Source organism: Sphingobium ummariense RL-3 (assembly GCF_000447205.1).
GTDB lineage: Bacteria > Pseudomonadota > Alphaproteobacteria > Sphingomonadales > Sphingomonadaceae > Sphingobium > Sphingobium ummariense.
In genome coordinates, this window is sequence record NZ_AUWY01000074.1 from 1 (window position 1) to 56,610 (window position 56,610).

Below are 56,610 nucleotides of genomic sequence, written 5' to 3' on the forward strand. Positions count from 1 at the left end.
GGGGCTTCGCGGTGGTCGCCGTGCTGGCGCTGGCAACGGTGACGCTGGTCGGCCTCCATGCGCCGCGCGACCGGGGCGATCCGGCCGCCAGCCCGATGCGCGAGCTGACCGCATTGCAGCGGCCGCAGGTCTGGCTGACGCTGCTGACCGGTGCGATCGGCTTCGGCGGGCTGTTCGCGGTCTACACCTATGTCGCCTCGACCATGATCGAGGTCACGCATGTATCCGAATCCTATGTGCCGCTGGTGCTGTCGATCTTCGGCGTCGGGCTGACGCTGGGCAACCTCGCCTCCGCATGGCTGGCCGACCGGTCGCTGCCGCGCACCGTGATCGGGCTGCTGCTGTGGAATGTGGTGGTGCTGGCGCTCTTCCCGTTGATGGCGGGCAATCTCTGGACGCTGGCCCTGATCATCTTCCTGATCGGCGCCGGGGGTGGGCTTGGCACGCCGATCCAGGCGCGGCTGATGGACGTGGCGGGCGAGGCGCAGACGCTTGCCGCCGCGCTGCATCACAGCGCCTTCAACATCGCCAATGCGCTGGGGCCGTGGCTGGGCGGGCTATCTATCGCGGCCGGATTTGGCCTGGTGTCGACGGGGTGGATCGGCAGCGCGCTCGCGCTTGGCGGGCTTGGCGTTTTCCTGCTGTCGCTGGCACTGGAACGGCGCACCGCGCGGCTCGCCGTGGTTCCCTGCGAATAAAGCCGCTTTCCGGCCGGCCACGGCACCGGTAAGGCAGCGGGGATGATGGACGGGACAAGGGAAGAGGCGCTGCGGGTCGCCGCGATGGACGCCTTGAGGCGTGGCGACGCCGTGCTGGCGCGCGCGACGCTGAGGGAGATGGCGGAACCGCCGGCGATGTTGCTGGCGCAGGCCTGCAACCGGGCGGGCGACCTGGACGGCGAGCAGGAGGCGCTGCGCCGCATCCTCGACAACGAGCCGCGCAACTTGCCCGCGCTGCTTGCCATGGGGCAGAACATGCTGCGCCGGGGCGACGAGCGGACGGCGGCGGTCTGGTTCCGCTCCGCCCTGGCACAGGCAGCCGCGACCGGCGCGCCGCCCGCGATCCAGCCCCTGCTGGAGCAAGCGCGCGCTCTGGTGGACAAGGCGAGCCGCCATTTCGAGGACCATCTGTCGGCCGTGATCGGCGAGGTTTCCGCCCTGCCCCGGCTGCGGCACGCGACCGACCTGATGCTGGACCGGACGAGCCTGTACCTGCAGCAGCCAAGCATGTTCTACTTTCCGGGCCTGCCGCAACGCGCCTTCTACGAGCGATCGGAGTTCGCCTGGGTGCCGGAGGTCGAGGCGATGACCGCCGACATCGCGGCGGAACTGGCGGCGGTGCGCGCCGACGATGCGGATTTCGATCCCTATGTGCAGACGCCGCGGGACCGGCCGGCGCCGAACAATGCGCTGCGCGACGATCCGTCCTGGGGCGCCTTCTACTTCTGGCAGGGCGGCAGGCGGGTCGAAGACCATGCCGCGCGTTGCCCGGCGGTGATGGCGGCGCTGGCGAAGGCGCCGATGCCCATCATCGACGCGCGGTCGCCGATGGCGCTGTGGTCGCTGCTGAAGCCGGGGACGCATATCGCGCCGCATCACGGGCTGCTGAACACCCGGCTGATCTGCCACTTGCCGCTGGTCGTGTCGGAGGAGGGCGCGCTGCGCGTCGGCAGCGAGACGCGGGCGTGGACGCCCGGAGAGATGCTGATCTTCGACGACAGCATCGAGCATGAGGCATGGAACCGGGGGACGCGGACGCGCGTGGTGCTGCTGTTCGAGATCTGGCGGCCTGAGATCCGCGAAGAGGAACGCGAAGCGCTGGCCCGGCTGTTCGAGGCGATCGACCTTTTCGGAGCCGGCGCGGTGGATACGGGCGGATAGGGCTTCCCCTGCCCCGCCGGTGCCGGTATCAGCGGCGCAAAGGGAGGGGATGACGGGCGCTTTTCATCACGGATCGTCATGCCGCCACTCCCCCCGCCCCCGCCCCGTCCGCACAGCCTGGCCGAAGACGGCTATGCCATCGCAATCGGTTGCGCCTTCATCGCCATGGGGCTGATGCTGCTGAAGCAGGCCAATCTGGTGACCGGGGGCATGGCCGGGATCGCGCTGCTGCTGTCCTACCTGATCCCCTATCCCCCCGCCGCGCTGTTCCTGGCGATCAACATCCCCTTCTTCCTGTTTGCCGGGCGGGCCATGGGTGTGGCCTTCGGGCTCAAGACCCTGTTCGCCAATATCGCGATCCTGGCGCTGGGCCTCGCCATGCCGATGGCGCTGGAGGTGGCGCGGGTCAGCCCCTTCTTCGCGGCGCTGTTCGGCGGGTCGATCATCGGCTTCGGCATCCTTGCCATCGCGCGCCATGGCGCGGGCGTCGGCGGGCTGGGCGTGGTTGCGCTGATCCTGCAGACGCGCAGGGGCTGGAACGCGGGGCGCACGCAGATGGCGGGGGACGCGGTGATCCTGCTCGCGTCGCTGCCGCTGCTCAGCCTCAACCGCTTCGGCCTGTCGATCCTGTCAGCGGCGGCGATCAACGCGGTGCTGATCGTGAACCACCGGCCGGGGCGGTATATCGGGCATTGATCGGCAGCTCCGCCGCGCTCATTCGCAGAGCGGTTCGTCCCGCGCGTCGCGAGCGCGCAGGGCGGAGGCGGCGTCGTTGCCGATGCGGGGGAAGCTGACGCCCTCGAGCGATCCCCGACCTTCGCACAGGGCGGCGCATTTCATGTCGACCACGCCGGGCAGCGCCACCTGGTCGCCATCATATTGCGCGACGATGATGCAACGGTCCGCCCGTTCGAAGCTGAGGATCAGCTTGTCGCCCGCGCGACGCGCATGGCCCCTGCCCCGGCAGTTCTGGTCCTCGCCGAACATTGCCTGCGCACCGAAGCGGAACGCGCCCTTCCCGTCGGGCATGATGCAGAGCATGTCGCGTCCCGCTTCATGGCTGCGCTGGTAGAGACCGACGGGGGAAGTCCGGCCGGTGTCGGCGATCACGCCGGTTTCTATGGCCGCGCGCTCGAGCCCGGACGCGGAGGGAGAAGCGCCGCCGTCCCGCGCGGTCCCGTCCGTGACGGGGCTGCGCTGGCAGGCGGCGAGCAGGAGGAGGACGGCGAGGCTAGTCCGCCGCATCGACCGGCGACAATCCCTCTATCCCGACGCGGCGGTAGAAGCAGGACCGTGCGCCGGTATGGCAGGTGGGCCCGGCAGGCACCGCCTTCACCCAGACCGCGTCCTGATCGCAGTCGATACGGATGTCGCGCACCTCCAGCATATGGCCGGAGCTTTCACCCTTCTTCCACAGCGCCTGCCGGCTGCGCGACCAGAAATGCGCGAAGCCCGTGCCGACGGTGAGGGCCAGCGCCTGCGCGTTCATATGCGCGACCATCAGCACATCGCCCTGCTCCGCATCGGTGACGACGGCGGTCAGCAAGCCATCCGCATCATATTTGGGGTTGAAGGTCAGGCCCTGGTCGCGATCATCGGTCATGGCGGTCGCTATAGAGGGCAAAGCGGGTTCTGCGAAGTCCCCGCCGCCCCGAGGAAGCCCGTGCGCTTTTTTGCCATGCTGTTGCATCTTTGCGACAACTGCGCGTCAATCGCGCTTGCCCTTGCCCACGCCGCTGCATAGCGTCCCGCGCAATCCAGAAGAAAGAAAAGCGGAGCGGATGCAGGGCCATCATCAAAGGGGCTCTTCCATGTCGTTGAACATTATTGCACATTCCGTTTCGCGAAGCGCCCTGGCGCTCTCGCTCGCCGCGCTGACGCAGATCGCGCCGGGCGCCACCCATGCCCAGACCGCGCCGGTCGAAGCCGAGGGGTTGGGCGACATCGTCGTCACCGCGTCGCGCCGGGAAGAACTGGCCAAGGACGTGCCGGTCGCCGTCACCGCGATCGCGGGAGACGAGCTCGACACGCTGAATAGCAGCGGTCTCGACATCCGCTTCCTCGCCGCGCGCACGCCGAGCCTGCAGGTCGAAAGCTCCTTCGGCCGCACCTTCCCGCGCTTCTATATCCGGGGCCTGGGCAACACCGATTTCGATCCCAACGCGGCGCAGCCCGTCTCCGTCGTCTATGACGACGTCGCGCTGGAAAATCCCATGCTGAAGTCCTTCCCGGTCTTCGACCTGGCCAGCGTCGAAGTGCTTCGCGGGCCGCAGGGCACGCTGTTCGGCCGCAATACTCCGGCGGGCGTCATCAAGCTGAGCTCCGCCGCGCCGACCGATCATTTCACCGGCTATGCCAGCGCATCCTGGGCGACGTACAACACCGTCAACCTGGAAGGCGCGCTGAGCGGGCCGATCGGCGACGGCTGGTCGTTCCGCCTTTCGGGCCTGCTGCAGCGGCGCGATGACTGGGTGAAGAACGACGCCACGAACGGCTTCGCCAATGACGAGCTGGAAGGCTATCGCGATGCCGCCGGCCGGTTCCAGATCGCCTATGAATCGGGCGAGTTCAAGGCAGTACTGAACGCCCATTATCGCGACCTCGACGGCAGCCCGCGCGTATTCCGCGCCAATATCTTCCAGCCGGGCAGCAACCATTTCGTCGAAGGATTCGACAAGGATCATGTCAGCCTGGACGGCTATACCAGCCAGTCGCTGGAACAGGGCGGCGGCAGCCTGCGCATGCAGGTCCATCTCGACGGGCTGGGCACGGTGTTCTGGACCACCGGCTTCGAGAAGGCGAAGGTGGAGAGCACCGGCGATATCGACGGCGGATCCTGCTATCCCTATACCGGCTGCACAGCGGGCGCGATCAACGTCGGCAGCTTCGACGTCAACACCGGCGGCGTGACCCGGCCGGAGGAATTCAGCCAGGAAATCCGCTTTGCCACCGACGACATGAACGGCGTGCGCATCCAGGGCGGCGGCTATTTCTTCCATCAGCGGCTGAAATATTCCGAATATGCCTATGACCTGGGCGGTGCGCGGATCAGCAGCATCCTGCACAACAACACCAACGAGAATTTCGGCCTGTTCCTGTCCGGCGAGGCAAAGGTGACGCCGGAGCTGACGCTGCGCGGCGGCCTGCGCTATTCGCATGACGACAAGCGCGACACGATCACGCTCGACCCGGCGCTGGCCGCGAGCAGCATCGCGTCGCAGCTGATCGGCGTGACGCTGCCGCTCAGCAACACGGCGCAGGGCAACAACGTGTCCTGGGACGCGAGCGCGACCTATGCCATCAGCCCACAGGTAAACGTCTATGCCCGCGTCGCGACCGGCTATCTCGGCCCGGCAATCCAGGATCGCGTCACCTTCTTCAGCGTGCCTTCGGTCGCGAAGAAGCAGACGACGATCTCCTATGAAGCCGGCGTCAAGGGCGCCTTTTCCGACACGCTCCGCTTTGACCTGACCGGCTATTATTACCAGACCGACGATCTGCAGCTTACCGCCGTGGGCGGCGTGGGCAATTCGGCGCGGCTGATCAACGTCGACAAGGCGGTGGGTTACGGCCTGGAGGCCGAGTTCGAGGCGCAACCGATCCCGCAGCTGACCTTCACTGCGGGCGGCAGCTACAACTTCACCGAGATTCGCGACGATGCCGCCTTCGTGGCGACCTGCGGATCGGGCATGTGCACGCCGACCGGGCGGACCTTCGTCGACGGCGGGACGACCTATGCCTATCTGGATGGCGAGGACCTGCCGCAGGCGCCGCGCTATGTCGCCAATGCGACGCTGCGCTACGGCATTCCGGTCGGCGATGCGGGCGAAATCTTCGCCTATACCGACTGGGCCTATCGCAGCAGCATCAAATATTTCCTCTATTCGGCCAAGGAGTTCCGCGGCCGGGCGCTGTTGGAGGGCGGCCTGAAGATCGGCTACAAGTCTAACCACGGCTATGAGGTGGCGGCGTTCGCCCGCAACATCACCAACCAGATCCGGTCGATCAGCGCGATCGACTTCAACAACCTGACGGGCATGATCAACGAGCCCCGGATCATCGGCGGGTCGTTCAAGGCAAGCTTCTGATTCGGTCCGAGGTTTTGGGCGGCGGTCCATTCTGGGCCGCCGTTCAGGATGGCCTTTGGCTATTCGCGCATCCTCCCCTGTAAGGGGGGGCACGCATGGTGGAAGGGTGTCGCGCTCTCGATAGCGGGACACCCACCGTCAGGCGCTACGCGCCTGCCACCTCCCCTGCCAGGGGAGGATGAAAGAATGGGTTCTGGGAGCCACCATCAAAGGGCATCGCACCGAGGTCGCATCAAGGAATTTGGTGGAGCCTAGCGGGATCGAACCGCTGACCTCCTGCATGCCATGCAGGCGCTCTCCCAGCTGAGCTAAGGCCCCATCCTGCCGCGCGGAAAGCCGGCGCCGGCTGATCGGATATCGATGTGGATGGTGGAGCCTAGCGGGATCGAACCGCTGACCTCCTGCATGCCATGCAGGCGCTCTCCCAGCTGAGCTAAGGCCCCGTGTCCATCAAGTGGCGCCGCCTTGGGCAGCGGCGCCGTGGGAGCGCTGCGTCTAGTGCGCAGCGACTCCCTTGGCAAGTGCAAAAATCGGACTAGCTGTCGTCGCCTTCGTCGTCGCCGCCGGCGTCGACGCCCAGGTCGTCGTCGCCGCCCAGATCGACGTCATTGTCCGGCGAATCGCCGTCGTCATCGACGTCCAGATCCAGATCCAGATCGTCGTCCGCCGTCTCCAGCTCGCCGTCCGCGGTCTCGATGACCTTCTTGGGCGCTTCCTCATAGGGGAGCGGCTGCTTCGACTTGAGCACCGGCTCCGGCTCCCAGGCCGTGCCGCAATTGATGCAGGTCACCGGGTCGTCCTTGCCCAGGTCGTAGAAGCGCGTGGCGCATTTCGGGCAGGTACGCTTCGTGCCCCATTCAGCCTTGACCATGTCCGGCCTTGTCCTTCTCGACTAACAAACAGAAATCACGCGGCGCGACAGGGTCGCCCGCGAAGCGTCGGGCGCCTTGCCATAGCGCAGCCGCGCTGTCAAAAGCCGCACGCATTTTTTGTTCCCGCACCGGATAAACCGTGACCGCTCATTCCGATCAGCCCGAGCCCATGACCTTCACCCCCGCCCCTCCTTTGTCGGGTCATGCCGCGGTGCCGGGTGATAAGAGCATATCCCACCGTTCGCTGATGCTGTCCGCGCTCGCCGTGGGCGAAAGCCGGGTCGAAGGGCTGCTGGAGGGCGAGGATGTTCTCGCCACCGCCGCGGCGATGCGCGCCATGGGCGCCGACATCGAGCGCGACGCGGACGGGATCTGGCATGTCCATGGCGTCGGCGTGGGGGGGCTGCTCCAGCCGCAGACGGCGCTCGACATGGGCAATAGCGGCACCTCCACCCGGTTGCTGATGGGCCTGGTCGCCAGCCATGCCATCACCGCGACCTTCACGGGCGACGCATCGCTGAGCAAGCGGCCGATGGCGCGCGTGACCGAGCCGCTGTCGCGGATGGGAGCGAGCTTCACGGCGAGCCCGGGCGATCGCCTGCCGCTTACCATGCGCGGCGCCTGCCCGGCGGTTCCGCTCGACTATCGCCTGCCGGTCGCGTCGGCACAGGTGAAGTCGGCCATCCTGCTAGCCGGGCTCAACGCGCCCGGGATCACCCGCATCGTCGAGCCGGTGCCGACGCGAGACCATAGCGAGCGGATGCTGAAGGGCTTCGGCGCGGAACTGGAAGTGGCAGTCGAGGGGGATGGAACGCGGATCATCACCCTGACGGGCGAAGCCGAGCTCAAGCCGCAGTCGATCATCGTGCCGGGCGACCCCTCCTCCGCCGCCTTCCCGATGGTGGCGGCGCTGCTGGTGCCGGGATCGCGCGTCACCATCGCCAATGTGGGGTTGAACACCACCCGTGCCGGCCTGATCGACCTGTTGCGGGAGATGGGCGGCGACATCGTGGTGGAAAACCCCCGCGAGGTGGGCGGCGAGCCGGTCGGCGACCTGCTCGTTACCGCCTCCGCCTTGAAGGGCGTGGAGCCCGATCCCGCCCGCGCGCCCAGCATGATCGACGAATATCCGGTCGCCTTCGTTGCCGCCGCGCTGGCCGAGGGACGCAGCATATTCCGCGGGCTGGAGGAACTGCGCGTCAAGGAATCGGACCGCATCGCCACCATGGCGGCGGGCCTGCGCGCCATCGGCGTTGCGGTCGAGGAACTGGAGGACGGCATCGTCATCGAAGGCAGCGGCGGCGCCCCACTGGCCGGTGGAGGGCCGGTCGCGACGAAGCTGGACCACCGGATCGCGATGAGCTTCGCCGTCGCCGGCCTGGTTTCGCGGGATGGCGTGACGATCGACGACATGCGTCCTGTAGCGACCAGCTTCCCCGGCTTCACCGCCCTGCTGCGGTCGCTGGGCGCGTTGCCGTGACGCTGGATCTGGCCAATATCGTCGGCCTGGTCGGCAGCGCATTGATGATGATCGCCTATGCCTACAGCAACATGGCACACACGATCAACTTCACGCTGTTCAATTTGCTGAACCTCGTCGGATCGCTGCTGCTGATCGGATCGCTGACGGTTCATTTCAACATAGCGTCGATGGCGCTGGAGATCGTCTGGGCGGCGATCGCCTTGTTCGGGCTCGCCAAGGCGGCGTGGAAAGGGAAGGCATCCTGATGATCATCGCTGTCGACGGGCCAGCCGCATCCGGCAAGGGCACCATCGCCAAGGCGCTGGGCCGCCATTACGGCCTGCCGGTGCTGGACACCGGGCTGCTTTATCGCGCGGTGGGACTGTCCGTGCTCAAGCAGGGCGGCGATCCCGACCTGGAGGCCGACGCGCTGGCCGCCTGCGACTTCGGCGACGACATCCTTACCGACCCGGCGCTGCGCAGCGAGGCGGTGGGGTCGCTCGCGTCCCGCGTGTCCGTCCACCAGAGCGTGCGGCAGGCGCTGGTGCAGCGCCAGCGCGACTTCGCAACCCAGCCGGGCGGGGCGATCCTGGACGGGCGCGACATTGCGACGGTGATCGCGCCCGATGCCGACGCCAAGATCTTCGTGACGGCCAGCGTCCATGTCCGCGCCGAGCGGCGCTATAGGGATGGCCTGGCGCAGGGCGGCCATCCGGACATGGACAGCCTGATCGCCGACATCCAGGCCCGGGACATCCGGGACATGAGCCGGGACCATGCGCCGTTGAAAATGGCGGAAGGGGCGGACTTGCTAGATACCAGCGATTTGACTATAGAGCGCGCCATCCAGCAGGCGATCGCGCTCGTGGATGCCCAGCTTGAAGGTCGCCGGCAAGGTTGACCCGTCAAGGCGTGCGGAGTTTCCGTGCGCCCTTTTCGCTTTTCAAGAACCGGCGTCCCTTAGCCCTTCGTTTCGCGGATGCCCGGGCGGCATGGGGCCGTGCGGGCTGTTTGGCCAAAGACCATCGGACACAACCGGTTGGCCAGCAATGACGAACGAAGGAAGACTTAATGGCCTCTACGGCATTCCCCTCGCGCGACGATTTCGCCGCGCTCCTCAATGACTCGCTCGGTGGCGAGGACGGCGGCTTCGAGGGCCGCGTCGTCAAGGGCACCGTAACCGGCATCGAAAACGACATGGCGCTGATCGACGTCGGCCTGAAGAGCGAGGGCCGCGTGCCGCTGCGCGAATTCGCCGCGCCGGGCCAGAAGGCTGACCTGAAGGTCGGCGACGAAGTCGAAGTCTATGTCGACCGCGTCGAGAACGCCCATGGCGAAGCGATGCTGTCGCGCGACCGCGCCCGCCGCGAAGCCGCGTGGGACAAGCTGGAATCCGAATTCACCGAAAACGCCCGCGTCGAAGGCGTCATCTTCGGTCGCGTCAAGGGCGGCTTCACCGTCGATCTGGACGGTGCCGTGGCGTTCCTGCCCGGCAGCCAGGTGGACATCCGCCCCGTGCGCGACGTCACCCCGCTGATGGACATTCCGCAGCCCTTCCAGATCCTCAAGATGGATCGCCGCCGCGGCAACATCGTCGTGTCGCGCCGCGCCATCCTGGAAGAGACCCGCGCCGAGCAGCGCAGCGGCCTGATCCAGACCCTGCACGAAGGCCAGATCATCGAGGGCGTCGTCAAGAACATCACCGATTACGGTGCGTTCGTCGACCTGGGCGGCATCGACGGCCTGCTGCACGTCACCGACCTCAGCTACAAGCGCATCAACCACCCGAACGAGATGATCAACATCGGCGACACCGTTCGCGTTCAGATCATCCGCATCAACCGCGACACGCAGCGCATCTCGCTCGGCATGAAGCAGCTTGAGAGCGATCCGTGGGAAGGCGCCTCCGCCAAGTATCCGGTCGGCGCGAAGCTGTCGGGCCGCGTCACCAACATCACCGAATATGGCGCCTTCGTGGAGCTGGAGCCGGGCATCGAGGGCCTGGTCCACGTGTCCGAGATGTCCTGGACCAAGAAGAACGTCCACCCCGGCAAGATCGTGTCGACCAGCCAGGAGGTCGAGGTCATCGTTCTCGAGGTCGATCCGGAGAAGCGCCGCATCAGCCTGGGCCTCAAGCAGGCGCAGAACAACCCCTGGGACAGCTTCGCCGAGCGTCACCCGGTCGGCTCGGTGGTCGAGGGCGAGGTCAAGAACGCGACCGAGTTCGGCCTGTTCATCGGCCTGGACGGCGACGTCGACGGTATGGTGCACATGTCCGACATCGCCTGGGGCATTTCGGGCGAGGACGCGCTGGCGCTGCACCGCAAGGGCGAGACCGTCCAGGCGATCGTTCTCGACATCGACGTCGAGAAGGAGCGCATCAGCCTGGGCATGAAGCAGCTTGAGCGCGGAGCCCCGGCGGCCGGCGGTTCGACTGCTTCGTCGGGCCTGAACAAGAACCAGACCGTCACCGTCACCGTCCTGGAAGTCCGCGATGGCGGCCTGGAAGTCCAGGCCGGCGAGGATGGCGCCACCGGCTTCATCAAGCGCAGCGACCTTGGCCGCGACCGCGACGAGCAACGTCCGGAGCGTTTCCAGGTCGGCCAGAAGTTCGACGCACTGGTGACCGGCTTCGATCGGGCCAAGAAGCCGACCTTCTCCGTCAAGGCGCTGCAGATTGCCGAGGAGAAGCAGGCGGTCGCGCAGTACGGATCGTCCGACAGCGGCGCGTCGCTGGGCGATATCCTGGGCGAAGCGCTGAAGGCGAAGAGCGAAGGCTAAACGCTTCGAATGTGCCAAAATGGAACCCGCCGGGGCAATGCCCCGGCGGGTTTTCCTTTATTTATCGGGATCGTTAGCCCGCAGGCCGATTGTCAATAGCCTGCATTTTCATTATGCCGTTATTCAGTACACCAGAAGGGGGCGCTGGAGGACTGATGATCCGTTCTGAACTGATCCAGAAGTTGGCAGAGGAAAATCCGGAACTCAGCCTTCAGGAAGTGGAAAAGATCGTCGATCTTTTCTTCAAGGAAATTGTCGATCGCCTGGCGTCGGGCGGACGGGTCGAGCTGCGCGGCTTCGGCGCGTTCACGACCCGCGCACGCGAAGCCAGGACCGGCCGAAACCCCCGTACCGGTGAGCAGGTGCCGGTATCGGCCAAGCGCGTGCCCTATTTCAAGCCCGGCAAGGAAATGCGCGAGCGCCTGAACGTCAAGTCCTAGGTTCGATCCTCCGCTTGACCTGCGTCGCCCGAGCCGTCAGGGACAGGGCCCTGAGCGGACGTGGCGAAATCGGTAGACGCAGCGGACTTAAAATCCGTTTTCCCCTGGAAGTGCGGGTTCAAGTCCCGCCGTCCGCACCATATGGCCTGTTTGCGGTAGCCGGTAGGGCTGATTTTTTTGTAATTTTCTTTCTCCCATGCTGGCTATTTGCCATCCTTGCCGCAATGATGGGGCATGGCCGGAACGATCAACACGCAAAGCTTCAGTGACTCGCTGGTGATCCTGGGGGCCGCTGGACTGGTCATTCCCGGTTTCGCACGGTTTCGCATCAGCCCGGTGATCGGGTTCATCCTGGTGGGACTGGCGGTCGGCCCGTCCGGCCTGGGGGCACTGGTGAGCCAGTATCCCTGGCTTTATCACGTCACGATATCCAACCAGGCGGCAATCGAGCCGTTCGCGGAACTGGGCGTCATATTGCTGCTGTTCTCGATCGGGCTGGAACTGAGCTTCCGACGATTGTGGAGCATGCGCACGCAGGTCTTCGGCGTCGGTGCGGCCGAACTGATCGGCAGCGGATTACTGATCGCTGCGGGGCTCTATCTTCTGGGGCAGCCGACGGCCGGGGCCATCGGTCTGGGACTGGCGCTGGCACTGTCCTCGACGGCCGTGGTGCTGCCCATGGTCGGCACGCAGAGCGCGGTAGGCAGGGCCGCCTTCTCCATGCTGCTGTTCGAGGATCTGGCGCTGGTGCCGATCATCTTCATGCTGGGCGCGCTCGCGCCGTCCGTGGCGGCGAGCCCGGACGGGGCCTGGCACGAGTTGGTCAGCACATTGCTGAGGGGCGGGATCACCATTGCGGTGATGCTCGTGCTCGGCCGCTTCTTCCTGCCGCATATCTTCAGCCAGGCCGCGCGGACCAAGAGCCCTGAAGTGTTCCTGGCCGCCAGCCTGCTCGTCGTGATCATCTCCAGCCTCGCCACGTCTATCGCGGGCCTGTCGCCGATCGTGGGCGCGCTGCTCGCGGGGCTGCTGATCGCGGAGACCGACTATCATGGTGAAGTCGAGGTGATGACGGCGCCGTTCAAGGGCCTTGCGCTCGGCGTCTTCCTGATCACCGTGGGCATGAGCCTGGATATCCGGGTCATCCTGGCCAACTGGCCCAGCCTGCTGCTGGCGGTCATGGGCGTCGTCATCGTCAAGACGCTGGTGACGGCGCTGCTGCTTTACATCTCGGGCGCGCGCAAGGGGCTGGCGCTGGAAGTGGGCGTGCTGATGTCCAGCCCGTCCGAGACCACGCTGATCGTGCTGTCCGCCGCCGCGGCGGCGCAACTGATCCTGCCGTCCACCGCCGCCTTCTGGCAGATCGTGACCGCGATCGGCCTCACCATCACGCCGGTGCTGGCGAAGATCGGCCATGACATAGCCCGGCGTTTGGAAATGGCGCTGGGCGAGGAACGCGTGGAAGCGGGCGAGGAGCAGACCGAGGCGGCAGCCGTCGTCATCGGCTTCGGCCGCGTCGGCCATATGGTCTGCGACCTGCTCAAGACCCACAACCAACGCTACATCGTCGTGGAATCGGACCCCGATGCCGTGGCGGAGGCGCGGCGGAACGGATATCCGATCCTCTTCGGCGACGTCGCTCGGACGGAAATGCTCGACAAGCTGCGGCTGGGCCACGCACGCGCGCTGATCCTGACCATGGACGACCCGGTGCTGTCGGTGCGCGTGACGAAGCGGGTGCGCGGCTGGGTGCCGGACCTGCCCATCATCGCCCGCGCCCGCGACACGGACCATGCGGCCCAGCTCTACAAAGCCGGCGCCAGCGATGCAGTACCCGAAACGCTGGAAAGCTCGCTGCAGCTGGCCGAGACCGCGCTGGTCGACCTGGGCGTTGCGATGGGGCCGGTGATCGCCTCCATCCACCAGATGCGCGAAGATCTGCGCATGGGGATCAAGGACGCGGCGCACCTGGAACAGACGCCCAAGCTGCGACGGCTGCGGCCGGACGAAGTGGGATAGGGGCGCTACGACGCCGGGCTGAACACCGACCAGCCGGTGCGCTGGGCCAGTTCCTCCAGCGCCAGCGTGCCGAGATGGCTGTTGCCGCTGTCGTTGAGGCCGGGCGACCAGACCGCGATCGAAGCGCGGCCCGGCACGATCGCCAATATGCCGCCGCCCACTCCGGACTTTCCGGGAATACCTACGCGGAAGGCGAAGTCGCCCGAGGCATCGTAATGGCCGCAGGTCAGCATAAGAGCATTGATGCGCCGCGCCCGCCGGGGAGAGACGACGCGGCCACCCTCTGGATGGTGCCCGTCCAGCATCAGGTAGCGGCCGGCAAGCGCGAGTTGGCGACAGTTCATCTCGATCGCGCACTGGTGGAAATAGGTGCCCAGGACCAGATCGACCGGATGCCGGATGTTGCCGAAGGCGCTCATATAATGGGCGAGCGCCATGTTGCGGTGGCCTGTGGTGGTTTCCGACGCGGCGACCGCCTGGTTGACGCGGATGCTGTCGTCGCCCGACAGGTATCGGATGAAGCGGAGCATCTCGCCGATGGCGACGCGCGGCTGGTGGCCGCCCAGATTGACGTCGGCGACGACAATCGCGCCGGCGTTGATGAAGGGGTTGCGGGGGATACCATGCTCATATTCGAGCTGGGTGATCGAGTTGAAGGCGTTACCCGAAGGCTCCCGCCCTACCCGTTCCCACAGCTGGTCGCCGACCTTGCCGAGTGCCAGGGTCAGCGCGAAAACCTTCGAGATGGACTGGATGGTGAAGCCTGTATCGGCATTCCCGCCGGTGAACAGGCCGCCGTCCGCGGTCGCGATGGCAATGCCGAACTGCGCCGGATCGACCTTGGCCAGCTCGGGGATATAGCTCGCGACCTGCCCGCGATCCTTTGCTCCCGCCATGGCCGCCGCGATCCCGGCGGTCAGTTCGGCAAGATCCACTGGCAATATCCCGCCTTCCCCATCATTATGGCCAGGACGATGCTATCGCAAAGCAGCCCGAGAAAGAAGGGCCGCCGCCCTCAGGGCGCGGTGATTTCCACGCGGAAACCGCCATCGCCTTCGGCGACGATGGGATTGGGACCGCCAAGCGAGAAACCCTGCTCGATAGACACGCCACGCGTTCCGGTGTTGCATCCCCCCGACTCGACCGGGCGGGTATAGCGTGCCGTAAGTTGGTAAGGTGCCATGGGGGGCGAACGATAGGGCTGCCCGTTAATCACGATCTCGACCTGCCGCATCGCCGCCATGCGCGGCCCCTGTTCGCATGCCGCCGTGCCGGAAACCGGCTCGTTGAGCAAGATACGGGCGGTGGACGCACCGATCGACAGCGGCCCCGCCCACAGCGTCTCCCGGCCGAGCAGTACCCGAACCATCACGCGCGTTACGGGGACTGTAGCCCGACTGACAGGCGCGGGATTGAACACCGGCGGGGGCGCTGCTCTGGGCACGGCTATCGATTGCGTTGGCGGCGTGGGCTCAACGGTGTTTCCATAAGCAGAAGCGCCCGCGAACATCAGCGATGCGGCGATCATCATCTTCATAAAAGGCTTTCCCTCGAGAGCGAAAGCCTTGTGAATGCGAAAACTTACCGATCGGTTACGCCGCCGGTACGCTCACCAGTGCGGCCTTCACCGTGTCCAGCGCGGCCTGCGCCTTGTCGCCGTCGGGGCCGCCGCCTTGGGCCATGTCGGGACGGCCGCCACCGCCCTTCCCGCCCAGCGCTTCGACGCCGGCACGAACCAGGTCGACGGCGCTGATCGTGCCGGTGAGGTCGTCCGTGACGCCTACGGCAATGCTGGCTCGTCCCTCGACGACCGCCAGCACCGCAGACACGCCGCTGCCAAGCGTCGCCTTATTCTGATCGACGATGCCGCGCAGTTCCTTGGGATCGAGGCCCTCGATCACCTGTCCGATGAAGCTGACCGACCCGACCTGCTCCGGCCCAGCCGCCTTGGCCGCGCCGCCGCCGCCCAGCGCCAAGGCCTTCTTCGCTTCGGCCAGTTCGCGTTCCAGCCTGCGGCTCTGCTCGACCAGGGCGGCGATGCGCGCGGGCACATCCTCCGGCGTGGTCTTGAGCGCGGCGGCGGTCTGGCGCAGCTTGTCGTCGCGCTCGGTCAGCCACAAGCGCGCGGCTTCGCCCGTCAGCGCCTCGATGCGGCGCACGCCCGAGGAGACGGCACTTTCCGAGATGATCTTGAACAGAGCGATGTCGCCGGTGGCGTTGACATGGGTGCCGCCGCACAGTTCGACCGAATAATGCAATTCCTCGCCCAGCGGCCCCCCGCGGCCCATGGAAAGGACGCGCACTTCATCGCCATATTTCTCGCCGAACAGCGCCATGGCGCCCGCCGCGATGGCGTCGTCGGGGGTCATCAGGCGCGTATTGACCGCCTCATTATAGCGTATTTGCCCGTTCACATCGGCTTCGACGGCGGCGATCTGCTTGTGGGTCAGCGCTTCGGGATGCGAGAAGTCGAAGCGCAGGCGGTCGGGCGCGACCAGGCTGCCCTTCTGCGTCACATGCGCGCCCAGTTCCTTGCGTAGCGCGGCGTGGAGCAGGTGGGTGGCGCTGTGATTGGCGCGGATGCGGTCGCGACGATCGACGTCGATGGCGAGGGATACCGTATCGCCGACCTTGATGCTGCCGGACTCCACCTTCGCCTTGTGCGCGTGGAGGCGGCCGAGCGGCTTGGACGTGTCCTCGACCGTCGCGGCAAAGCCCGCCTGCGTCGTGATCGTGCCCGCGTCGCCCATCTGGCCGCCGCTTTCGCCGTAGAATGGCGTCTGGTTGGTGATGATGACGACCTCGTCGCCCGCCGATGCGCTGTCGACGCGCGCGCCGTCCTTGACGATCGCGCGGACTTCGCCTTCGCCCCTGGTCGAGGCGTAGCCGATGAATTCGGTGTTGCCGACTTCCTCGGCGATGTCGAACCAGATCTCGTCCGACGCCTTCTCGCCCGATCCCTTCCAGGCAGCGCGGGCGGCGGCTTTCTGTTCCGCCATGGCGCTGTCGAAGCCGGCGCGGTCGACGGAAAGGCCCCTGCCCCGCAGCGCGTCCTCGGTCAGGTCGTAGGGGAAGCCATAGGTGTCGTAGAGCCGGAACGCGGTCTCACCCGGCAAGGTACCACCTTCGGCCATGCCGACGGTGGCTTCGTCCAGAAGTTTCAGGCCGTTTTCCAGAGTCTTGCGAAACCTTGTTTCCTCGCGGAGCAAGGTTTCCTCGATAAGCGGCTGGGCGCGCACCAGTTCGGGATAAGCGCCGCCCATTTCCGAGACGAGGCTGGAGACGAGGCGGTACATCAGCGGCTCCTTCGCGCCGATGATGTGCGCGTGGCGCATGGCGCGGCGCATGATGCGGCGGAGCACATAACCGCGCCCCTCGTTCGCCGGCAGCACGCCGTCGGCGATGAGGAAGCTGGTCGAGCGCAGATGATCGGCGATGACGCGGTGGCTGGCCTTGTACTCGCCGTCGGTCGCGGTGCGGGTCAGCGCGCCGCTCTCGGCGATTAGCGCCTTGAAGGTGTCGGTGTCGTAATTGTCGTGGACGCCCTGAAGGACGGCCGCGATGCGCTCCAGCCCCATGCCGGTGTCGATGCTGGGCCTGGGCAGTTCGGAGACGATCTCGTTCGCTTCCTGCTCATATTGCATGAAGACGAGGTTCCAGATTTCGACGAAACGGTCGCCATCCTCTTCAGAGCTTCCCGGAGGGCCGCCCCAGATATGATCGCCATGGTCGTAGAAGATCTCCGAGCAGGGACCGCAGGGGCCGCTGTCGCCCATCGCCCAGAAATTGTCCTTGGTCGGGATGCGGATGATCCGCTCCTCGGGCAGGCCGGCGATCTTCTTCCAGAGATCGAACGCCTCGTCGTCGGTGTGATAGACGGTGGCGGTCAGCTTCTCCGGCGGGAGGCCCCATTCCTTGGTGAGCAGGGTCCAGGCATGGGTGATCGCCTGCTCCTTGAAATAGTCGCCGAAGCTGAAATTCCCCAGCATTTCAAAGAAGGTATGGTGGCGCGCGGTGTAGCCGACATTGTCGAGGTCGTTATGCTTGCCGCCAGCGCGCACCGACTTCTGCGAGGATGTCGCGGTCTTGTAGGGGCGGGTTTCGAGGCCAGTGAAGACATTCTTGAACGGCACCATGCCGGCGTTGACGAACATCAGCGTCGGATCATTGTGCGGCACCAGCGGCGCCGAAGGAACGATGGTGTGGCCGTTTGCCCCGAAATAGTCGAGGAAGGAGCGGCGAATGTCGTTGGTCGAGGTCATGGCCGCGATGTAAGCGAGAGCGCTCCGGCGCACAAGCGGGGCTTTTGGGCGTGGGAAATTGAGGGCCTGGGGCGATTTGGGTGGGAAGGGGACATATTTATCGTCACGCAACCTGCATGAGCGCCACCGATTATGATCTCGAACTTGAGCAGTTGGAAGAGCGCGCTACGGGTAAGCTCGCAACCGCCGACACGTTCGACGGCGCGGCGTTCGAAGCGCTCTCTACAATCATATCTCGGACAAAGCCCGGGACCTTCGAGAAGTGAGCGTTGTTTCGAAGCAAATCCTTCGTTCGCTGCGGAAAACCGCCGCAAACACTCAAATGACGGCGTGACGGATCCCGTAAATTCATCGCTTAAGACGGATAAAAATTCGTTCAGTAGACATCGCGTCGGTAGCGTCCGGCCTCAGCCAACTCGCTCAGTATCTCTTCGCCCAGCATTTCGGCAAGGGCGGAATGAACGCCTGCAGCCATGCCATCGAGGCTGCCGCACACGAGGATGGTTGCCCCGCGAGCGAACCAGTCATCGAGGGAAGAACGGGCGCCGGCGAGAAGATGCTGAACATAGCGACCGCATTCCACATCCCGCGAGAATGCGCGGTCCAGTCGAGCTAAAGTCTCGTCCTGCAACCACATCTGCAATTCGGAATCGAAGAAGGCATCATGGGCGCGTTCTCGCTCACCGAACATCAGCCAATGCCCTTTGCACCCAGCATGTGCCTGCGCGCGCAGGTGAGATCGCAGTCCGGCAATGCCGGTGCCGTTACCGATGAGGATCAACGGCGCGCCATTGGCCTCGACCCGGAATTCGGGGTTCGGGCGCACGCGCATGGCGACCGTCCCGCCGACTTTGATCCCTGCTGTTAGCCAACCCGAGCCGATACCGAGATTGCCGTCCGGACGACGTACCTGGCGCACCACCAGATCCACGGTGCCATCCTCAACTATAGACGCGATGGAATATTCCCGCGGGGGCAGAATGGAGTGCGGCAGGCTGGCCATGACGGCAACGCCCCGCCCGCCATCGCGCCTCGCCGCGTCCACAAATGCCTGCTTGGCGAGCTGGTCAGAAGCGACAGCCGCGCCAGTCCCTTCCTCAAGAAGCTTGGGCTGCACCTCCGCGAGATCGCCTGCCTGCCAGCGAATGTCGTCGTGCGGAGGCTTGAGCTTCAGATGATAGACCGGAGCGTGCGCGCTGCCGGGATTAAGAGTCGTCCGTTGCACCAGCGTCCAGTCGGACATTTCGGGTGTCACTGCACGCGCGGGCTCGTGCGCGCCCAGGCTGGCAAGCAGCGCCTGCCATTCCCGATCGGCGAGCGGATCGTTCCGATCTATCAGGATCGCATCGCGCATGGGCCTCGCGCCGCAGGAGATCAGCCATTGGTCGACCTTTCGCCCGAAGGCGCAGAAGGCGCGATATTCCCGATCGCCAAGCGCCAGGAGGCCGAACTCCAGATGCGAGAGGTCGATCGATGCCAGCATCCGTCGGGCAAAGTCCTTGGCCATGTCCGGCGGTTCACCTTCGCCATAGGTGCTCACGACAAGCAACAGGCGCCGGGTTGCGGCGAGCAGCTCCGGCGTCAGCGCGTGCAACTGCACGACGCGCGCTGACGCGCCTCCGTCCGCGAAAGCTATCGCGGCGTCGCGGGCCTTGAGCTCTGCAGTCCCGGTCTGGCTCGCGAAAGCGATCACAAGGTCGTTCGGTCCGGCAGGCTTGAGTTCCTTTGCGAGCCTTCGCGCTTGGCGCTGACGCCTCCGTCGGGACAAATAGAGCAGGTAGCCGGTAATCGCGAACAAGGGCATCGTCATACTGCTGACGAAGATGATGATGCGACCGCCGATGCCTAAGAATGCGCCGCGATGCACTTCGACCATGCTCTGCGAAACGATCGTGCCGATCGATCGCGTGTCATAGAGGTCACGGCGGGTTCGCTCGCCCGTCCGTGTGTTGTAGCTGAAGCGATCCCACTGCCGCTCGTGGCGCGCATCTTTCGGAAGCGCCTGGAGATTGAGGACAGGCTTGCCGGGAGAAGGTGCGCTGATCGCCACCCAGGCGTAGCGATCCCGCGTTTCTTTCCGAAAATTGGCCCAGGCGCGGTCCAGAGAGACGGACGCGGACTTCTTTGCCTTCGCCGGCGCTTCATCGCCGTCCTTGCCGACGGCCTTGCCGGTCAACGTGTAGGTCGCCGCGCGCCGATACCAGTCATAGCTCCACCACAGACCCGTCGTCGCGCTCAGCAGATAGGCGGCCAGGACCCATGTGCCGACGATCGCATGCAGGGCTCTCCACATGTTCCGGCCTGATTTACGAAGGTCCAGAACGAGCCATTCGCGCCAGTCCCCCGCCCGCCGCGGCCAGCGGAGATAGAGGCCCGAGAGCGAAAAGAAGATCAGCGCCAGCGCCGCGAAGCCTGTTATCTGCCTACCTATTCCCGATCCGCCGCCAGGAAGCGCAAGCCAGCGATGAAGGTCTTCGACCGTGGCAAAGAAGGAAGCCCCCCGAGGCTCACCGAGCCATTCGCCCGTCGCACGGTCTACCCGGCCATCCAGACGCACAGCTTTGCCCTGCCTCTTTACAAGCCGGACGCCGTGCGAGCGATCACGCGCCATCTCCCACTCGATCCGCCTGAAGCGGTAGCCGGGATGCTGCGCCTCGACGCGAGCGACGAGCGCGTCCGGGCTGAGATCTGGAGTGGCTGGGACGCCGCGAAAGAAAAGGGAGGGCGACAAGGCCTCCATGATTTCGTCTTCGAAGCTCATGGTCGCGCCAGTGACGTCCATCACCGCGAGAACCAGGCCCGCCGTGATGCCGAGAAACCAGTGGGCCTGGAAGATGACGCGCTTCGTCACTCTATGACCTGCTCCGCACTTGCTGGGGTTGGCTGGGGAGATCGATCGTCAACGAAGCCCGCACCGTGCGGCTCGCGCCGACATTCAGAGTGTTCCCTCCGGTCGCCCAGTAGCGCTTGTTGGTAAGGTTATCGCCGTTGAGGCGGAAGGTCAGGCTGGTTCCGCTTTTCAGCGTGAACCTGTAGCTGCCCCCGAGGCTGTAGGTGACGAAGCCCGGCAGGACAGCGAGATTGGCCGCATCGGCATAACGGCTTCCGATATAGTAGGCCCCTGCATTGATCGCGAGGCGGTCGATCGCAGGTAGGCGATACTGGACGAAGGCGGAACCGGACCATTCCGGAGTGTTGACCACGCGCTTGCCGTTCAGGGTCGCCGATCCGGTTTCACGCTGTTTGGCATTGAGATATTGGCCGCTCAGCGCGACCTCGAAGCCATGGCCGAGCGCTCCCAGCAGCGAGCCTTCCACGCCGCGGTGGACCGCGCGCCCGTCGACCACAAACAGATTATCCGCATTGGCATAGCTTAGCGCGCGATCGATGTTGAACCAGGAGAGCGACGCCATCGCACCGAGCAGCTTCATGCGAACGCCCGCTTCCCACTGGCGGCTGCGGGCGGCCGGCAATGTCTCGCCCGCATTCGTGGTACCATCGGGCGCCAGGCCCGCGCTTTCGAGACCCTGGATATACGATGAGTAGAGGCTGGAAGCGGATGTCAGATGGAGAATGCCGGCGACGGTCGGTGTGACCGTCCGAAGGGTGTAGTCCTGCGAGGCCGTGCGGGTGCGGTATTCGACCGCACGGGCTCCGCCGATCAAGTCGAAGCGGGAGCCGAGCGAGATCACGTCCATGACATAGGCGCCGCTGTCGGTGACGGTGTTGCCGCCGAGCACCGTGCGGCTCGCTGGAACGAGGCTCGACAGGTCGATCGTGACAGGATCGTAGAGGTTCTGTGCGATGGGAGCATATCGCGTCTGCGGCTGATCCCGCCGATATTGGCGAGTCCGCGAAACGCCGAGCAGCAGAGCATGCTGAAGCTGGCCGGTCTCGAGCTTTCCGCCGATTTCCGCCCGCACATAGCGGTTCTGCCAGAACTGATCGGGCGTGCGGGTGAGCGTGAGCCGGCCTGCTCCGGTAGCGAGGTTGACCGACCCGAGCGCCACGATCAGCCGGTCGCGGTGCGCGCTGCTTATGCCGCCTTCAATGCGGGCACTCCAAGTGCCAGCCAAAGCATAATCGGCGCGGGCGGTGAGATTGAGCCCCTCCGTCTTGAAGGGCGCGCCTGCTGGCGCATAACGGTTGGACGGAGACGGTATGTTCGGAAGCGTGATCGTGCCGCGAACAGCCGCAGGGAGGCTTACGCCGCCTGGCTCCTCGCCCTCTCTTCGATAATATTCAGCATCTACACGGAAGGAAAGCCTCTCGCGCGCCTGCCAATCGAACGCGCCGGACACCATCTGCCGGTTGCCGCTGACACCATCGGTCGTAGATTCCGTTTTGGCGCCGAAGGCGTTGATCCGGACGCCGACCTGACCGTCGCTTCCAAAACGACGACCGATATCAACACCGCCACCGAAACCGCCTTGCGCATCGACGATCCCGTAGGCCGCCGTTACATCCTGAGCGCCAGCACGTTTGGTTACGAGGTTGATGATCCCCGAAGGATTGGCAAAGCCGTAGTAGAGCGCGGACGCGCCCTTCAGCAACTCGACCCGCTCCTTGTTCTCGATCGGCATCGGCGCAAAGTTGATGATGGGAAGACCGCCGTTCAGTCGATAATTCGTCTGTGCATCGACCGCGATACCGCGCGCAACGAAGGTATTGGTGTTGAAAGGACTTGTCGTCTGCTGGGTGACGCCGGGCGTATTGCGCAGCGCGTCGTCCAGCCCCTGCGCGCCCTGATCATCCAACAAGGATCTGGGCACGACATTGATCGTCGTCGGCGTATCGAGGACGCCGCGATTGCGAAATGCCCCGACTTGGACAACATCGACCGAATAGCCGTCGCGTTGCCCCGTCACCACGATCTCTTCGTCAAGGCGGCGCTCTTGGGCCATAGCGGGGGAAGCGATCGCAGCGGTCGCCACCGCAGCCATGGTAGAAAGCCGGTACATCGGGGGCCCCTTAAAATCCGGTCCCCATTACCTTCGTTGCAAGTGCATCGCAATAGCTGAATTGATCCGAGGGGTTAGCGGCACTACTGCCAGTGCCTGGGACAATCGTGTTCGCGTGAAAACGTAAGCCGTTGAGGAACAGCTGCGTGCATACACTTGCCTGCTCACTGACCGGGCAAAGGCGGATGAGGTTTGGGCTCAGCTGATGAGCGTTCCTGGCGTTGGACCGATCACCGCGCTCACCTACACCTCGACCATTGAGGATCCGCACTGTTTTGCGAGAAGCGACAATGTCGGCGCCTATCATTACCTGCAGCCGACAAGAAAAGGCTTAGCGCGTCGGGTCCGTCAGACGTTGGCCTGGATGCGACCAGCGCTGTTGGCAATCACCACCATTGGCGCCGGCAAGGATTGCAACCACCCCATGGCCCGCGAGCAGGGACCTCCCACGCTAAGTTAGATCGCTGAGCTTCAGCTGGTGGCGATGGAAGCCACGCCAGCACTTCGCTTGCGGCTCTTTCATTTTGCTCAAGCTATCGAGGACGGCAGAATGGAGGCGACCGCGCGGGAATCGCCACTGCTCACATGTGACCGTCGCCTGAGCCAAAATCCTTGATCGCAGGGCGCCGTGCAGACATGACAGCACCCCGCCGTTATAGGCGGCGGATCAGCTCGAATGTTCAGAGCTTTTCGTCGTGGTACTTTCGGGCTTGGCTTTCCGATCGTGCGCGATGCGGATCAGATACTGACGGATGTCCTCGGCGGCGCCTCGGTCGAGCACGTCGGCGAAGCTCGCCATGCCCGAATCGCTGAGGCCACCCTCGAGCAGGATCGTGAACCAGGCGTCGCTACCCAGCGTCGGGCTGTAGCGCAGATCCGGCTGATTGCCGAGGCTTACCGCGTCATAGCCGTGGCAGACGGCGCAGTAACGCGCATATTTGTCGCGCCCGCGCGCCGCCGCCGCCGGCGATCCCGTCACCGGCGGGGGATCGAGCACCATCGGCTGTGCCGCGGGGGCAGCCGGGAGCTGCACCTTGCCGTCCAGCGCGAACACCAGCAGCCAGTCCAGGTTCGGGCGCCGCCCATCCTTGTCCACCATCCGGCACGCCGAGCCGTACACCCCGCCGCATCCGGCAAGCACGGCGAGATATTGCTTGCCCCGCACGCTATAGGTCATCGGCGCGGCGAGCACGCCCGCCTGCAGCCATTGCGACCAGAGTTCCTTGCCGTCGCTGGCGCGCATCACCTTCAGGAAACCGGTGCCGGTGCCCTGCACGACGAGATCGCCGGCGGTGGTGAGCACGCCGCCATTGCCGAACGTATCGCGCGGCGCCCGCCAGGCCTCCCGCTGGCGCACCGGGTCCCAGGCCAGCAGATAGCCCTTGGCCGCCTGGATCGGCGGGGTCAGGCTCGGATCGCGGGTGCCCAGGCGGGTGGCAGTGTTGTAGCCGATTGGCGACTTGCGAAAGGCGGGATCGCCGACGAACAGGACGGACAGCTCCTGCGCGGGGATATAGACCAGCCCGGTCCCCGGATTGTACGCCATCGGCGGCCAGTTGTGCCCGCCGAGCGAACTCGGCGTCGCATAGAAGGGCTTGCCCCGCTCGCTGTAGCGCGCCTCGGGATTTTCCACCGGTCGGCCGGTGGAAAGGTCGATCTTCTCCGCCCAGTTCGCCGGCACGTATTTTTCGGCGGAGATCAGCTTTCCCGTGGCGCGATCGAGGACATAGAAGAACCCGTTCTTCGGTGCCTGCATCAGCACCTTGCGCACCTCGCCGCCGATCTTGAGGTCGGCGAGGATCATGTGCTGCGTGGCGGTATAGTCCCACTCGTCGCCGGGGACGAGCTGATAGTGCCAGACATATTTGCCCGTATCCGGCCGCACCGCGACGATCGACGACAGGAACAAATTGTCGCCCCTGCCCTCGCTGCGCGCCGCGCGGGACCAGGGCGAGCCGTTGCCCGTCCCGATATAGAGCAGATCGAGCTCGGGATCATAAGCGAAGGCATCCCAGGCGGTGCCGCCGCCGGCCTTCTGCCGCCACCAGGCGTCGCCCGACCATGTCTTCGCCGCCGCCGCCATCTGCGGGTCCGACACCTCGCCGTCCGGCTTGCCGGGCTCGCCAGGCACCGTATAGAAGCGCCAGATCCGACGGCCGGTGTTCACATCATAGGCGCCGACATAGCCGCGCACCCCCAGTTCCGCGCCGCCATTGCCGATAATGACCTTGCCCTTGATGACGCGGGGGGCTCCCGTGATCGTGTACGGCGCGCGCTCATCCGTCGTCTGTACGCTCCACACCGGCTTGCCCGTCCTGCCGTTCAGCGCGATCAGCCGCCCGTCGAGCGTTCCGACAAAGACGCGCCCGTTCCACACGGCGACACCGCGGTTCACCGCGTCGCAGCATGCCTTGACCAGCTGGCGGCGGGGCACTTCGGGATCGAACGCCCATAACGGCTTGCCGGTCGCCGCGTCATAAGCCTTCACCATGCTCCAGGCGGTCGAGACATAGAGCACGCCATCGACCACCAGCGGCGTCGCTTCCTCGCCGCGCGACAGGTTCAAATCGTCATACCACACAAGGCCGAGACGGTTCGCGTTACTCGCATCGATCTGCGTCAACGGGCTGAATCGTTGCTCGTCGTCGGTGCGGCCGGTCCGGATCCAGTCGCCGTCGCCCTTCTGCACCGACGAGCCTTGCAGCCCACAGCTTCCCGTCACCAGGGCGGCGCAAATGAGCAGGATGCGGGCGAACGGGGAAGGCTTGTCAGGCATTGGCGGTCATTGCTCCCCCAGATAGGTGGCTAACCCGGCATCCCATGGCGCCCGGCGCCCTTCCTGTTCAGCCCGATCGATCCGTCCGAACGCGGACTGGACGTAGCGCACGCCCAACCAGCGCAGCGGCTCCGGCTCCCACCGCCGCGTTCGCGTGCGATGCAGTGGAAGGCCCTCCAGCCCCGTCTCCCGGCCGGTGATGAGGCCGGCGAGCAGCTTGCCCGACAGATGGCTGGTCGAAACGCCGCGACCGGTATAGCCGTGCAACTGGCCGATCCTGGCCGTGGGGTCGAAGCTGACGGTCGGCATCCAATCGCGCGGCACCCCCAGATAGCCGCCCCATTGGTGCGAGAAGCCGACCCGCGTCACCGCCGGGAACCAAGCGCACAGGCTGTCGCGCATCCAGCCATAGAAGCGCGCGCTCTGCTGCGTCACATCCGGTGTGGTCGAGCCATAGGTGTAAAGCGCACCCCGGCTGCCATAGAGGATGCGCCCATCGGCGGTGCGGGTCAGATAGTTCTTCAGGTGCGATTGCGAACTCAGGCTCTCGTGCCCGGCCCAGCCGATCTCCGCCCACACATCCGCGGGCAGCGGATTGGTCAGGACGATCATCGACGACATCGGCAACACGTGCCGACGGAAGCTGGGGAGTCCCGGAAGATATGCCTCGGCGGCGACCACCAGCGCCTTGCGCGCGTGCACGGTACCCGTGGCGGTGACCAGCCGGGGGGATTGCGCGGACTCCACGCCCTCGACCGCAGTCTGCTCGTAGATGGTGCCGCCCAGCCGCTCGACCGCGCGTGCCAGGCCGCGCACCAGGTTGCCGGGATGGACCGAGGCGCCAGCCTCCGTCCGCAGTGCGCCGACGATGCCCTTCGCCGCCACGCGCGTCCGCGCCTCGCACGCGTCGAGCAGCCGGTTGCCCTCGCCCAGGCCGAGCCGTTCATAGATGTCGAACGTGCTGCGCAACGCGGGCAGTTGATGCTCGCCGATCGCGACGCTGAGCAGTCCGCCGGCGACATAGTGCGCGTCGACGCCCTCGCGCGCGGTAAATGCGCCAATCTCTTCTACCGAGGCCTGTAGCGCCAGGATCGTGCGGCGCGCCTGCTCGACGCCGAACGTCCTGGTGAGGGGGCCGGGATCGACGGGGAAGCGCGGGGAGCACCAGCCGCCGTTGCGCCCGGAGGCGCCGTATCCCGCGATCTCCCGCTCGACGATCGCGACATCCAGCGAAGGATCGTCGCGCAGCAGATGATAGGCGGTCCAAAGTCCCGAAAACCCGCCACCCAGGATCGCCACGTCGACGGTCACGTCGCCGCTGACGGAAGGGCGCGGCGTCAGATCGTCTGCTGCCGTCTCCAGCCAGAAGCTGGTTTGTCGATAGGCATCGACACCGCGTACATCGCTCACGCAGTCGCGCTTTCGTCGAACAGGATGAAGATCTTCCGGCATGTCTCGCGCACGTCCCAGACGCCCAGGCTGTTCTCGGGGAAATAGATTACGTCGCCGCCGTTGATGACGACGGGCTCGCCATCCTCGGGCTCGAACGTGCAGTCGCCCTCCAGAAAGTGGCAGAACTCGGCCTGGGTGATCTGGCGGCGCCAGCGGCCGGGCGTGCACTCCCACACGCCACACCGCGTTCCCGCAGCGGACGAAGAAGGCTGCGACATCGAACGGACGTGCGACACCGGCACACCAAGCGGTTCGGGGACCGGCTTGCCCTCGCCCAGCGCATCGAATGCTTGGCGCGCCATGAACTTGATTGCTGCCATGAACCCTCCTCTCCCCTTCGGTAAGCGCTAAGCTGCGGCAGCGGCGTTGGAGACTGAAGTTGCGTTCGCGGATCGCGCTGGTGTCGCTAAGTCACCGCGTCAAAGCGGGCGCAACACCCGGTCGAGAAACAGCCTCGTGCGATCCTCCTGCGGGTCGGTCAGCATCGCGCGCGCGGCGCCCTGTTCCACCACGGTGCCGCCGTCCATGAAGATCGCGCGGTCGGCCACCTCGCGAGCAAAGGCGATCTCGTGCGTGACGACGATCAACGTCATGCCCTCTTCGGCGAGAGACCGCATGATCTGCAGCACCTCGCCGACCCGTTCGGGATCGAGCGCGGAGGTCGGCTCATCGAACAGGATGGCGTCCGGCCGCATGGCCAGCGCGCGGGCGATGCCGACGCGCTGCTGCTGCCCACCGGACAGGCGGGCGGGATAGTCGTCGGCGCGATCCGCCATGCCCACGCGCGCGAGCAGGTCGCGCCCCCGCGCCTCCGCCTCCGTCCTATCTTCGCGCAGGACATGGATCGGGCCCTCCACGACATTCTGGAGGACGGTTCGATGCGGAAAGAGGTTGAACCGCTGGAAGACCATCGACACCGATCGGCGGATGGCCGACAGCGACGCGTCGCTCATCTCCCGCCCGGCCACCCGGACCCGCCCCGAATCGGCGCGTTCGAGTCCGTTGAGGCAGCGCAACACCGTCGATTTGCCTGATCCCGACGGCCCGAGCAGGCACACCACCTCGCCCGCCTCCACGGCGAAGGAGACACCGCGCAGCACGCGGTTCGCGCCGAAAGCCTTGTGGATGTTCTCGACCGCGATCATCGGCTCGCCATCCGGCGTTCGAGCAGCCGCACCGCCGCCGCCAGCGGCAGGCTGGCGGCCAGATACAGCAACGCGATCAGCACATAGACCGTGCCGTTCTTGAAGGTGGAGATCGCGAGCAATTGCCCTGCCCGGGTCAACTCCGCGATGGTGATGGTGGACGCGATGGATGAATCCTTCAGCAGCATCACCGCAGTGTTGCCGAACGGCGGCAGCGCGATGCGGATGCCCAGCGGCAGCACCACCCGCCGCATCACCAGGCGATCGTCCATGCCGAGCGATTGCGCCGCCTCCAGCAGGGCGGGATCAACCGCCTCGAAGCCGGCGCGAAAATTCTCCGCCTGATAGACGGAGTAGGCGAGGCCGAGGCCGATCACGCCGGCGGCGAAGGGATACAGGTTGATGCCGATCTCGGGCAGCACGAAATAGACGCAGAACAGCTGTACGATGATCGGGATACCGCGCACGACGTTGATGATGGCGGCGGTCGCCGCCCGCAAACCGATGAAGCGGGATCGCGCCATCGTCGCCCATACAAGCCCCAGCAGCACGCTCACGACTAATGCACACAGCGTGAGGAGAATGGTGGTATAAAGGCCGCGCAGCAGCACCGGCAGGAAGATGGCCGAGTCCGTCAGGAATTCCGCCATCAGGTCAGCCCCCATTGTGTCCGAATTTGCGCAAGTCGCGCCGGCCGCAAACGCTCGATCGCGGCATCGATACGTGCCAGGGCGGGATCATGGCGACGCATGATGAGGCACAGCGCCTCCTTGCCCGGCGAGACGAACTCCGCCGCAAGACGCAGCTTCTCGCGCGGGCGCACGCGCAGCTGATAGGCGAGCACCGGCGCGTCGCCATAGCCCGCATCCAGGCGCCCATGATCGAGATCGCGCATGACATCGGCCAGGCTCTCGTATGTCGCCACGTTCGCCACGCCCGCCTCCGTCAGCTGGTCGGTGAAGCGCGTGCCCACCTGCGCCCCGACCCGCAGCCGCCGAACCGCGCGAAGATCTGCGAACGGTCCAGCATCTCGGTGCACGACCAGCCCGCCGCCATATTCGTACAGGGGCTTGCTGAAGGCGACGATCTTCTCGCGCTCGGGCGTGCGCAGCATGGCCGCGGCAATCAGGTCGATGCGGTGGGTAAGCAGGGACGAGATCAGCGCTGAAAAGGGCGTGATGGCCGTGTCGACCGGGATGCTCGCCGCTTCCGTCACCGCCATCGCCATGTCGATCATCGATCCGGTCAGATCGTTGGTCGCGGGATCGACGAAGCTGAACGGCACCCCGGTCGGCGAAGAGCCGATTCGCAGCGTTCCCTTTTCCCGCGCCGGCTCGCATGCCGCCAGCACCACGCACGCGGCCAGCCCTGCGAGCGCGGTGCGCCGTGACGGCAAAGCAGGAAGCGATCTGGTTTGAAGCACGGGAGGATGGTGCGCTGCGGCTCCAGGCATGCAAAGATGACAAGTGGCAGCTCGGTGGTGATGACAAATCACCGCCGGCATTTCAGCCGCGCGCTTCGACCATCATCTTTTCCAGCCAGCGTCGAAAACCCTGGATCACGGGCTCCTGCCAGCGTTCCCGGCGTGCGGTGAAGACGTAACCGCCCAGAAAGACGGGGCCGAAATCGCCGATTTCGATCAGCGCCCCCTGATCCAGATCATCGGCCGCCAACAGTGTGTTGGTGAGCGCTATGCCCTGGCCCCGGCGTGCCGCGGCCACCGTCATGTGCGCGTGCCACAGCTTCGCTCCACCCAGCGTGTCGCCCACCTCGACATCATGCGCGCGAAACCAGCGACGCCACTGGCTGGTGTCCGATTCGTGCAGCAGCGGCGCGTCGAGTAGCGCGGACGGCGTATCGAAGCCGGCGCTCTGCCGCAGGAACTCCGGCGCGGCAACGGCGATGATTCGCGGCCGCAGGATCTCGACCGAACGCGTATCTTCGTCCTGCGCGGCCGGAGCCTCGCCATCGATGGCATAGGAGATATGCGCGTCCGCCTCGTGCGAGGCGAAGCGCGGGATATTGTCTGTCGGTTGCACTTCCAGTTCAACTTCCGGATGCAGCGCGCTGAAGCCGCCGAGCCGGCCGCTGAGCCATTGCGAGGCGATGCCCGGCACGGACCAGACGCGCAGCCGCCCGTCGTCGTTGCGATGGGTCAGCTCAGCACTGGCCGAGGCAAGTTCGGCCAGTGCTGCGCAGACGCGGCTGTGGAAGCGGGCGCCCTCCCGCGTCAGCCCGCCCGAGGCGCGATTGGCCAGCGGTACGCCCGCCCATTGCTCCAGCGAGCGCAGGTGCCGGCTCACGGCCGCATGATCGAGCGACAGGGCCGCCGCCGCGCGCCGGATACCGCCACACGTCCCGATCGCCTCGAATGCCCGCGTAGCGGCAAACGGCGGAAGCGCCCGCCGTTGCGCGGGTGTCAGCCCCTGTCGTGCGCTATCCCCTGCTGCCATCGTCCCACCCCCGACGTATATTACCGTCTGATGATGGCCGCTGGTGTCGCCATGTCAACAGTTTGGTGTCACAAGCGGAGGCGGAGGGCGACGTTGACCCCAGGTCACCGCGGGGCGGCGATTTCTCGCCTTCCATGAAGCGGTCCGCGTGGCGACCAATGACACCTCGGGGATGGAGGCCGCTATGCGAGAGTTGAAACCTTTGAGCGCCGTCGCCGCCGTGATGGTGCTCGGCGCCTCCGCGCAGGCGCAGACGGCACCGCGCCACGGCAGCGCCGACCTCGTCCTTGTAAACGCCAAGGTCATCACGGTCGACGCGAAGGAGCGCATCGCGCATTCGGTGGCGGTGCTGGGCAACCGCATCGTCGCGGTCGACGGAACCGACGAGTGGGTCGGTCCCACGACCAGGGTGATCGACCTCAAGGGCCGCACGCTGCTGCCCGGTTTCATCGACGCCCATTCGCACGTCGAGGGCATGGCCGACGTGCAGGCGCATACCATCGACATTCAGGCGCCGCCGCTGAAGGACGGAAAAGCGATCATCGCGCGGCTCAAGGAGGCGCAGAAGGCGCTGCCGCCACGCGCCTGGCTGCGCGGCAACGGCACCTACAATCAGGTGATGCCGACGCGCGAAGAGCTGGACGAAGCATTTCCCGACAATCCCGTGCGGCTCGACTGGAGCGCGCACGACAACCTCATCAACCACGCCGCCGCCGTCGCGCTGAAGCTCGATCGCACGTTCCCCGATCCGCCGAAGGGATCGACCGGTCGGCTGGAGCGCAATAAGGACGGCGAAGTCACGATCATCCGCGACTACAAGGTCGACTTCCCGGTGGACGCCTTCCCTTATGCCGAGAAGAAGGAGGCGTTGCGCAAGGTGCTGCGCGACTTCTACCTCCACCGTGGCGTCACCACCGTGTCCGATCTGTCGACCGCCGACGCCTATCGCGCCTATCAGGACCTGAAGGACGCAGGACAGCTGCCGACCCGCGTGCGGATGAACCCCTTCATCCGCCAGCCCGCCCAGCTTGACGCGCTGCTGACCACCGGCATGCGTACGGGGCTGGGCGACGACATGCTGATGGTTGGGGCGGTGAAGATCATCCTCGACGGCGTGTGGGGCACCACGGCGGCAGTGTACAAGCCGTTCTGGAACGGCTCGGGAACCACCTTCATCCCCAACAATATTGGCGGGACCAGCCGGAGCCAGGAGCAGCTGACACGCGAGATCGTCGCCGCACACAGGGCAGGCTGGCAGGTCGAGATCCATGCAAATGGCGATCGCGCGCAGGACATGACGCTCAATGCCTATGAGGCGGCGCAGAAGGCCTATCCGCGCCCGGACGCGCGCGACCGGATCGAGCATTTCGCGCATTTCCTGGTGCAGGACGAGGCGCGGACGGAGGAACGACTGCGCCGCATGGTGGCCGATCGCATTATCCCCTCCGCGCAAGTCGCTTTCTTGTGGCGGCTGACTGACACCAACATCCGTGAGCCGGGTATTCAGTTCTTCGCACTGCGCCGCCTGATCGATCTCGGCCTGCATCCGACCGGCGGCGTTGACAATATCGGGACGCAGCCTTTTGCGACCTATCCGATGTTCTCGATCCAGCGCGCGGTCGCCCGTGACACGAAGTACGGCAGGATCGTCCAGCCCGAACAGGCGATCACCGTCATGGAGGCGATCAAGATGTTCACGATCTGGGCGGCGGAAGCGAACTTCCTCGAAAAGTCGCTCGGCAGCATCGAGATCGGCAAGATCGCCGATTTCGTGGTGCTGGGCGGCGATCCGCTGACCACGCCCAAGACCAAGCTGTCGGAGATCCCGGTCGAGATGACGATCCTTGACGGCAAGATCCAGTACGATCGCGCCGAAGCCGCCCGCTGAACCATCCGGAGTGCCATTCATGACGACCAATCTGAGCCTCGCGGCGCGGCGCAGCGCCGCCGTTCCCCGCGGTGTCGGCTCCGCCACCGCCATCTATGCCGACCGCGCCGAGAACGCCGAACTGTGGGACGTGGAAGGGCGCCGCTTCATCGATTTCGCCGGCGGCATCGCGGTCCTCAACGTCGGCCATCGACATCCCAGGGTGATGGCTGCGGTGGGCGCGCAGCTGGATCGCTTCACCCATACCGCGTTCCAGGTCGCGCCATACGAAAACTATGTCGCGCTGGCCGAGCGGCTCAACGCGCTGGCGCCGTTCTCCGGCCCAGCCAAGACGATCCTGTTCACCACCGGCGCGGAAGCGACCGAGAACGCAGTCAAGATCGCGCGTGTCGCCACGCGGCGACCGGCGGTGATCGCCTTTGCCGGCGCCTTTCACGGCCGGACATTGCTCGCTTCCGCGCTGACCGGCAAGGTGGTGCCGTACAAACGCGGCTTCGGCCCGTTCCCGGGCGACATCCATCACATCCCCTTCCCGACGCCGGGCAGCGGCGTCGACACCGCCGCCAGCCTGCGCGCGCTCGACACGCTCTTCGCCGCCGATGTCGACCCCGCTCAGGTAGCGGCGATCATCATCGAACCGATCCAGGGCGAAGGCGGCTTCAACGTCGCACCACCAGAGCTGCTGCGCGCGCTGCGCGAACGCTGCGACGCCCATGGCATCCTGCTGATCGTAGACGAGGTGCAGACGGGCTTCGCACGCACCGGGCGCATGTTCGGCATCGAACATGCCGGCGTGGAGCCGGATCTGGTGTGCGTCGCCAAATCGATGGGCGGCGGGTTTCCGCTCTCGGGCGTGATCGGCCGGGCGGACGTAATGGACGCGGTGGATCCCGGTGGGCTGGGCGGCACCTATGGCGGCTCGCCCGTCGCCTGCGCGGCGGCACTGGCCGTGCTGGACGTGATCAACGACGAGAAGCTGTTGGAGCGCGCCTCCAGCATGGGCGCAACGATCCGCGCCCGCGTCGAAGCGGCGGCACGACGCAACGGCAGCGTGGGCATCGCCCATCTGCGCGGTCACGGCGCGATGATCGGGTTCGACATCGTCGACCCCTTCACGGGCACCGCCGATGGCGATGGTGCCCGGGCGGTCTGCGCGCGCGCGCTGGAAGCGGGGCTGATCCTGCTGTCGTGCGGCCCACAGGGCGAGACGATCCGCATCCTCGTTCCCCTGACGGCGAGCGACGGCGTGCTGGAGGAAGGGTTGTCGGCGCTGGATGCCGCACTGTTCAGTGATGCCCCAGCCGCCGCGTCGGCGGAGATCGGCAGCGAGTCGGCGCCGGCGTGAGCAGGGCCACGACGATCGGCCTCACGCGCTCCGACCTGCTGCGCGATGGCGGGTATATCGACGGCCGCTGGGTCGCCGCGACATCGACAATGCCGGTCACCAACCCGGCGGACGGATCGCTGGTTGGCAAGGTGGCGAATCTTGGCGCGGAGGCGGCGACGCAGGCGGTCGACGCGGCCGCGGCGGCACTTCCCGGCTGGCGCGCGCGCACCGGCAAGGAGCGCGCGCAGGTGCTGCGCTGCTGGCACGACCTGATGCACGCCCATGCCGACGACCTGGCGCGCCTGATGACGGCGGAGCAGGGCAAGCCCCTGGCCGAGGCGCGTGGCGAGGTCACCTATGCCGCCGCGTTCCTCGAATGGTTCGCGGAGGAAGCGAAGCGGGTGCGTGGCGAAGTGCTATCGCCGCATCTCGCCGACAAGCGTCTGGCGGTGCTGCGCCAGCCGGTCGGCGTGGTGGCGGCGGTGACACCCTGGAACTTTCCGCTGGCAATGATCACGCGCAAGGTTGGGCCGGCGCTGGCGGCGGGATGCACGGTCGTGCTCAAGCCGTCCGAACTGACCCCGTTGTCCGCGCTGGCGCTCGCCGCGCTGAGCGAGGAGGCGGGGGTGCCCGCCGGCGTCTTCAACGTCGTGGTGGGGGACGCGCCGCCGATCGGCGCCGTCCTGACCGGCGATCCGCGCGTCGCGAAGTTCACCTTCACCGGATCGACCGCGGTGGGCAAGGCGCTGGCGGCCGCCTGCACGGGCACGGTCAAGCGCGTATCGCTGGAGCTCGGCGGCAATGCACCATTCCTCGTGTTCGACGATGCCGACCTGGATGCCGCCGTCGAAGGCGCGATCGCATCCAAGTTCCGGAACACCGGCCAGACCTGCGTGTGCGCCAATCGCCTGCTGGTACAGTCCGGGATCTACGACCGCTTCGCCCGCGCGCTGGCCGAACGTGTGGGGCGGATGGTGGTCGGTGCCGGGCTCGAGGGGGTGACCGACCAGGGACCTTTGATCGACGAGCGGGCGGTGGCCAAGGCGCGGGCGCATGTGGAGGACGCGGTGGCGCGCGGCGGCCATGTCTTGACCGGCGGTGGCGCGCTGGACCGCGCTGGTTTCTTCTTCGCGCCGACGGTCGTCGCCGACGTGCCGCCGGACGCGTTGCTGTGCCAGGAGGAGACATTCGGGCCGGTCGCGGGACTGGTCCGCTTCGAGACCGAAGCGGAGGCGCTGCGGCTCGCCAACGACACGCGAGCCGGACTCGCAGCCTATTTCTTCACCCGCGACGCCGATCGCAGCGTGCGGGTCGCCGAGGCGCTCGAATATGGCATGGTGGGGCAGAATACCGGCCTGATCTCGACCGAAGTCGCGCCGTTCGGCGGAATCAAGGAATCGGGCATGGGGCGCGAAGGCTCGCATCTAGGCATGGATGACTACCTCCAGTACAAGCTGGTGTGCGCGCATGTGCGCGCAGCGGATTAAGCAAGCTTGCCGGGGGAGCGCGATTCTGCCCCCCCCGCCCCCCGTCAATTCATGGTGGGAATGACGAAGTTGCTCTGCGTCGCCTGTCCTTCCGCTGGCGACGCACGGCACGCCCGCCGGCGTCGTCGATGCTCTCGCCCGCGTCAGCTTCCGCTCGACGTCAAGCGCGGTGCGGCACGGAGCGGTGGCTAGGCGGTGCGCCGGAAGACCAGGATCGACAGCACCTTGCCCGTCTTGTCGTACAATAGGCTCAGCAGGGTCTGGCCGTCGATCGACGCGCGATGCTCGATGATCCGTTGCACGCCGCTGTCCGGCATCAGCTCCGTGATCGTGCGGCCGCCATCCACCCGCCGCACACGGGCGCGACCGACCGTGACGCCCCCCAGCGAGACGAGCGGCACCTCAGGCCCGTCCACCAGCGCCTTGAAGCGGACGCCGGTGGTCTTGCCCTGAAAGCGCACGGTGGCCGCATAGTCGATCTGCGTATCGTCGCCGCCGATCACCACCGTCTCCCCGATCACCCGCTCGTGCGCCGAAGCGCCGGCGTCGAGCTCCCAGGTGCCGCGAGTCGAGTGCGAGCTGGCCACGCCCACCGTGTCTTGCGCGCTTGCCGGACCGGCGACGATCACAGCCGCCGCCAGTCCGGCCGTTTGAAGAAGGACTGCCCTCATCATGACGTCGTCTCAATACCGGGCGATCAGCTGAAGGCCGATCGTGCGCGGCCGCGCCGTCGATCCGCGCCAGAGCGGACCGCGTACATAGGTCGGCACGTTCACGTAATAACCGAAGTTGTTCAACACATTCTCGGCATAGACCGTCACGTTCACCGGACCGACGTCCAAGCCCGCGCGCAGGTCGAGATTCTCGATGTCGTCGGCATAGACACGGGTGGGATCATAGGTCGTCGCGGTCGGCTCCTGGAAGAGGAACAATCCCTTGTTCGCCGATCTCAGATTGTACTGCGCGCGAACATAGGCTTCGTTGCGGCCCAGTTCAAAGCGATATTCGATGTTGCTGTTTATGGTCCATGGCGTCGCACCGAGCGTCTGGTCGCGCAGCACCTGCGGGGCTGTGCCGATGCGGATCGTCTCGTCATAGGTCGCATCGACATAGCCGATGCCGAAGCCGACGGTGAGCCGGCGCGACGGACGCAGCGTCAGGTTGAGGTCGAAGCCTTTGCTGGTCGCGGACGCGGTGTTCTGAACCAGCGCGAAGAGGCATTGCAGTCGTAGCTGTTGCTGGATGTTCTGCCACTTCACGTAATAGGCACTGACCTCGTAGGACAGCGCGCCGCCGAGCAGCCGGCTTTTGGAGCCGATCTCGTAGCTTTTGGTCCGATCGGGCGCGAAATCGCTTGCGTTGAGGCCAAGCTGCTCCGCCTCGGTGCGGCAGACATCGGGCAATGCCCTGTTCACGCCGCCGGTGCGGAAACCCTCGGCATAGGTGGCGTAATAGAGCGAATCCGGCGTCGCCTGGAACGACAGGCTCGCCTTCGGCAGGAAAGGATTGGAGCGTTGCCGCCCTTGATAGCGGGAAATGCCGAGCGGTGGGTAGGATACGCCGCGCTCCGTAATATCGAATTCCAGCCTGTTGCGCGAATATCGCCCGCCGACGGTTGCCGTCAGTCGGTCGGCCAGACGGATATCGACATTGGCGAAAGCGGCGATCTCCTGCTCGCTGGTATATTCCTCACCGAAATAGATGGAGTCGCCAACGCGCGGTGGAATGCCTGCCTGTTCGGGCGTGCGGCCGAACCGATAGAAATAGAGTTCGGCATAGTTCGGCAGATTGATCGGGAGCGAGGTCTCGATCGAACTGCGGGAGTAATACAGTCCCACGGTATAGCGAAACAGCGCGTCGCTCTCGCCACCTGACAGGCGCAGTTCCTGCGAGAACAGCCGTTGGCGAATGTCCGGGTTCTGCGTGCCGATCGTGCGCGGAATGGTGGGTGTGATCGGAAACAGATACGCGTTACCGAAATAATTGCGCGCGTTGATGAACGTGGCGTCGTTCAGATCAACCACGTGGCGACGGAACAGCGACGTGACCGAGGTGATCGACGTCGCGCCCCACTCCCCCACCACTTTCAATGAAGGCAGATAGAAGCGATCGGTGCTGGGCTGTGCCACTGGCGAATAGCTAAGGAACTTGCCGTTCCGAGGATCGGAAACGCCGAGCGGGCAGGGGTTGAGCGTGCCGGCGCTGCCTGGCGAACCGGTCGTTGCGGGGCATCTTGTCCAAAGGTCGACGCGGTCATCGAACTTAAGTTCCTGATAATAGATGCTCGGCGCGATCGACAGCCACTCGTTCGGCTGAAAGAGCAGCGAGCCGCGCGCGACCAGAGTCTTGTCGCTGTTCGCATTCTCGCTGCGTTCCGTCGGGTCGAGCCAGCTCTGGCGATCGATCCAGCCGGCATTATAGCGGCGGTACACGCTGGCGCGGAAGCCGAGCACGTTCGTCACAAGCGGGCCGCCGACGGCGGCGCCCACTTCGTAGCCGGTGCCGCCGTGATCCACGAAGTTCACCGCGGCGCGTCCATAGGCACTGTACTTGGTGAGGCTCGGCGTCGGTGTGATGAAGCGAATCGCGCCACCTTGCGCGCTGGCGCCGAACAGCGTGCCCTGTGGTCCGCGCAGCACCTCGACACGCTCGATGTCGAAGATGAAGGGCACGGTGCTGCCATTGTAGTTGAGTGACGAATTGCGCGCCTGGATCGGCGTATCATCGATATACACGGCCGATGTGGCTGCGCCGGCGTTGGAGTCGATACCGCGAATGATGAAGCGGGTCTGATTACCCGAACCGCCGGTCGCGCGTGTGATGTCTAGGCCTGGCGTCTGGGCTACGACATCGCGAATGTCGCGAATGCCTCGGGAGTCCATGTTTTCCTGGGAAAATGCCGTGATCGAGATCGGAACCTTGGAAAGCGTCTCGGCACGCTTCGTCGCGGTCACCACGATTTCGCCACCCATTGCCGGTTCGGTCGCGGCGTTCGCCCGCTGGTCCGGCGCCATCGCTTGCTGCTCGGGTTGTGCGGCCACTCCTGCCGCGTCCTGCGCAATCGCGGGCAGTCCTGTACAGAAAGCCGCAAGCGAGGTTCCCGCAACCGCCAGACCCCGCACCCGTCCGAGTTTCCCCATCATTGATTTTCTCCCCGATCTCGAACGGCTCTCGCCATCCAGCCTCCGACACTCGTAACCCTCTTGTTCGGCCAGTCTGTGGTTGCTGTCGCGGCGGATGAAGTTGCGAAATCGCGAGCACCCGGTGATGTGCAATCACCGGCAAATGGTGGAAACATGCGTTGGCCAACCTGCTTTCGGGTCGAAAGCCATTGTGCTTCTATCCGGCAACTCCGCCGATTGCAGTGCAGCGGGGCGCTCTAGGGTCGGGACGATTGATGTGAGCGCGTGAATGTGATTCGGGTTCCGAGAGGAGACTGGATTTGAGCGACCTATGCTGGCTGACGGGCGAGCAGATGGCGCGGCTCGCCGTATTTTCCTAAGAGCCACGGCAAGCCTCGGGTTGACGATCGGCGGGTGTTGAGCGAGGTAATTTTCGTGAACCGCAATGGGTTGCGCTGGCGAGATGCGCCGAAGGATTACGGGCGGCACAAGACGCTCTAGGTCGAGTGATCCGGCACAGCCCCGTCTAGGCCAAGGCGGCAGAACCAGCGGTACGCCTGGTTGAGATGCTCCTCCTCCCAAAGCCGCCGCTCCGACCGGATCCCAGGCAGTAGCCGATGAGAAGCATCCAGATCATCAGTTCCGAATCGATCGAAGGCCAGCCTATCTCACTGTAAAACGGCCGCAACTTCTCTGAGATGCCCCAAGATCGACAAACCTGTCGATCACCCGCAGAAAATGGCTCTGGGGAACATGGTCTTCCAGGCTGAAGCTGTAAAACAGCGCCTCCTGCATCACTATCCGATCGTCCATCATTAGCCCGCCTCCAAACGATGGAGACAGTGAATCAGGACCACCCAATCACTGCAAGCTCGGGGTTTCAACACTATCCATCGGAAGCTGACATTTGCAATCATCGTCATCCCCGCTGAGGCCTGGATTGACGAGAGGCTTTCCTATCCGATCGGCTCCTCGATCGACACGGGCGGTTTCGAGAACCATGCCGGTCCCTGTGCGGTCATGTGGAAGCAGTCTTCCAGACGGATGCCCATGACGCCGGGAAGGTAGAGGCCGGGCTCGTTGGAGAAGCACATGCCTTCCGTCAGGGGAGTGGTTTCGCCGTGGACGAGGTTGACCGGCTCGTGCCCTTCCATGCCGATGCCGTGGCCGGTGCGGTGCGAGAGGCCGGGGAGTGCGTAGCCGGGGCCGTAGCCCTGCTTTTCGTACCAGCCGCGCACCGCGTCGTCGACCGATCCGGCGGGAACGCCGAGCTTTGCCGCCGCGATCGCGATCTGCTGGCCGTGTGCCACGTCGTTCCAGACCTTGCGCTGCTGCGCGGTCGGGGTTGCGCCGTGGACCCAGCTGCGGCTGATGTCGGACTGATAGTCCTGCACCGTACAGCCGCAGTCCATCAGCACGACCTCCCCTGCCCGCACCGCCTGCGGCTTGCCCGAACCGTGGGGATAGGCGGCGGCTTCACCCAGCAGGACGAGGTTGAATTCGACCGAACCGCCCAGCGCGCGCGTGGCGGCGGCCATCAGCGCGCCGATGTCGGCGGGCGTCATGCCGGCCCGGACTTGCGGCCAGGTCCAGCGATAGGCGGCCATGGTGACGTCGCTGGCCTTCTGCATCAGGGCGATCTCCGCCGCGGTCTTGCGCATGCGGATGGCGCGGGTGACGGGATCGCGGACGATCTTCGCATCGGGCAGCGCGGCCTTGAGGCCGTCCACGGCGAAGTAGCGCACCGTTTCCTCGATGCCGATCGTGCCGCGCGCCAGCCCTTTTTCACGCAGGAAGGCGGCGACGAGGGCGTGGGGGTTCTCGTCTTCCTGCCAGACGCGGATCTCCGCGGGGATGGCGAGCGATTCGGCGACCGAGGGCTTTTCGAAGAAGGGCGTGACGACGATCGGCGCGCCCTGCGCCGGGATGACGGCGGCGGTCAGCCGCTCGCTGCGGTGCCAGCGGACACCGGTATAGTAGATGAGGCTCGCGCCCGGCTCGACCAGCAGCGCGTCGATGCCCTGGCGCTGCATCGCCTGCTGGGCACGGGCGATGCGGTCGGCGCGCTCGGCGGGGCCGATCGGGACGACATCGGCGGTGAGCGGCTTCAACGCCTCGACCGCGCGTTCCTGCGCAAACAGGCGGGGGCTGAGGCCCGCGAGCGCGGCGCCTCCCAGCACGGCGCCGGAAGCGAGGACGGAACGACGGTCGATGGACGGCATGAACGCACCCTGTGGTGAAAGGGCGTTCTTGGTGCCGCCTTGCCGAGGGAATGGCAAGGCGGGTTTCCCGCCTTTCGCTGCCTAGCCGCTTCGGGTTGAGCCTGTCGAAGCCCTGCCCCTTTTTTCACAAGACAAGGAAGACCCTTCGACAGGCTCAGGGCGAACGGAAGGCGGGAGTGACCGCCGCAGCGCGCTACGCCATTTCCATCGCGGCCTGCGCCTTCTGCTTCGCTCGGAAGGCATGGAGCAGCGGCTCGGTATAGCCATTGGGCTGGGACAGCCCCTCGAACACCAGCGCGCGCGCCGCCTGCCAGGCGAGGCTCTCGTCCTCATGGCCGCTCATCGGACGGTAGAGCGGATCGCCGGCATTCTGGGCGTCGACCTTCTTCGCCATGCGGGCGAAGGCGGCATCGACCTGTTCCGCCGTGCAGACGCCGTGCAGCAGCCAGTTGGCGATATGCTGGGAGGAGATGCGCAAGGTCGCGCGATCCTCCATCAAGCCGACATCGTGGATGTCGGGCACCTTGGAGCAGCCGACGCCCTGGTCGATCCAGCGGACGACATAGCCCAGGATGCCCTGGGCATTGTTGTCCAGTTCCTGCGCGATTTCCTCCTCTGAAAAATTGCGGCCGGTGGCGATGGGCGGCGTCAGCAGGCTGTCGAGCGTGGCGACGGGTTCGGCCATGCGTTCGCGCTGGCGGGCGAAGACGTCGATGCGGTGATAATGAGTCGCGTGCAGCGTCGCGGCGGTCGGCGAAGGAACCCAGGCGGTGTTGGCGCCGCTCAGCGGATGGCCGACCTTCTGCACGAGCATGTCCGCCATCCTGTCCGGCGCGGCCCACATGCCCTTGCCGATCTGCGCGCGGCCGGAAAAGCCGCAGCCAAGCCCGATCTGGACATTGCGGTTCTCATAGGCGGTGATCCATTCGCTGGACTTAATTTCGCCCTTGCGGATCATCGGCCCGGCGTACATCGCCGTGTGCATCTCGTCGCCGGTGCGGTCGAGGAAGCCGGTGTTGATGAAGACGATGCGATCCTTCACCGCCGCGATGCACGCGGCGAGGTTCGCCGAGGTGCGGCGCTCCTCGTCCATCACGCCGACCTTCAACGTGTGGCAGTCAAGGCCCAGCAGATCCTCGATCGCGTCGAACAGGCGGTTGGTGAAGCCGACCTCCTCCGGCCCGTGCATCTTCGGCTTGACGATATAGATGCTGCCGGCACGGCTGTTGGCGCGGTGGCCCTGAATGTCGTGGATCGCGATGAGGCTGGTGACGATGCCATCGAGGATCCCCTCCGGCGCCTCGCTGCCATCGGGCAGCAGGACGGCGGGCGTGGTCATCAGATGGCCGACATTGCGGACGAACAGCAGGCTGCGGCCCGGCAGGGTGAAGGCGGTGCCGTCGGGCGCGGTATAGGTGCGGTCGGGGTTCAGCGCGCGGGTCATCATCGCCCCGCCCTTTTCAAAGGTGTCGGTCAGGTCGCCCTGCATCAGGCCGAGCCAGTTGGCATAGGCGGCGACCTTGTCCGCCGCGTCGACGGCGGCGACCGAATCCTCCAGGTCGCAGATGGTGGTCAGCGCGGATTCGAGGACGACGTCCGAAATGCCCGCCGGGTCGGATGCGCCTATCGGATGATCGCGGTCGAAGACGACCTCGACATGGAGGCCGTTGTGGCGGAACAGCCGGCCCTTCTCGCTGCGGCCCAGATATTGGCTGGGATCGGCGAGCGCGATGTCTTCGCCGCCAAGGTCCGCCCAACTGCCCGAGGCCAGCGGCACGGCGTCGTCGAGGAACGCCTTCGCCCAGGCGATGACCTGCGCGCCGCGCTGCGGGTCATAGCCCTTGCCCGCAGCCGTGCCGGGAATGGCGTCCGTGCCGTAGAGCGCGTCGTAGAGGCTGCCCCAACGCGCATTGGCGGCATTGAGCAGGAAGCGCGCGTTGAGGATCGGGACGACGAGTTGCGGCCCGGCGAGGCGTGCGACCTCGTCATCGACATTCTCGCTGCCGATGGCGAAGGGCGCGGGTTCCGGGACGAGATAGCCGATCTCCGTCAGGAATTTGCGCTGCGCCGCGACGTCGAAAGGCTGGCCGGCGCGTGCCTGATACCAGGCGTCTATCTTCTCCTGAATGGCGTCGCGCTTTACCAGAAGAGCGGCGTTCTCCGGCGCGAAGCGCGCGAAGATGGAGGCGAAACCCGCCCAGAAGCGGGCCGGATCGATCCCGGTGCCGGGCAGCGCCCGCTGTTCGATGAAATCCGCCAGCCGTTCGTCCACCCGGACGCCGTTCAGGTCTATGGTACGCATCTTTCCACTCCTTTGTCGCCGCCATGATAGACCCTAATAATTATGTCGTGTAGAGGCTATTATTCGAACATAGAATTTCCTCGAGGGAAATTATCATGATGGACCCGGACTATGAACTATTCGCCGCCATCGTAGACGAGGGCGGCATGGCAGCGGCGGGACGACGACTGGCGATCTCTCCTGCCATGGTGTCGAAACGATTGATGCGGCTGGAGGAGCGGCTGGGCGCGCGACTGATCCACCGCACAACCCGGCGGCTGACGCTGACGCCGGCGGGGGAGAGATTGAACGAGGATCTTCGCGGCATATTGGCGGCGCTGGCGGAAGCGGAGCAGCGCGTGTCCGGCCTTTCGACGGTGGTTGCAGGATCGTTGCGGGTTTCGGCTCCCACCTCGTTCGGGCGGATGCATATCGCTCCCCATCTGGAGGTGTTCCTGGAGCAGCACCCGAGGGTGGAGTTGCAGATCGACCTTTCGGACGGCTATGCCGACCTGATCGGTACGCGCACCGACCTTGCCATTCGCATCACGGCCGATCCGGGACCGGGGCTGGCGGCGCGGCGGCTGGCGACCAACCGGCGCATCCTGTGTGCGGCGCCGCGCTATCTGGACCGGTTCGGTGCACCGGAGACGATCGCCGACCTGAAACGCCATCGCCTGCTGGCGGCGGAAGGACAACTGCCATGGCGCCTGACCGGGCCGAAGGGACCCGTTACGGTCGACGGCCGCAGCCATGTGCGGACCAACAGCAGCGAAGTCGTGCGCGAGCTGACGCTGGCTGGAAGCGGCATTGCCCTGCGATCGCTGTGGGACATCAGCGAGGCTCTGGCGAACGGCGAGGTACGGCAGATCCTGCCGGCGCATGAGGGGTCGGCCGATGTCGGCCTCTATGCGGTTCACCTGCCGCAGCCCAACCCGCCCGCCGCGATCATGGCCTTCATCGCCTTTCTGGCGAAACTTTATGAGCCTTTGCCCCCATGGGAACGCAGGGGCATTGCCGGAAAGGCAGCCTCCCGGTAAGGCCCTGACCATGGACGACAACACCCGCCGCGCCGCCCTGGACTATCACCGCCTGCCGCAGCCCGGAAAGCTGCGTATCGAACCGACGAAGCGCATGGTGAACCAGCGCGACCTGGCGCTGGCCTATTCACCCGGCGTGGCGGCGCCCTGCGTCGAGATCGCGGCGGACCCGGCCAAGGCGCTGGACTATACCGCGCGCGGCAACCTGGTGGCGGTGATCTCCAACGGCACTGCCGTGCTGGGGCTGGGCGCGATCGGCGCGCTGGCGTCCAAGCCCGTGATGGAGGGCAAGGCGGTGCTCTTCAAGAAATTCGCCGACATCGACGTGTTCGATATCGAGGTTGATACGACCGACCCGGACAAGTTCGTCGAGGCCGTCGCGCTGCTGGAGCCGACCTTCGGCGGCATCAATCTGGAGGACATCAAGGCCCCCGAATGCTTCGCCATCGAGGCGCGGCTGAAGGAGCGGATGAACATCCCCGTCTTCCATGACGACCAGCATGGCACCGCGATCGTCGTGGCAGCGGCGGTGCGCAACGCGCTGGTGCTGCAGGGCAAGACGCTGGCCGAGGCGAAGCTGGTGACGTCCGGCGCGGGGGCGGCGGCGCTGGCCTGCGTCGACCTGCTGGTGTCGATGGGACTGCCGGTCGAGAGCGTGACGCTGACCGACAAGGACGGAGTGATCCATTCCGGGCGCGAAGGCATGCTGCCCAATATGGCACGCTATGCCCGCACCACCAATGCGCGCACCCTGCCGGACGTACTGCCGGGTGCCAATGTCTTCCTGGGCCTGTCCGCGCCCAATGTGCTGAAGCCCGAATGGCTGCCGTTGCTGGCCGACAACCCGCTGATCTTCGCGCTCGCCAATCCCGAGCCGGAAATCCTGCCCGACGTCGCCCGTGCCTCCCGCCCCGATGCCATCGTGGCGACGGGGCGGTCGGATTTCCCCAACCAAGTCAACAATGTCCTGTGCTTCCCCTATATCTTCCGCGGCGCGCTGGACGTCGGGGCGACGCAGATCAACGAGGCGATGAAGGCGGCCGCCGCCGAGGCCATCGCCGCCCTCGCCCGTCTGCCCGCCCATGACAGCGTGGCGCAGGCCTATGGCGGGCGGCGGCTGGAGTTCGGGCCGGACTATATCATCCCCACGCCCTTCGACCCGCGCCTGATCGCCGAGATCGCGCCCGCCGTCGCAAAGGCCGCGATGGATAGCGGGGTCGCCACCCGTGTCATCGACGTCGATGACTATCGCCGGTCGCTGGCGCGACAGAACACGCGGTCGGGCCAGCTGATGCTGCCGGTGTTCGAGGCCGCGCGCGGCACCCAGCGCCGGATCGCCTATGGCGAGGGCGAGGACGAGCGCGTGCTCCGCGCGATCCAGGACGCACTGGACGAGGACATCGTCCGTCCGGTGATCGTCGCGCGGCGCCGCATCCTGAAGGACCGGCTGCCGGGGCTGGGCCTGCGCTTCGAGCTGGACCGGGACGTCGAGGTAATCGATCCCGAGACCGACCATGAGATCATGGGCGGGCTGGTCGAAGCCTATCGCGCGACCGCCGCGCGGCGCGGCGTGCCGGCGGCGGAAGCGTTCCGCCATGTCTACCGCCGCCCCACCGTGACGGCCGCGATGCTGCTGCACACGGGCCGCGTCGATGCCGCGCTGGTCGGCGGAAATTCGGAATATTGGGGCGAGGTGGAGCATGTGCTGCGCATCATCGAGCGCAGCCCGAACCTCAGCCGCGTCTATGCCCTGTCCGGCCTGATCCTGGATGCGGGCGCGCTGTTCATCACCGACACGCATATGGTGCCCGACCCGACGACCGAGCAAATCGCCGAGATGGCGCAACTGGCCGCCGAAGAGGTCCGCTATTTCGGGCTGGAGCCGCGGGTGGCGCTGCTGTCCCATTCCAATTTCGGCGCCTCGCACAGCCCCAGCGCACGCAAGATGCGCAAGGCGCTGAAACTGATACGCGAGGCCGCGCCCGATCTGGCCGTCGATGGCGAGATGCATGCGGACGCGGCGCTGAGCCAGGCGCTGCGCGAACGGCTGGTGCCTGATTCTTCGTTCGAGGGTCCTGCGAACCTGCTGGTGATGCCGAACCTGGACGCGGCCAACATCACGCTGACGGCGCTGAGCGCGTCGTCCAGTTCGCCGACCGTGGGGCCGATGCTGATGGGGCTGACCAAGCCGATCCATGTGCTGACGCCGGGCGTGACGTCGCGCGGCATCCTGAACCTGACCGCCATCGCCGCCGCCGAGGTCGCTCGCGACGGGTGAGCGGAGGCGCGCGGCACAGGGCTATGGGTGGGACGCTGAAGTCTCATCCAGCCCCGTCATCGTAATAGGTTGCGGCCTCTCTCCTTCCGATCCGACGGGAACAAGGATAACCGGGAACCAGCTTTTTCCCACGATCGCTTCCGTTCATCGGGATGCTGCAGGATGGTAAGGATACTGGCCGGCTAGAAAAATAGGACGTCGCCCAGCCGGAGCAGGACGAAAGCGGCAATGCCGCTGCTTATCGCCAATCCCTTACCCCAACGCAAATCCCGCACCTGCGCCCAGATCGCCGCAGCGAACAGGGATCCAAACAGGAGAAGGAAAAGCAAGATATCTCGCCGTTTCGCGACCTGGCAGGCTTGCATCTTTAGGCTGCCGTCATCGTAAATGCATTCCGACACCACCAGAAGGCCGAAAATGAACGCCAACACTATGCCACCCAGGGCATGAGCGACAAAAAGTCCCCAACTTATTCGACGCGTACCAGCGGTCATTTGACGTGAATTGCATGCATGACGGATCTTCGCGAGCAGGAGGGTAACATACGGAGGACCATGCTCACCCCACTTGTGGAGAGGCTGTGCGACATCCGGTTTTGGGGCTATGTTGATTGGCGATCGGACGCTTGCCCTATTCCCCGACGATCCTGAGCAGCTTGCGTTCCACGGGTGCGAGGATGCCGGGGAGTTCCTGGCCGCGCTTGAGGACATTGCCCGCTTCGCCGATCAGTGCCCACATGCCCTGGCGGTGACGCAGCGCCGGGCGTTTCTCCACGCGGAATTCGGGGCGCTCGGCGGAACGGCGAAAGGCCGAGAAGACGGCGGCGTCCCGCCCCATATCGATCGCATAGTCGCGCCAGTGGCCGGCGGAGACCATGCGCCCGTAAAGGTCCATGATCCGTTGCAGTTCCTGCCGGTCGAAACCGATCTGTCCCGGCTTTGCGCTTTGGGGAGTGGAAGGAAACGGCGTGATATTCGACATCAGCCTCGGCCGCGCTCCTTGAACAGCGATATCTGGTCATCATCGACGGGTTCGGAAACGCGCGGCTGCGGGCTGCGCTCCGCCAGCAGTTCGGCGAGCCGCTGTTGCAGTCGCTCAACTTCGCACTGGAGCAGTTCCAGCTTCTGCTTTTCCGGGTCGAAGCAGTCGCTGCAGGGCGTGCCATAGGGAAGGAAATCGCGTTGATAGGCAGTCACGTCGACCAGCATCGGCCGGGCCGGGATGCCGACCATGGTAGCGCCTTCCGCCACGTCCTTGGTCACTACGGCATTCGCGCCGACGCGCGCGCGCGCGCCGACGACGACCGGGCCAAGCACCTGCGCGCCCGAACCCACGATCACGCCGTCGCGCAGGGTGGGATGCCGCTTGCCGGCGATGCCGTTCGCCGGATCGGTGCCGCCCAGGGTGACATTCTGGTAGAGGGTGACGTCATCGCCGATCTCCGCCGTCTCCCCGATCACGGTGAAGCCATGATCGATGAAGAAGCGCCTGCCGATCTTCGCGCCGGGATGAATGTCGTTCCCGGTCAGGAAACGCGAGAGATGGTTGATGGCGCGGGCCAGGAAATAGAGCCGCGCACGGTAGAGGCGATGCGCGATGCGGTGGAAGGCCAGCGACCAGACGCCCGGATAGAGCAGGATTTCCGCGCGCGAACGCGGCGCGGGATCCCTCGCCTTGACCGAGTCCAGATAGGATAGGAGAGTGTGCAGCATCGACTTGTCCCTGAACCGTCGGGCGGACCCGTGCGGCCTACATAGTCGGAATAGGCCGGATTTTCCAGATGCGGCCCCCAACTGATCTATGCCGGGCCAAACAGAAACTTGCTTGGCCGCCCATAATTTGCCTATCATTGCGGTAGAGAAATCACAGGGGGCCAGATGATCGACACCGCTATCGCCCATTTCGGCGACATATTGCCCTTTATCCTGATCGGATTCGGGGCGCAGATGATCGACGGCGCACTGGGCATGGCCTATGGCGTGATCTCCAGCACGCTGCTGCTGGCGCTGGGCGTACCGCCGAGCCGCGCGTCGGCGAGCGTCCATGCCGCGGAAACATTCACCACCGGCGTGTCGGCGATCAGCCATATCCTGCACCGCAACGTCGACTGGCGGCTGTTTGCGAAGCTCGTCATCCCCGGCGTGATCGGTGGCGTGGCAGGCGCCTATTTGCTGTCGAACATCGACGGCGCAGTCATCAAGCCTTTCGTTCAGGGCTATCTCACCGCCATCGGCCTCTACCTGATCTGGCGCGGACTCCATTTGCCGCCTCAGCCGCGCGATCCCCGATGGGTGACGCCGCTCGGGCTTGTCGGCGGCTTCATGGATGCGTCGGGCGGTGGCGGCTGGGGACCGGTGGTGACGTCCAACCTGCTGATCCAGGGATCAAGCCCACGCCACACCATCGGAACGGTGAACGCGGTCGAGTTCATCCTGACGACGTCGATCAGCCTGACCTTCCTGTTTCACCTAGGCTGGGAAACCTTCACCACCTATACGATCGGGCTGCTGATCGGCGGCGTCGTGGCCGCGCCCTTCGGTGCGATGCTGGCCCGCCATGTGGCGCCCAAGTTGCTGTTCATCGCCGTCGGCACGATCCTGACGCTCACATCGCTGTTCGGCGTTCTCAAATGGCTTGGATTATAGGCTAGACCGCTTATATTCGGCCTACTCATTGAGGAAGCCGATCAATGTCCAGTTACATGCCCACGTTGAAGCAGCTGCAATATCTGGTTGCGCTGAAGGAGCATGGGCATTTCGGCAAGGCAGCCGACAGCTGCTACGTCACCCAGTCGACCCTGTCCGCCGGCATCCGCGAGTTGGAGTCGCTGATCGGCGTGACGCTGGTGGAGCGCACGCGTCGAGTGGTGCGCTTCACGGCGCTGGGCGACCGGATCGTCGAGAAGGCGCACCGCGTGCTGCGCGAGGCGGAAGAACTGGCGGCGATCGCCGAGGCGTCGGGCAAGCCGCTGACCGGCGAGCTGCGGATGAGCGTCATCCCGACCATCGCCCCCTTCCTGCTGCCGCGCCTGCTGCCCCGGCTGCGCGCCGAGCGGCCGGAGCTGAAGCTCTACCTGCGCGAGGAGACGACGCAGGCGGCGATCGAATCGCTGCGCCACGGCCATGTCGATTGCGTGCTGATGGCCCTGCCCTTCCCCACCGGCGAACTGGACAGCGAGATCCTGTTCCAGGACCGGCTCTATGTCGCCTTCCCGCGCGACGACCCGCGCGACCCGCCCGAATGGATCGGGCCTGACATGATCGACGAGAGCAAGCTGCTGCTGCTGGAGGACGGCCACTGCCTGAAGGACCATGCGCTCGCCGCCTGCAACCGGCCGGAGCTGCGCGCCAGCGCGACGATGATGGGCACTTCGCTGCATACGCTGGTGCAGATGGTGGACAATGGCCTGGGGCTGACGATGCTGCCGGAAATGGCCATTGCAGGCGGCATATTGGACCATACCGGCATCGTCGCGCGGCCGCTGCGGTCCGACCATGCCTATCGCGACATCGCGCTGGTGTGGCGCAAGAACTCGCCGCGGGAGAAGGAATTCCGCCTGCTGGCCGAGCTGCTGCGCAGCGCGGCGAAAGTGCCGGGAATCACCGCGCACGCGGCATGAGAATCAGAAGGACTGCCAGCCGGCCGCTTTCGCTTCGTCCTCCGCGCGGGCCACGACCCAGCGCCCCTCGCCATCCGCGAAATATTCCTTCTTCCAGAAGGGCGCGTGCGACTTCAGCCAGTCGATGAGGAAGGCGCAGCTTTCCAGCGCCGCGGTGCGATGGCGCGAAGCGGTGCCGACGAAGACGATGCGAGCACCGGGCTCCAGTCGGCCGACGCGATGGATGACGGTGACGCCGAGCAGCGGCCAGCGCTCCAGCGCCTGATCTACGATCCGGTCCACTTGGGGCTCGGTCATGGCGGGATAATGCTCCAGCTCCAGCGCGACGAGGCCGCCTTCGCCCCGGACGATACCGATGAAGCTGGCCACGCCGCCGCCGCCGAGCGCTTCCAGCGCCGCCAGCTCTGCCGCGGCATCGAAATCCTCCGGCTGGACCGCGATCCGCTTCATCCACCCGTCACCGGCGGGAAGAGCGCCAGCTCCCTCGCCTCGCCGACCGGGCTATCGAGCGGCACGAAGCGCTGGTCAAGCGCGGCGCGCAGCCGGGCGGGGTCATCGAGCGCCTCCGCATAGCCGCCGCCGCGTGCCGCCAGCAGGGTGACGATATCGGCCACGGTAGCGCGGGAGTCGGGCTGGTCGATCCGCTCGCTGTCGATGCCAATCCTTTCGCGCACCCAGGCGAAATAAAGGATGTCGAGCGCCACGGCTCAGTCCATGTGCGCGATGCCGACGCGCAGATAGTCCCAGCCAGTAACCAGCGTCAGGATGGCCGCCGCCCAGAGGGTGACGATGCCGACGAGCTGGACGAACGGGAATTGCGGGACGGCGCCGGCCAGGATCAGGGCGCCGAGCGCGATGAGCTGGAAGGTCGTTTTCCACTTGGCGAGGCGCGAGACCGGCACGGAGACTTGGAGCCCGGCGAGAAACTCGCGCAGGCCGGACACGGCGATTTCCCGCAGCAGGATGACCATCGCGGCGATGATATGCGGGCCGCTGATATCGCGTGTGGCCGCCAGCATCAGGATCACGGCACCCACCATGATCTTGTCGGCGATCGGATCGAGAAAGATGCCGAGCTTCGACACCGCGCCCTGCGCGCGAGCGAGATAGCCGTCGAAATAGTCGGTGATCCCCATCAGGCAGTAGAGCCCGAAGGCGAGCGCATAGCCCGTGGTCCAGTGCGCGCCCATGTCCGCCGGCCAGAGCAACGCAACAAGCAGCGGCACCGTCAGGATGCGGGAAAGCGTCAGCAGGTTAGGCAGCGTCAGCATGGCCGCCGACTGCCACAGTCCGCGCGCGCGCACAAGCGGGGTGGTAAGTAGGGCGGACATGAGTCACCGCCGTCATCCCAGCGAAAGCTGGGATGACGGAGAATTGGCGGAACCAACGGCCCAGCACGGGAGTGTTGGACAGCGGGTCAAGCACAGGCTAGACCGCGCACCGACCGTTCACTGCGAAGAAGATTTCCTCGCCCATGCAAGCCTCTCTCAGGCTCCTCGACAAGCGACGTTTCCTGCCGCTGTTCATCACCCAGCTCCTCGGCGCCTTCAACGACAACCTGTTCAAGAACGCGATGGTGCTGTTCGTCGTGTATCATGTCTACAATGACGAGAAGTCGGAGACCTGGTTCAGCGCGCTGGCGACGGGGCTGTTCATCCTGCCCTTCTTCCTGCTGTCCGCCCTGTCGGGACAGCTGGCCGACCAGCGCGACAAGGCGAAGATCATCCGCTGGGTCAAGGCGGCGGAGATCGTCATCATGGCCGTGGGCGCGGTGGGCCTGGCGCTGATTTGGAGCGGGATCGCGGTGCATGTGCTCGCCATCCCGCTGCTGCTGGCGGCGCTGTTCGCCATGGGCATCCATTCGACCTTCTTCGGGCCGATCAAATATGCGATCCTGCCCCAGCACCTGCATGATGACGAGGTGCTGGGCGGGACAGGGCTGGTGGAAGCCGGCACCTATATCGCCATCCTGGCCGGCACGATCCTGGCGGGGATCATCCCGATCGAGGCCGCTGCGGTCGCCATCGTCGTGACGGCACTGGTCGGCTTCGTCGCGGGCCGGGCTGTGCCCCCCGCCCCGTCCCTGCTGGAACGGCAGCCGATCGACTTCCACATCATCCGCTCCTCCGTCGCGCTGGTGAAGGGAACGATGCATATCCGGCGGCTCTACCTCGCCATCATGGCGATCAGCTTCTTCTGGGCCGTGGGATCGGTGCTCTTCATCCAGTTCCCCCCGCTGGTGAAGAACGTCCTGACCGCCGACAAGCCGGTCGCCAGCCTGTTCCTCGCCATCTTCTCGATCGGCATCGCGATCGGGTCGGTCGCGATCAACCGGCTGCTGCAGGGGCATGTGTCGGCGAAATATGCCCCGGCCTCCGTCATCGGCATGGGGCTGTGCGTCGTCGCTTTTCACGTCGTTTGCGACCTCTGGACCCCGGCGCCCGGCGGTCAGATGCTGTCGCTGGGCGATTTCCTGGCCCATCCGCTGGCGGTGCCGCTGTCGCTATGCCTGCTGGGCGTGGCGACCTTTGGCGGCATGTTCGTGGTGCCGCTCTATGCCTTTCTCACCACAACGGTCGAGAAATGCGAGGCGGCGCGTACCGTGGCGGCGAACAACATCGTCAATTCGGGCGCCATGGTGATCGGGTCGCTGATCGCGATCGGGCTGAGCCTCGCCGGCCTGTCGGTGGTGAACCAGCTGCTGCTGGTGGCAGGTCTTTGCCTGCCCTGCGCCTGGCTTGCCTGGTCGCTGCACAAGGCGTGTGACGGCCCGGCGTGCGCGTGAGCCCCCTAAACGATGAAGCTGTAGAAGGCCGTGAAGAAGGCGCAAAAGCTGAGCATGAACAGCTTCCAGTCCTGGTCATCGTCGCGCGGCGTGCGCTTGAGGGAAGCGCTATCGTCCACCACGCGCAGCACATGGCGCGGCAGCCGCTGGCGGAAGGGATGACGGGCCGATTCGGTCGTAAGGACGAGGGGTCGGTTTCGCATGGCGACTGGTTAACGCATTCTTTACCATTTGGACCACGGCCAATCATGGTTAACGTGACGCTGTCCCGGACCGGGACAGGCTTGACTGTATCATATGAATAATACAGTATGACCGGACCGATGCCCGACCTGTCACCCAGTGCCGCAGCGAGCGCCGATCCGGCCGCCGGCCCGGCGCGCGAGTTCGGCGCGGGACCGCCCAGCGCTTTCGGCCCGACGCCGCCGTGGAAGCGGGCGCTGCAGATCACGGGATGGGTGGTCGCGGCTTTCCTGGCGCTGCTGATGATCGCCATCGCCTGGCTGGCGGTGACTGCTCCGCTGTCGCAATCGCTGAAGCCGATCGCGCCGCCCAGCATCAGCCTGATGTCGGCCGACCGGCACCTGATCGCCCGGCGCGGGGCGATCATCGACAAGCCTGTGACGATCGCGGAGCTGCCGGCCCATGTGCCGCAGGCCTTCATGGCGATCGAGGACCGGCGCTTCTACAGCCATTGGGGCGTCGACCCGCGTGGCATTGCCCGGGCGGTGTGGCACAATATCTGGTCCGACGGCGCGTCGCAGGGCGGCAGCACCATCACCCAGCAGCTGGCCAAGGGTGTGTTCCTCAGCGCCGACCGCACCTTCGGCCGCAAGGCGCGCGAGGCGCTGATCGCCTTCTGGCTGGAAGCGTGGCTGACCAAGGACCAGATCCTGGAGCGCTACCTGTCGAACGTCTATTTCGGCGACAATGTCTATGGGCTGCGCGCCGCCTCGCTCCATTATTTCAATCGCCAGCCGGAACTGTTGACGATCCCGCAGGCGGCGATGCTCGCCGGCTTGCTGAAAGCGCCCTCGCGCCTAGCCCCGACCACCAACCTGAAGGGCGCGCGCGCCCGCGCCGCGCTGGTGACGCAGGCGATGGTCGATGCCGGCTATATCAGCAAGGCGGAGCGCGATGCCCTGCCCCCTGCCCGACTGAACGTCCATGACGCCCCCGATCCCACCACTGGCACCTATTTCGCCGACTGGGTACTGCCGGAAGCGCGCGACCGGGCCGGCGCGGTCTATGGCGCGCAGGAGGTAACGACGACACTGGACTGGCGCATCCAGCGGCTGGCCGAGGCCGCGATCCGCCGCGCGCCGCTGGGCAAGGCGCAGGCGGCGCTGGTGGCGATGAAGCCAGACGGCAGCGTCGTGGCGATGGTTGGCGGCAAGAAATATGCCGACAGCGCCTTCAACCGGGCGGTGCAAGCCAAGCGCCAGCCGGGATCGACCTTCAAGCTGTTCGTCTATCTGGCCGCCTTCCGCGCGGGGATGACGCCGGAGGATATGGTCGACGACACGCCGATCACGACCGGCACCTATCGGCCGGCCAATCATGGCGGCAAATATCGCGGGCGGATCACGCTGCGGCAGGCCTTTGCCGCGTCGAGCAACGTCGCCGCCGTTCGCCTGACCCAGAAGGTCGGCGTCGACGCGGTCATCAAGGTCGCACGCGACCTGGGGGTCAAGGCACCGCTGACGGAAGATCTGAGCCTGGCGTTGGGAACATCGGAGATCCCGCTGGTGGAACTGGCGCAGGCCTATGCGGCGGTCGCGGCGGGCGCCTATCCGGTGGTCGCGCATGGATTACCGCCCGAGGAACAGGGCTGGTTCGACCGGCTGATGAAGCGCCAGCGCCATTTTAGCGACGATGAGCTGGACATGATCCGCGACCTGCTGTCCTCCGCCGCCAACCGCGGCACGGGAAGCGCGGCGGCGCTTCGTACCAGCACCTTCGGCAAGACCGGGACGACGCAGGACAGCCGCGACGCGATCTTCGTCGGCTATGCGGGCGGCCTGGTGACGGCGGTGTGGATCGGCAATGACGACAACAGTCCCCTGCCCGGCGGCGCGGCAGGCGGCGGCGTGCCCGCGCGCATCTGGCGCGGCTTCATGGCCGGTGCGATCAACGAGCCGGTCGAGGATGTGCCGGAGGAAACCCAGGACAGCGATCTGGTCAATGCCATTGCCAATGTGACGGTGGAGACGGGCATCGGCAATGTCGGCGTGGGCGTGGACGAGGGCGGCATGACGGTGAATATCGGCCCGGCGCAGATCCGCCTGCCGGTGGACCAGCCGCCGGGCGCGCCAACGCCGACAGGAACGACGCCACCGCGGGTCGTGCCGACGCAGCCCGGGGATGACGGCGGACCATAGCGGCGGAACAGGCTCGGGTTATAGGAGCCCGTTTGAGAATGGGCTCCTACCGCCCAACCACCGACATGCCGGCCGGCGTATAGCGGTCGCCCTCGATCGGAATCGTATCGAGCACCTGCGCGATCGCGTTCAAATCCCTGTCGTTCAGCGTGACATCGGCGGCCGCGAGATTCTCCTCCAGCCGCGTGCGCTTCGTCGTGCCGGGGATGGGTACGATCCAGGGCCGCTGCGCCATCACCCAGGCAAGTGCGATCTGCGCAGGCGTGACGCCCTTCGCCGCCGCGACATCGCGCACGGCGTCGACCAGCGGCTGGTTGCGTTCCATAGCGTCGGGGGCAAAGCGCGGCAGATTGCGGCGCATGTCCTGGTCGCCGAACACCGTATCCTTGCCGATCGCCCCGGTCAGGTACCCGCGACCGAGCGGGCTGAACGGCACGAAGCCAATCCCCAGTTCCTCGCAGGTGTCGAGGATGCCGTTCGTTTCCGGGTCGCGGGTCCAGAGCGAATATTCGCTCTGGATCGCGGCGACGGGCTGGACGGCATGAGCCCGACGAACGGTCGCCGCACCCGGTTCCGACAGGCCGAAATGGCGGACCTTGCCCTGCGCGATCAGGTCCGCGACAGTACCGGCCACATCCTCAATGGGGACGTCGGGATCGACGCGATGCTGGTAGAAGAGGTCGATGGTATCGATGCCGAGGCGCCGGAGCGACGCGTCGCAGACGGCACGGATATGGGCGGGTCGGCTGTCGAGCCCGGGCTGCTGCTGCCCATCGACGATGCGAAAGCCGAATTTCGTGGCGATGACGACATTGTCCCGTACCGGCGCCAGCGCCTCGCCCACGACCTCTTCATTGACGAAGGGGCCATAGACTTCGGCCGTGTCGAAGAAGGTGACGCCCCTGTCCACCGCATCGCGGATCAGCGCGACCGCATCCGCCTTCGCAACGCCGCCATAGCCATGGGACAGGCCCATGCATCCCAAGCCGATCGCCGACACCTCAAGGTTGCTGCGGCCCAATATGCGCTTCTGCATTCCACCCTCTCCTCGTTCCGGAAGACGGAGGACAGATAGGCATCGGTACGGCGATGCGTAAGGCGGCTTATTCCCCGGCGCGCAGATTGGTGCGAAGAGCGGCCAACCCGTCCTGCATTGCGTGCAACTGGTCCAGCGTGATGCCGGCGGCCTTGGCGACCTCCTCCGGCACGCATTGCAGGTCCGCCAGCAATGCGCGCCCGCGCTCCGTCAGGTCCACGCGAACGACCCGTTCGTCGGCGCTGTCGCGGCGGCGCGACACCAGCCCCGCCGCCTCCAGCCGCTTGATCAGGGGCGTGAGGGTGTTGGATTCGAGGAAGAGCTGATCCCCCAGTTCGCTGACGGACTGCCCATCCTTCTGCGCGAGGGCGAGGATCGCGATATATTGCGGATAGGTGAGGCCGAGTTGATCCAGCAAGCGCTTGTAGAGCCGGTTGAACGCCAGCCCTGTCGAATAGACGGCGAAGCACAGCATGTCGTCCAGCCTTGCGGGATCGTTCGTTTCCATGTGGCCAATATAAATCGCACACGATTTAATCGCAAGGGTTGACGT

49 protein-coding genes, 3 tRNA genes and 2 pseudogenes are annotated in these 56,610 nt (G+C 65.8%); 23 read left to right on the forward strand and 31 right to left on the reverse strand.

The window, feature by feature from the left end:
* From M529_RS34770 to M529_RS34780, 3 genes are all read left to right on the forward strand, one after another.
* On the forward strand, positions 1-698 hold a 698-nt coding region (locus M529_RS34770), incomplete at its 5' end, for an MFS transporter (RefSeq protein ID WP_021317858.1).
* A 42-nt stretch (positions 699-740) separates the two neighbouring features.
* On the forward strand, positions 741-1,880 hold the full coding sequence (locus M529_RS34775; RefSeq protein ID WP_021317859.1) for an aspartyl/asparaginyl beta-hydroxylase domain-containing protein: 1,140 nt from the start codon (positions 741-743) through the stop codon (positions 1,878-1,880).
* Positions 1,881-1,958: 78 nt separating this feature from the next.
* Entirely contained in the window at positions 1,959-2,576 is a 618-nt protein-coding gene (locus M529_RS34780) for a YitT family protein (RefSeq protein WP_021317860.1), read from the forward strand.
* A gap of 18 nt (positions 2,577-2,594) precedes the next feature.
* Here the strand turns inward: M529_RS34780 and M529_RS34785 are convergent, their stop codons facing one another.
* Both M529_RS34785 and hisI read right to left on the reverse strand, forming a co-directional pair.
* Positions 2,595-3,125 (reverse strand): hypothetical protein, encoded by a 531-nt coding sequence (locus tag M529_RS34785; protein WP_021317861.1) that lies wholly within the window; start codon positions 3,123-3,125, stop codon positions 2,595-2,597.
* On the reverse strand, positions 3,112-3,483 hold the full coding sequence (hisI, locus tag M529_RS34790; protein ID WP_021317862.1) for a phosphoribosyl-AMP cyclohydrolase: 372 nt from the start codon (positions 3,481-3,483) through the stop codon (positions 3,112-3,114). The genes M529_RS34785 and hisI overlap by 14 nt, the downstream gene beginning before the upstream one ends.
* A 208-nt stretch (positions 3,484-3,691) precedes the next feature.
* On the opposite strand from hisI, the gene M529_RS34795 reads away from it, so the two are divergent.
* Entirely contained in the window at positions 3,692-5,968 is a 2,277-nt protein-coding gene (locus tag M529_RS34795) for a TonB-dependent receptor (protein WP_021317863.1), read from the forward strand.
* A 242-nt stretch (positions 5,969-6,210) separates the two neighbouring features.
* On the opposite strand, the gene M529_RS34800 is transcribed toward M529_RS34795, so the two are convergent.
* The 3 genes from M529_RS34800 to M529_RS34810 form a co-directional block, all read right to left on the reverse strand.
* Positions 6,211-6,286 (reverse strand) — tRNA-Ala (locus M529_RS34800).
* Between the two features lie 49 nt (positions 6,287-6,335).
* Positions 6,336-6,411: transfer RNA gene (locus M529_RS34805), tRNA-Ala, on the reverse strand.
* Positions 6,412-6,503: 92 nt separating this feature from the next.
* Positions 6,504-6,839: a TIGR02300 family protein gene (locus M529_RS34810; RefSeq protein WP_021317864.1), complete on the reverse strand. Its 336-nt coding sequence runs from the start codon at positions 6,837-6,839 to the stop codon at positions 6,504-6,506.
* A 140-nt stretch (positions 6,840-6,979) separates the two neighbouring features.
* On the opposite strand from M529_RS34810, the gene aroA reads away from it, so the two are divergent.
* The 7 genes from aroA to M529_RS34845 all read left to right on the forward strand — a co-directional run bounded on the left by aroA (position 6,980) and on the right by M529_RS34845 (position 13,542).
* Complete coding sequence (aroA, locus tag M529_RS34815) at positions 6,980-8,320, forward strand: 3-phosphoshikimate 1-carboxyvinyltransferase (protein ID WP_040600682.1); 1,341 nt, start codon at positions 6,980-6,982, stop codon at positions 8,318-8,320.
* Positions 8,317-8,568, forward strand: coding sequence for a CBU_0592 family membrane protein (locus tag M529_RS34820; RefSeq protein WP_021317866.1), 252 nt, complete (start codon positions 8,317-8,319; stop codon positions 8,566-8,568). Before aroA ends, M529_RS34820 begins: the two co-directional genes overlap by 4 nt.
* Positions 8,568-9,203 carry a (d)CMP kinase gene (cmk, locus tag M529_RS34825; protein WP_021317867.1) on the forward strand — a complete coding sequence of 212 codons (636 nt, stop codon included), beginning with the start codon at positions 8,568-8,570 and terminating at the stop codon, positions 9,201-9,203. Before M529_RS34820 ends, cmk begins: the two co-directional genes overlap by 1 nt.
* 170 nt (positions 9,204-9,373) lie before the next feature.
* The gene (gene rpsA / locus M529_RS34830; protein WP_021317868.1) at positions 9,374-11,083 is read left to right on the forward strand and encodes a 30S ribosomal protein S1; all 1,710 of its coding nucleotides are present in this window, start codon (positions 9,374-9,376) and stop codon (positions 11,081-11,083) included.
* Positions 11,084-11,238: 155 nt separating this feature from the next.
* Entirely contained in the window at positions 11,239-11,523 is a 285-nt protein-coding gene (locus tag M529_RS34835) for an integration host factor subunit beta (protein WP_021317869.1), read from the forward strand.
* Between the two features lie 54 nt (positions 11,524-11,577).
* A tRNA-Leu gene (locus M529_RS34840) sits at positions 11,578-11,663 on the forward strand.
* A 94-nt stretch (positions 11,664-11,757) separates the two neighbouring features.
* Positions 11,758-13,542 (forward strand): cation:proton antiporter domain-containing protein, encoded by a 1,785-nt coding sequence (locus tag M529_RS34845; RefSeq protein ID WP_021317870.1) that lies wholly within the window; start codon positions 11,758-11,760, stop codon positions 13,540-13,542.
* Positions 13,543-13,547: 5 nt separating this feature from the next.
* On the opposite strand, the gene M529_RS34850 is transcribed toward M529_RS34845, so the two are convergent.
* The 3 genes from M529_RS34850 to alaS all read right to left on the reverse strand — a co-directional run bounded on the left by M529_RS34850 (position 13,548) and on the right by alaS (position 17,804).
* Positions 13,548-14,477 carry a glutaminase gene (locus M529_RS34850; protein WP_021317871.1) on the reverse strand — a complete coding sequence of 310 codons (930 nt, stop codon included), beginning with the start codon at positions 14,475-14,477 and terminating at the stop codon, positions 13,548-13,550.
* 80 nt (positions 14,478-14,557) lie between these two features.
* Positions 14,558-14,911 (reverse strand): hypothetical protein, encoded by a 354-nt coding sequence (locus M529_RS34855; RefSeq protein WP_161626341.1) that lies wholly within the window; start codon positions 14,909-14,911, stop codon positions 14,558-14,560.
* Between the two features lie 223 nt (positions 14,912-15,134).
* On the reverse strand, positions 15,135-17,804 hold the full coding sequence (gene alaS / locus M529_RS34860; protein WP_031294934.1) for an alanine--tRNA ligase: 2,670 nt from the start codon (positions 17,802-17,804) through the stop codon (positions 15,135-15,137).
* Between the two features lie 116 nt (positions 17,805-17,920).
* Here alaS and M529_RS49710 point away from each other — a divergent pair, with 116 nt between their 5' ends.
* On the forward strand, positions 17,921-18,070 hold the full coding sequence (locus M529_RS49710) for a hypothetical protein (protein ID WP_021317874.1): 150 nt from the start codon (positions 17,921-17,923) through the stop codon (positions 18,068-18,070).
* A 110-nt stretch (positions 18,071-18,180) separates the two neighbouring features.
* Here the strand turns inward: M529_RS49710 and M529_RS34865 are convergent, their stop codons facing one another.
* Positions 18,181-20,655, reverse strand: coding sequence for a PepSY domain-containing protein (locus M529_RS34865; RefSeq protein ID WP_021317875.1), 2,475 nt, complete (start codon positions 20,653-20,655; stop codon positions 18,181-18,183).
* A 1-nt stretch (position 20,656) separates the two neighbouring features.
* Complete coding sequence (locus tag M529_RS34870) at positions 20,657-22,747, reverse strand: TonB-dependent siderophore receptor (RefSeq protein WP_021317876.1); 2,091 nt, start codon at positions 22,745-22,747, stop codon at positions 20,657-20,659.
* Between the two features lie 223 nt (positions 22,748-22,970).
* On the opposite strand from M529_RS34870, the gene M529_RS50565 reads away from it, so the two are divergent.
* The gene (locus M529_RS50565; protein WP_084491032.1) at positions 22,971-23,225 is read left to right on the forward strand and encodes a transposase; all 255 of its coding nucleotides are present in this window, start codon (positions 22,971-22,973) and stop codon (positions 23,223-23,225) included.
* A 207-nt stretch (positions 23,226-23,432) separates the two neighbouring features.
* Here the strand turns inward: M529_RS50565 and M529_RS34875 are convergent, their stop codons facing one another.
* The 7 genes from M529_RS34875 to M529_RS34905 all read right to left on the reverse strand — a co-directional run bounded on the left by M529_RS34875 (position 23,433) and on the right by M529_RS34905 (position 30,591).
* Positions 23,433-25,541 (reverse strand): PQQ-dependent dehydrogenase, methanol/ethanol family, encoded by a 2,109-nt coding sequence (locus tag M529_RS34875; RefSeq protein WP_021317877.1) that lies wholly within the window; start codon positions 25,539-25,541, stop codon positions 23,433-23,435.
* A gap of 6 nt (positions 25,542-25,547) precedes the next feature.
* A complete protein-coding gene (locus M529_RS34880; protein WP_021317878.1) occupies positions 25,548-26,951 on the reverse strand; it encodes an NAD(P)/FAD-dependent oxidoreductase in 1,404 nt (467 codons plus the stop codon).
* Complete coding sequence (locus M529_RS34885; RefSeq protein ID WP_021317879.1) at positions 26,948-27,313, reverse strand: cupin domain-containing protein; 366 nt, start codon at positions 27,311-27,313, stop codon at positions 26,948-26,950. The genes M529_RS34880 and M529_RS34885 overlap by 4 nt, the downstream gene beginning before the upstream one ends.
* Positions 27,314-27,412: 99 nt before the next feature.
* Positions 27,413-28,138 (reverse strand): amino acid ABC transporter ATP-binding protein, encoded by a 726-nt coding sequence (locus M529_RS34890; protein WP_021317880.1) that lies wholly within the window; start codon positions 28,136-28,138, stop codon positions 27,413-27,415.
* Positions 28,135-28,788 (reverse strand): amino acid ABC transporter permease, encoded by a 654-nt coding sequence (locus M529_RS34895; protein WP_021317881.1) that lies wholly within the window; start codon positions 28,786-28,788, stop codon positions 28,135-28,137. The genes M529_RS34890 and M529_RS34895 overlap by 4 nt, the downstream gene beginning before the upstream one ends.
* Positions 28,788-29,561: a substrate-binding periplasmic protein gene (locus M529_RS34900; protein ID WP_201766340.1), complete on the reverse strand. Its 774-nt coding sequence runs from the start codon at positions 29,559-29,561 to the stop codon at positions 28,788-28,790. Before M529_RS34900 ends, M529_RS34895 begins: the two co-directional genes overlap by 1 nt.
* Before the next feature lie 82 nt (positions 29,562-29,643).
* Positions 29,644-30,591 (reverse strand): LysR substrate-binding domain-containing protein, encoded by a 948-nt coding sequence (locus M529_RS34905; RefSeq protein ID WP_021317883.1) that lies wholly within the window; start codon positions 30,589-30,591, stop codon positions 29,644-29,646.
* A 184-nt stretch (positions 30,592-30,775) separates the two neighbouring features.
* Between M529_RS34905 and M529_RS34910 the strand changes: the two genes are divergently transcribed.
* The 3 genes from M529_RS34910 to M529_RS34920 are packed head-to-tail and all read left to right on the forward strand — an operon-like array spanning position 30,776 to position 35,293.
* Positions 30,776-32,479 (forward strand): amidohydrolase, encoded by a 1,704-nt coding sequence (locus M529_RS34910; RefSeq protein WP_161626342.1) that lies wholly within the window; start codon positions 30,776-30,778, stop codon positions 32,477-32,479.
* 19 nt (positions 32,480-32,498) lie between these two features.
* On the forward strand, positions 32,499-33,824 hold the full coding sequence (gene gabT / locus M529_RS34915; protein WP_021317885.1) for a 4-aminobutyrate--2-oxoglutarate transaminase: 1,326 nt from the start codon (positions 32,499-32,501) through the stop codon (positions 33,822-33,824).
* Positions 33,821-35,293 (forward strand): NAD-dependent succinate-semialdehyde dehydrogenase, encoded by a 1,473-nt coding sequence (locus M529_RS34920; RefSeq protein WP_021317886.1) that lies wholly within the window; start codon positions 33,821-33,823, stop codon positions 35,291-35,293. Before gabT ends, M529_RS34920 begins: the two co-directional genes overlap by 4 nt.
* A 188-nt stretch (positions 35,294-35,481) precedes the next feature.
* On the opposite strand, the gene M529_RS34925 is transcribed toward M529_RS34920, so the two are convergent.
* Both M529_RS34925 and M529_RS34930 read right to left on the reverse strand, forming a co-directional pair.
* Complete coding sequence (locus M529_RS34925; protein ID WP_021317887.1) at positions 35,482-35,967, reverse strand: hypothetical protein; 486 nt, start codon at positions 35,965-35,967, stop codon at positions 35,482-35,484.
* A 9-nt stretch (positions 35,968-35,976) separates the two neighbouring features.
* The gene (locus M529_RS34930) at positions 35,977-38,436 is read right to left on the reverse strand and encodes a TonB-dependent receptor (RefSeq protein WP_084491045.1); all 2,460 of its coding nucleotides are present in this window, start codon (positions 38,434-38,436) and stop codon (positions 35,977-35,979) included.
* A 299-nt stretch (positions 38,437-38,735) separates the two neighbouring features.
* Here M529_RS34930 and M529_RS48365 point away from each other — a divergent pair.
* Positions 38,736-38,913 (forward strand): annotated as a pseudogene (locus M529_RS48365) (transposase); the annotation flags it as partial.
* 2 nt (positions 38,914-38,915) lie between these two features.
* On the opposite strand, the pseudogene M529_RS34935 reads toward M529_RS48365, so the two are convergent.
* From M529_RS34935 to M529_RS34945, 3 genes and pseudogenes are all read right to left on the reverse strand, one after another.
* Positions 38,916-39,231 (reverse strand): annotated as a pseudogene (locus tag M529_RS34935) (transposase); the annotation flags it as partial.
* 140 nt (positions 39,232-39,371) lie between these two features.
* Complete coding sequence (locus tag M529_RS34940; protein ID WP_021317890.1) at positions 39,372-40,637, reverse strand: M24 family metallopeptidase; 1,266 nt, start codon at positions 40,635-40,637, stop codon at positions 39,372-39,374.
* Between the two features lie 193 nt (positions 40,638-40,830).
* Positions 40,831-42,939 carry a malate synthase G gene (locus M529_RS34945; RefSeq protein WP_021317891.1) on the reverse strand — a complete coding sequence of 703 codons (2,109 nt, stop codon included), beginning with the start codon at positions 42,937-42,939 and terminating at the stop codon, positions 40,831-40,833.
* 95 nt (positions 42,940-43,034) lie between these two features.
* On the opposite strand from M529_RS34945, the gene M529_RS34950 reads away from it, so the two are divergent.
* Positions 43,035-43,958: a LysR family transcriptional regulator gene (locus M529_RS34950; protein ID WP_021317892.1), complete on the forward strand. Its 924-nt coding sequence runs from the start codon at positions 43,035-43,037 to the stop codon at positions 43,956-43,958.
* Between the two features lie 10 nt (positions 43,959-43,968).
* Positions 43,969-46,236 carry an NADP-dependent malic enzyme gene (locus M529_RS34955; protein ID WP_021317893.1) on the forward strand — a complete coding sequence of 756 codons (2,268 nt, stop codon included), beginning with the start codon at positions 43,969-43,971 and terminating at the stop codon, positions 46,234-46,236.
* Positions 46,237-46,418: 182 nt separating this feature from the next.
* Here the strand turns inward: M529_RS34955 and M529_RS34960 are convergent, their stop codons facing one another.
* The 3 genes from M529_RS34960 to epsC form a co-directional block, all read right to left on the reverse strand.
* Entirely contained in the window at positions 46,419-46,730 is a 312-nt protein-coding gene (locus M529_RS34960; protein ID WP_021317894.1) for a hypothetical protein, read from the reverse strand.
* A gap of 136 nt (positions 46,731-46,866) precedes the next feature.
* A complete protein-coding gene (locus tag M529_RS34965; protein ID WP_021317895.1) occupies positions 46,867-47,217 on the reverse strand; it encodes a DUF2794 domain-containing protein in 351 nt (116 codons plus the stop codon).
* Positions 47,217-47,948 carry a serine O-acetyltransferase EpsC gene (epsC, locus tag M529_RS34970; protein ID WP_021317896.1) on the reverse strand — a complete coding sequence of 244 codons (732 nt, stop codon included), beginning with the start codon at positions 47,946-47,948 and terminating at the stop codon, positions 47,217-47,219. Before epsC ends, M529_RS34965 begins: the two co-directional genes overlap by 1 nt.
* A 165-nt stretch (positions 47,949-48,113) precedes the next feature.
* Between epsC and M529_RS34975 the strand changes: the two genes are divergently transcribed.
* Positions 48,114-48,881, forward strand: coding sequence for a sulfite exporter TauE/SafE family protein (locus M529_RS34975; protein ID WP_021317897.1), 768 nt, complete (start codon positions 48,114-48,116; stop codon positions 48,879-48,881).
* Positions 48,882-48,925: 44 nt separating this feature from the next.
* Complete coding sequence (locus M529_RS34980) at positions 48,926-49,855, forward strand: hydrogen peroxide-inducible genes activator (RefSeq protein ID WP_031294942.1); 930 nt, start codon at positions 48,926-48,928, stop codon at positions 49,853-49,855.
* A gap of 3 nt (positions 49,856-49,858) precedes the next feature.
* Here the strand turns inward: M529_RS34980 and M529_RS34985 are convergent, their stop codons facing one another.
* The 3 genes from M529_RS34985 to pgsA are packed head-to-tail and all read right to left on the reverse strand — an operon-like array spanning position 49,859 to position 51,126.
* Complete coding sequence (locus tag M529_RS34985; RefSeq protein ID WP_021317899.1) at positions 49,859-50,305, reverse strand: molybdenum cofactor biosynthesis protein MoaE; 447 nt, start codon at positions 50,303-50,305, stop codon at positions 49,859-49,861.
* Positions 50,302-50,559, reverse strand: coding sequence for a molybdopterin converting factor subunit 1 (gene moaD, locus M529_RS34990; protein WP_021317900.1), 258 nt, complete (start codon positions 50,557-50,559; stop codon positions 50,302-50,304). Before moaD ends, M529_RS34985 begins: the two co-directional genes overlap by 4 nt.
* 3 nt (positions 50,560-50,562) lie before the next feature.
* Positions 50,563-51,126, reverse strand: a complete 564-nt coding sequence (gene pgsA / locus M529_RS34995) for a CDP-diacylglycerol--glycerol-3-phosphate 3-phosphatidyltransferase (RefSeq protein ID WP_031294943.1) — start codon at positions 51,124-51,126, stop codon at positions 50,563-50,565.
* Between the two features lie 203 nt (positions 51,127-51,329).
* Here pgsA and M529_RS35000 point away from each other — a divergent pair, with 203 nt between their 5' ends.
* A complete protein-coding gene (locus M529_RS35000; protein ID WP_021317902.1) occupies positions 51,330-52,640 on the forward strand; it encodes an MFS transporter in 1,311 nt (436 codons plus the stop codon).
* A 5-nt stretch (positions 52,641-52,645) separates the two neighbouring features.
* Here M529_RS35000 and M529_RS35005 read toward each other — a convergent pair whose 3' ends face one another.
* A complete protein-coding gene (locus tag M529_RS35005; RefSeq protein WP_021317903.1) occupies positions 52,646-52,843 on the reverse strand; it encodes a hypothetical protein in 198 nt (65 codons plus the stop codon).
* A 108-nt stretch (positions 52,844-52,951) separates the two neighbouring features.
* Here M529_RS35005 and M529_RS35010 point away from each other — a divergent pair, with 108 nt between their 5' ends.
* A complete protein-coding gene (locus M529_RS35010) occupies positions 52,952-55,021 on the forward strand; it encodes a transglycosylase domain-containing protein (RefSeq protein ID WP_021317904.1) in 2,070 nt (689 codons plus the stop codon).
* A gap of 46 nt (positions 55,022-55,067) precedes the next feature.
* On the opposite strand, the gene M529_RS35015 is transcribed toward M529_RS35010, so the two are convergent.
* Positions 55,068-56,057 carry an aldo/keto reductase gene (locus M529_RS35015; protein ID WP_021317905.1) on the reverse strand — a complete coding sequence of 330 codons (990 nt, stop codon included), beginning with the start codon at positions 56,055-56,057 and terminating at the stop codon, positions 55,068-55,070.
* Between the two features lie 67 nt (positions 56,058-56,124).
* A complete protein-coding gene (locus M529_RS35020) occupies positions 56,125-56,565 on the reverse strand; it encodes a MarR family winged helix-turn-helix transcriptional regulator (protein WP_021317906.1) in 441 nt (146 codons plus the stop codon).
* Positions 56,566-56,610: the final 45 nt, after the last annotated feature.

Excerpts from the sequence above, each read along its gene's own strand:
- M529_RS34775 (WP_021317859.1), top strand. The coding sequence starts at position 741 with ATGATGGACGGGACAAGGGAAGAGGCGCTGCGGGTCGCCGCGATGGAC.
- M529_RS34780 (WP_021317860.1), top strand. The coding sequence starts at position 1,959 with ATGCCGCCACTCCCCCCGCCCCCGCCCCGTCCGCACAGCCTGGCCGAA.
- M529_RS34785 (WP_021317861.1), bottom strand. The coding sequence starts at position 3,125 with ATGCGGCGGACTAGCCTCGCCGTCCTCCTCCTGCTCGCCGCCTGCCAG.
- hisI (WP_021317862.1), bottom strand. The coding sequence starts at position 3,483 with ATGACCGATGATCGCGACCAGGGCCTGACCTTCAACCCCAAATATGAT.
- M529_RS34795 (WP_021317863.1), top strand. The coding sequence starts at position 3,692 with ATGTCGTTGAACATTATTGCACATTCCGTTTCGCGAAGCGCCCTGGCG.
- M529_RS34810 (WP_021317864.1), bottom strand. The coding sequence starts at position 6,839 with ATGGTCAAGGCTGAATGGGGCACGAAGCGTACCTGCCCGAAATGCGCC.
- cmk (WP_021317867.1), top strand. The coding sequence starts at position 8,568 with ATGATCATCGCTGTCGACGGGCCAGCCGCATCCGGCAAGGGCACCATC.
- rpsA (WP_021317868.1), top strand. The coding sequence starts at position 9,374 with ATGGCCTCTACGGCATTCCCCTCGCGCGACGATTTCGCCGCGCTCCTC.
- M529_RS34835 (WP_021317869.1), top strand. The coding sequence starts at position 11,239 with ATGATCCGTTCTGAACTGATCCAGAAGTTGGCAGAGGAAAATCCGGAA.
- M529_RS34845 (WP_021317870.1), top strand. The coding sequence starts at position 11,758 with ATGGCCGGAACGATCAACACGCAAAGCTTCAGTGACTCGCTGGTGATC.
- M529_RS34855 (WP_161626341.1), bottom strand. The coding sequence starts at position 14,911 with ATGGTTCGGGTACTGCTCGGCCGGGAGACGCTGTGGGCGGGGCCGCTG.
- alaS (WP_031294934.1), bottom strand. The coding sequence starts at position 17,804 with ATGACCTCGACCAACGACATTCGCCGCTCCTTCCTCGACTATTTCGGG.
- M529_RS49710 (WP_021317874.1), top strand. The coding sequence starts at position 17,921 with ATGAGCGCCACCGATTATGATCTCGAACTTGAGCAGTTGGAAGAGCGC.
- M529_RS34870 (WP_021317876.1), bottom strand. The coding sequence starts at position 22,747 with ATGGCTGCGGTGGCGACCGCTGCGATCGCTTCCCCCGCTATGGCCCAA.
- M529_RS50565 (WP_084491032.1), top strand. The coding sequence starts at position 22,971 with ATGAGCGTTCCTGGCGTTGGACCGATCACCGCGCTCACCTACACCTCG.
- M529_RS34875 (WP_021317877.1), bottom strand. The coding sequence starts at position 25,541 with ATGCCTGACAAGCCTTCCCCGTTCGCCCGCATCCTGCTCATTTGCGCC.
- M529_RS34885 (WP_021317879.1), bottom strand. The coding sequence starts at position 27,313 with ATGGCAGCAATCAAGTTCATGGCGCGCCAAGCATTCGATGCGCTGGGC.
- M529_RS34890 (WP_021317880.1), bottom strand. The coding sequence starts at position 28,138 with ATGATCGCGGTCGAGAACATCCACAAGGCTTTCGGCGCGAACCGCGTG.
- M529_RS34895 (WP_021317881.1), bottom strand. The coding sequence starts at position 28,788 with ATGGCGGAATTCCTGACGGACTCGGCCATCTTCCTGCCGGTGCTGCTG.
- M529_RS34905 (WP_021317883.1), bottom strand. The coding sequence starts at position 30,591 with ATGGCAGCAGGGGATAGCGCACGACAGGGGCTGACACCCGCGCAACGG.
- M529_RS34910 (WP_161626342.1), top strand. The coding sequence starts at position 30,776 with ATGCGAGAGTTGAAACCTTTGAGCGCCGTCGCCGCCGTGATGGTGCTC.
- gabT (WP_021317885.1), top strand. The coding sequence starts at position 32,499 with ATGACGACCAATCTGAGCCTCGCGGCGCGGCGCAGCGCCGCCGTTCCC.
- M529_RS34925 (WP_021317887.1), bottom strand. The coding sequence starts at position 35,967 with ATGATGAGGGCAGTCCTTCTTCAAACGGCCGGACTGGCGGCGGCTGTG.
- M529_RS34930 (WP_084491045.1), bottom strand. The coding sequence starts at position 38,436 with ATGATGGGGAAACTCGGACGGGTGCGGGGTCTGGCGGTTGCGGGAACC.
- M529_RS34940 (WP_021317890.1), bottom strand. The coding sequence starts at position 40,637 with ATGCCGTCCATCGACCGTCGTTCCGTCCTCGCTTCCGGCGCCGTGCTG.
- M529_RS34945 (WP_021317891.1), bottom strand. The coding sequence starts at position 42,939 with ATGCGTACCATAGACCTGAACGGCGTCCGGGTGGACGAACGGCTGGCG.
- M529_RS34950 (WP_021317892.1), top strand. The coding sequence starts at position 43,035 with ATGATGGACCCGGACTATGAACTATTCGCCGCCATCGTAGACGAGGGC.
- M529_RS34955 (WP_021317893.1), top strand. The coding sequence starts at position 43,969 with ATGGACGACAACACCCGCCGCGCCGCCCTGGACTATCACCGCCTGCCG.
- M529_RS34960 (WP_021317894.1), bottom strand. The coding sequence starts at position 46,730 with ATGACCGCTGGTACGCGTCGAATAAGTTGGGGACTTTTTGTCGCTCAT.
- M529_RS34965 (WP_021317895.1), bottom strand. The coding sequence starts at position 47,217 with ATGTCGAATATCACGCCGTTTCCTTCCACTCCCCAAAGCGCAAAGCCG.
- epsC (WP_021317896.1), bottom strand. The coding sequence starts at position 47,948 with ATGCTGCACACTCTCCTATCCTATCTGGACTCGGTCAAGGCGAGGGAT.
- M529_RS34975 (WP_021317897.1), top strand. The coding sequence starts at position 48,114 with ATGATCGACACCGCTATCGCCCATTTCGGCGACATATTGCCCTTTATC.
- M529_RS34980 (WP_031294942.1), top strand. The coding sequence starts at position 48,926 with ATGTCCAGTTACATGCCCACGTTGAAGCAGCTGCAATATCTGGTTGCG.
- M529_RS34985 (WP_021317899.1), bottom strand. The coding sequence starts at position 50,305 with ATGAAGCGGATCGCGGTCCAGCCGGAGGATTTCGATGCCGCGGCAGAG.
- pgsA (WP_031294943.1), bottom strand. The coding sequence starts at position 51,126 with ATGCTGACGCTGCCTAACCTGCTGACGCTTTCCCGCATCCTGACGGTG.
- M529_RS35000 (WP_021317902.1), top strand. The coding sequence starts at position 51,330 with ATGCAAGCCTCTCTCAGGCTCCTCGACAAGCGACGTTTCCTGCCGCTG.
- M529_RS35005 (WP_021317903.1), bottom strand. The coding sequence starts at position 52,843 with ATGCGAAACCGACCCCTCGTCCTTACGACCGAATCGGCCCGTCATCCC.
- M529_RS35010 (WP_021317904.1), top strand. The coding sequence starts at position 52,952 with ATGACCGGACCGATGCCCGACCTGTCACCCAGTGCCGCAGCGAGCGCC.
- M529_RS35015 (WP_021317905.1), bottom strand. The coding sequence starts at position 56,057 with ATGCAGAAGCGCATATTGGGCCGCAGCAACCTTGAGGTGTCGGCGATC.
- M529_RS35020 (WP_021317906.1), bottom strand. The coding sequence starts at position 56,565 with ATGGAAACGAACGATCCCGCAAGGCTGGACGACATGCTGTGCTTCGCC.